Raw genomic sequence first — 55,613 nt, 5'->3', positions numbered from 1 at the left:
GGCCGACCAGGACGAAGCCGAGCGGCACGAAGGCGTAGGCGACATGCAGGATCAGGACGAGACGGTCCCGCCAGGTGCGCTCGCCCGCCCACCGAGCCAGCCGAACCGCCTGAAGCATGCCTGCGGCGATCAGGGCGGCGCCGGTGACGCGCCAGTTCGGAGCGGCGATCCAGGCCAGGAGCGCGGCGCCTGCGGCGATCATGGAGACGATGTCGAAGCGCCCGAACGAGGCCGGCAGGCGGCCGGGGTTCTCCCGCACGAGCCAGTTGCGCGTGAAGCTCGGGATGATGCGTCCGCCGACCAGCATGATCAGCATCATGGTGGCGGCAATGCCGAGGCGGATGCCGTAGTCGGCGGCACCGAGAACATGCGCCTCGACATGGAAGATGATGTTGCCGACGGCAAGGATGCCGAGCGCGACCAGGACCTTGAGGTTGCGCCAGTTCCTGCCCTTGACGATCTCGCGGGCCATGGCCGCACCGACGAGCAGCAGGAACGCGTTGTCGATAAGCGCGGCGGCCTCCCAGCCGATCCAGGCCGAGGTGGTGACGGCGAGGCGCCCGGCGGCCCAGGCCAGCACGAGGACGAGTAGCGGCCGTCCCTGGAGCGGCATGCGTCCGGTCCAGTTCGGGACAGCCGTCAGCAGGAATCCGGTGATCACGGCCGGGAGATAGCCGTAGAGCATCTCGTGGACGTGCCAGTCGCGCGGCGCGAAGGCGGTCGACAGATCCAGTTCGCCGTAGAACATCGGAAGCCAGGCCAGGATCGCGAGGCCGGCATACAACGACCCGAACAGGAAGAACGGCCGGAAGCCGTAGGAGAGAAGCGCGGGACCGTTGTAGTCCCGCAGGCGGGGAATGGGAGCCATAATCGATCCTCCCGCATCACACGTACGAAAACATTGGCGCCGCCGCGGCAGGATCGTCGCGGCGGCGCATGAAGCCCGATGAGAGCGTTACTTCGCGGCCGTCTGGGTCGACGCGAGCTTGTCGAAGAGGGTCGCGAAGGCCTGCTTGGCCTTGCCGGGGTGGGTGGCGGCCTTGGCCTGGTCAACGTTGGTCGCGTCGCCGACCACGATCAGTCCGACCATGCCCATGCCGTAGTGCGGCTTGCACTTGTAGCCGTACGCGCCGGCCTTGTCGAAGGTGATCGCCAGCTCCTCGTTGACCTTGCCGACGAACTTCTGCCCGCCTTCCGGCAGCATGCCGTCCACGGTCTCGACGTTGTGCCCCTTGTCCGCGGCCACGAACTTCACGGTGTCGCCCGGGTTGATCTTCACGAGCGCGGGCTCGAACACCATGACGCCCTCGGTGCCCTTGTTGAGCATCTTCACCTCGACCTCGGCCGCGCTCGCCGCGCCTGCGAAGCCGAGGGCCGCCACGATGGCGCCGAGCATGATGACCTTCCGCATGATAGTCTCCTGTTGCATTGCGAAACCAACGGGCTTCTGTCCGAAGCCGTTGGGAAGGTGATACGCCTTGCGGGAACACGCGTGATTGATCTGGCGCAAGGAGTTGGCGCTTTTGCGCGAAGGCAGAGAGAATGTGAGGAGGTTGCTTGCGTTGCGGCAAATAATGTCGACACAGGCGGAACGTCGAAACGGACTATGGTGCTTGGCCGTTATCACGGCATGACAACGGGACCGCAGGCACCGTGCCCGTGGCCCATTTCAGGACAAGGCAGGTGGCATGGCCAGCGTCGATCGATCTCTCGTCGTAGGACTTCCGCTCTTCGCCGGACTGGCGCCGGAGCAGATCGACGCGATGCTCCAGGAGGCGCAGTCGGTGCGCTATCCCAAGGGGACCAACGTGTTCCAGCAGGACGAGGAGGCCCACTCCTTTTTCATCCTGCTCCACGGGCACCTGAGGGTGTTCAAGCTCACCCCCGACGGGCAGCAGGTGGTGGTCAGGTTCGTCACGCCGGGCGAGGTGTTCGGCGTCGCCATGGCCATCGGCCGCAAGACCTATCCGGCGACTGCTACGGCGGTGGTGGACAGCATCGCCCTGGTCTGGCCCTCGGCCGCGTGGCCCCGCCTCGTGGCGACGCATCCCGGCCTGGCGGTCAACACCCTCCAGACCGTGGGCAGCCGGCTCCAGGACGCCCACACGCGGGTGGTCGAGATGTCGACCGAGCAGGTCGAGCGCCGCATCGCCCATGCCCTGCTCCGGCTCGCGCAACAGGCCGGGCGCAAGGTCGAGGCAGGGGTCCAGATCGACTTCCCGATCACGCGCCAGGACCTTGCCGAGATGACGGGTGCCACGATGTTCACCGTGAGCCGCGTCCTGAGCGCCTGGGAAAGCCAGGGTTTCGTCGCCGGCGGACGCCAGAGGATCATGATCCGCGAGCCGCACAAGCTGTTGCTGCTCGCCGAGGGCTCGTCTGGCTGAACAAGCCATGGGCACCCTGCGGTGCCCCGGATCCGTCAGGATCGGCCAAGCTGGCATTGCCATCCGGATGGGCAGCCGCACTGATATCGTCCAGGAAATCCGTCAGATCGACATCGTGTTCGCGGCAGGCGTCGTCGATGGTGTGGAAGCAGGCGATCGGGCATCCGACGCAGTGCATCCGGTGGTCCAGGAACAGGCGGATGGTCGCGGGCCATCGTCGCATGACGTCGTCGACAAGTTGGGTGGATTCAATCCTCATCTGAGCCTCCGATGGTGGGGATCTGGCACCAAGTCTAGGCCGTCTCCCGGCGTCGCTCTTTGTCCCCGCGCAACGTGCCCCGAAAGGTTCCCAGGATTTCGCGACAATGTTTGCGCTCGGGCAAAGAGCTGTTCGGTCCGGTAGGCGATGGTCGGATCGAACCGAGGAGGAACGCCATGACCCGGCACACGGACATCACCCCGCCGCTCGATCCCGATGTCATCGACTGCCTGTTGGAGGTGATGGACCCCGAGGTCGGCCTCAGCGTGGTCGACCTCGGCCTTGTCTACCGGGCGACGCGGGGCGACGACGGCATCGCGGTAGCGCTCACGCTGACGACCCGGGCCTGCCCGCTCGGCGAGATGATCGTCGAGGACACCCGCGAGCGTCTGGCGCGCCGTTTTCAGGACGTCCGGCGGATTGCCGTCGAGTTGGTGTGGAGTCCGCCCTGGACCCCGGAGCGCATTACGGAACGGGGGCTTGAGCTTCTGGGCCACCACACGCAGGGGGCGGTCTGATGGATGTACCGATCATCGACGTGTCAGCCCCGCCGCCGCTTGAACCGCCGGCCATGCGTCCTTTGATGAGAATGAGAATCACCCTCCTCGCATTCGGCGTCCTTGCCTTGCTGGCTGGCCTGTGGGGTGCGCTGGGGCGGCTTGGGTGGCCCCTGCCCCATGGCGCCTCCCTCGCCGCCTTGCACGGGCCACTGATGATCTCCGGCCTGTTCGGCACCGTGATCGGCCTGGAGCGAGCGGTCGCGCTTAGCCGCGAGTGGAGCTACGCCGCCCCGGCGGCCTCCGGGTTCGGGACGCTGGCCCTGCTTGTCGGCGCGCCGGAAGCGGTGGGCGCAGCCGCCTACGCGATCGCGGCGGCGGTGCTGGCGGGCGGATCGCTCCTGATCACGGTGCGGCAGCCCGCCGTCTTCACGGGCGCCCTCTTTTTCGGCGCGATCGCGTGGCTTGCCGGGAATATCCTGTGGCTCACAGGCCATCCGGTACCGGATGCGGTGGGTTGGTGGCTCGCCTTCCTGGTTCTGACCATCGCCGGCGAGCGCCTGGAGCTCAGCCGCCTCCTGCCGCAGAGGCGCGGCAGAGAACCCCTGTTCCTACTCGCCACCGGCCTGCTCGCCGCCGGGGCGCAGAACGGCCTCATGACCGGGAACGGCGCCATCCTGTTCGGCCTGGCGCTGCTCGTCACCACCCTATGGCTGCTGCGGCATGACATTGCCCTCCTGAACGTCCGCAGGACGGGGCAGACCCGTTTCATGGCGGCCTGTATGCTGGCCGGCTACGCCTGGCTTGGCTTCGCCGGGGTGGTGCTGATCGTATTCCCTCCGGGCGAAAGCGGCTTCGGATACGACGTGGCGCTGCATGCGGTCCTGATCGGGTTCGTCCTTTCGATGGTGTTCGGGCACGCGCTGATCATCCTGCCTGCCGTTGTCCGCGTCGGTCTTCGCTACGCCCCCCTTCTCTACCTGCCGCTCGCGCTGCTGCACCTGTCCGTCGCCCTGCGCGTCGGCAGTGGACTGGCCGGGTGGGAAGCCGGACGCAAGGGCAGCGGTGTCATCACGGTCATCGCCCTCCTGACGTTCGTCGGCAGCCTGGTCACTGCCCGCTGGCGCGACGGGGAGCGTTCCCGTCGCCATGAGAACACGGAAGCGGTGCCGGGGGTTTGATCCCGCGGCGCAGGAATTCAGGTAAAAGGCAATGGACCGTCAGCGGCACGTGAGGATCCGGAGCAGGCAGGTAATCGCACTGGTTGCCGCCCTGTCCCTGGTCCTGCACGTCGGCCTGATGGCCCTCGCGACGCAACCGTCGTCGCTTCCCTTGAACGAACAGGCTGTCTCCGCGCAGAACGCGCATCATGCCGGCAATGCGGACGGTTCGCATCGGGAAGATCACGGGAAGACTGCCGGCCATGCGAAGCCCTGCTGCATCCTGAGTTCCATCAACGGCATGCCCGCGGCACCTGCGGGCATCCTCCTGCTCCCGCCCCATGCCGTCCTTTCGGTTCCGAACTTCGGGAACCAAGCTCCGTCCAGGGCGGCGCGTCTCCTCGCCTTCTATCCTGTCGGCGCCCGGGCACCACCGGCACTGGCCTGATCTCGACCCACGATCAATCTTCATACGACAGGACAGAACCATGATCACGATGCTTTCCCGCGGGGCGATCACCGCCGCACTCCTTACGCTCGCCGTCCCCGCGCAGGCCCATACAACGCTCGAGGCGCAGCAGGCTTCCGTAGCCTCCACCTACAAGGCGGTGCTGCGCGTCGGCCACGGCTGCGAAGGGGCGCCGACCCTGAAGCTGCGCGTGCGTATTCCCGAGGGTGTCATCAACGTCAAGCCGATGCCCAAGCCCGGCTGGGAGATGGAGACCGTCAAGGCACCGTACGGGAAGACCTACGATTACCACGGCACCGCGACATCCGAGGGCATCCGCGAGATCGTCTGGACGGGAAAGCTGCTCGACGAGCACTACGACGAGTTCGTCTTCCGCGCCTACCTGACGGACAGCCTCAAGCCGGACACCATGCTCTACTTCCCGACGGTCCAGGAGTGCGCAGGCGGCAAGGCGGACCGCTGGATCGAGGTGCCGGCCGAGGGCAAGAGCGCGGACGACTACGAGCATCCGGCGCCGGGGCTGAAGCTCCTGCCGGCCAGGGCCACACACTGACAAGGGAGCGGGAGCTGTCCTTGCGGGCGGCTCCCCTGCCACCATGATGCGCGCCATCCTCATCTCGCTCTGGCTCACGCTCGCCGCCCTGTGCGGCAGCGGCGGCGTCCTTGCCCATGCAGCCCTCGTCGCGTCCCATCCCATGGACGGCGCCACCATCGAGGGCGCGCCGCCGACCGTCCGCCTGCACTTCAACGAGCCCATATCGCCCCTGGTCGTCAGCCTGACGGACGCGGCGGGACGCACGCATCGGGATCTCGCCGTTGTGGCGCGGAACGAGGTGCTCGAGATCGCGATGCCGCCCGGGCTTGCGCGGGGCAGCCACGTCCTGAGTTATCGCGTGACGTCAGGCGACGGCCATCCGATTGGCGGCTCCATCGTCTTCGCGATCGAGGCCCCGACCAGGCCTGGAGCCGTTGCCGGACGCGACGCCAGCGAGGGAACCAGCACTGCCGTCTGGCTCGCACGGATGGGGCTGTACCTCGGGTTGTTTGCGGGCGTGGGCGGCACCTTCTTCCTGGCATGGATCGCTCCAGGCCAAGCCGTTGGACAGACAGGGCGAGGTCTCGCCGCTTTCCTCGCCGTCGGCCTCCTCTCCGCCATCCTGTCCCTCGGATTCCAAGGCGTCGACGCCTTGGGCGAACCGCTTGCTTCCATCTCAACGCCCGCCGCATGGTCCGCCGGATGGCGAACGTCCCTCGGCTGGACGGCTGTCATCGGATCGGCCGCCTTGTCCGTCGGATGGCTGGGCCTGCGCGGCCCTGCGGGATGGCGGCGGGCATGGAGCCTCCTGGCGCTGTGCGGCATCGGTGCGGCCCTGGCGTCGAGCGGCCATGCCAGTGCAGCGGCCCCGCAATGGCTGACGCGTCCCGCCGTGTTCCTCCACGCGGTTGCCGTCGCCTACTGGGTCGGTGCCTTGATCCCGCTGGCGGTCATCGTCCGGAAACGAGGATCGGACACCTATCGGACCGTCCGACGCTTCTCCGGCTGGGCCATCGGCGCGGTCGCAGTCCTGTTCCTGACGGGCATCCTGTTGGCCGCGATTCAGGCGGAGACATTCGCGAACCTGACAACGACCGCCTACGGGCGCATCCTGATCGCCAAGACCCTGTTCGTCATGGCCCTGCTCGGCCTAGCGGCCCTGAACCGGCTCTGGCTGACGCCTGCTTTGTCCCTTTCGGCCAAGTTCGGCAGGAGGTGGCTCGTGCGGTCGGTCGCGGCGGAATTCGTCCTGTGCCTGGCCATCCTGGCGGCCGTCGGACTGTGGCGCTTCACCCCGCCGCCGCGGGCGCTCGCCGCTTCCGCCGCGGCTGCCGCCTCGGCCAGCGTCCACCTGCACTCGCCGCGGGTGATGGCCCAGGTGACCCTGTCGCCGGGACGGGTCGGGAACGCGAGGGCCAGTATCGTAATCGCGTCGGGAAGCGCGCAACCCATCGACGCGAAGGAGGTGACGCTGGTCCTCTCGAAGCCGGAGGCCGGGATCGAGGCCATCATCCGCCCGGCGAGGAGGTCAGCACGGAATGCCTGGGAGGTCTACGGACTCACGGTGCCCGTCGCCGGAACGTGGCAGGCGAGGGTCGCGATCCTCATCGACGACTTCGAGCAGGCGACGCTCGAGGGCACCATCGCCATCCGGCCCTGACTTCAGTCCGGAGCTCTCGCCCGCCCGTCGTGCAACTCCGGCAGGTCCGATCGCAACCAGGCCAGGCGGGCGATGGCCCGTCCAGCCAGTTCCTGGACCCGCGCCAGGGACGCATCGTCGTTCAGGCTGTCGCCGGCCTCGAGGTAGCGGTCCGCGAGCAGTTCCGCGAGCGCGACCGGATCATCCGGTATTCCCTGGCCGGGAACGGTCACGCGGATGGATGCCGGATCGGACTCGTCGGCATGCCGCCGCGCCTCCTCCGCGAACCCGGCGAGGCGCCCCCGGTCCTGCGGCGATGCCTGGTCCACAAGGGACTCGAGCTTGCCGGCAAGCCGACGCTCGAGAGTGGCGAGATCGATCATCCCATCGGCCCCTTGTGCATCCGGCTGCCTACGCGCGGCGTGGAAGGCGTTGCGGCGCTCCCGCCTGAGGATCGAAACATGCCCCAGCTCCTCGTGCGCCATGGCCTCGGCCGCCTTCTGGATCTCGGCGGACTGCGCGTGGGCGGCGACGTAACTCCAGAAGGCGAAGGCACGTTCCTCGTTGCGTACCGCCATCGAGAGGGCGCGGTAGGCACTAAGCAGCCGGGGGTGGGCCGTCGCCACGCCCTCGTCATCGAACGTCTCCGGAAGCTCCCAAGGAATCCGCACGGGATCGGGTGCCTGCCCCTTGCTCCTCTCCGACCGGTGCACGACGCTGGCGAGGTGGCCCCGCTCGTCGGCGGACAGGCGCTCGAACACCTCCGCCAGCGCGGGATCGCCGTCCTGCCGCATGCGCACGGCGATCTCGGCATAGCGGGTTGCCGCCTCCTGCTCCATGGCCGCCGCGATCGCGAACAGCTCCTCCAGGGACTTCACGGAACCGGCGGGCTCCCGCTTCAGCAGAGACATCGTCCTCTCCTGGCGACCAGGACCATTGACAAGTCAACTTTCATGCGGTGGGTTTGACGCAGATCAATGTTCGCCCGACCACACGAAGCATGATGGTTGTGGGCCATGCGAGATCAATGTCAACGGCCCCGGAAAGATCGCGGCCTTCCATCGGAACCGATCCGATCCAAGGCCGCTGAGGTTTTTCCGTTCGGAAGCCCAAACGCTATCCTGGACGGTCCCCCGTTGGCAAAAGCGCGTTCGCTCGCCCCCGACCGACATCTTGCGAATACCGATCTGAAGCGTCTTTGGATGGTGGCTCTGCTTGGGTTCGTGGTCCTCCTGCTCTGGACGGGTTACGGCATAGCGGCAGGGCGCGTGCAGGAGTTCCTCCCGAAGGCACAGCCTACGGACTTTTTCCCCGACGCCGACCGCTTCGGAGCGCCCCAGGGCGATCCGCCGCTCATCCCCGCCTATCAGGGCGACCGCCTGCTCGGCTACATCTACCTGAATTCCGACTTCACCAGCGCGGTGGGCTATTCAGGCAAGCCGATCAACCTGCTGGTCGGCATCGACCCGAACGGTGTCGTCACCGGGATCAAGCTGGTCGACCACAAGGAACCGATCGTCCTCGTCGGCATCCCCGAACGCCGCATCGTCGACGCGGTGAACACGCTTGTCGGGAAGGACATGAGGCCGGTCGCAACCGGGGCGGAGCGCCCGCCGCAGGTCGACATCGTCAGCGGTGCGACCGTGACGGTGCTCGTCATGGGCGACAGCGTTGTTCGCTCCGCCGTGCGGCTCATCCGCAGCGGCCGCCTCGGCACCGCTCAAGGCGCTCCTGCGGCCGCGGCGGCACCCCCGGCGGTGAAGACCCTCGACCTGACAAAGAGCGAGGTCCGCGACTGGCAGACCCTGCTCGGTGACGGCTCGGTCCGGCGCCTGTCCCTCACCGTCGGCGAGGTCAACGAACGCTTTGCGCAGGCAGGCAACCAAGAGGCGGCCAACAACCCGGAAACAGCCGATCCGAACGACACCTTCATCGATCTCTATGTCGCCCCGGTGAGCGTTCCCACCGTCGGGCGCAGCCTGCTCGGCGATGCAGCTTACGAGCAGCTCAGGGCGCGGCTCAAGCCGGACCAGCAGGCCATCGTGGTCGCCGGCGAGGGTACCTACTCGTTCAAGGGCTCGGGCTATGTCCGCGGCGGCATCTTCGACCGCATCGAGCTGCTCCAGGAGGGACAGGGCACGCGCTTCCGCGACCGCAACCACTCCCGTCTCGGCGACCTCGCCGCGGCGGGCGCGCCCGCCCTGCGCGAGATCGCCCTGTTCGTCGAGCCCGAGGACTTCAGGCTCGACCTCACGGAACCCTGGCAACTGCAACTGCTCGTCCAGCGCAGCGTCGGCGCCCGCGACAAGGCCTTCCTAACCTACGATCTCGAGTACGCGCTGCCCGACCCGTATCTGCGGATCGAGCAGCCTCCCGCCCCGGCGCCCACATCAGTCCCGGCCTCTCCGCAGACACAGGCACAAAGTCAGGCCACCCCAGCGCCCCCCGCCCCCACAGAGCCGTCCCTGAATGACGCGGACGCCCTCGCGGCGGGCGAGATCGAGGAGCCGCTCTGGCTCAGGATCTGGAAGACCAACACCGTCTCCATCGGCATCGCCGCCTTCGGGCTTATCGCCTTGACCGCCATCTTCTTCTTCCAGGATGCGCTGGTGCGCCGCCCCACAGTCTACGTCTGGATCCGGCGCGCCTTCCTCACTTTCACGCTGGTCTGGCTCGGCTGGTACGCCAATGCCCAGCTCTCGGTCGTCAACGTCCTGACCTTCACGAACTCCCTGATTACCGCCTTCAACTGGGAGTTCTTCCTCGCCGCGCCGCTGATTTTCATTCTATGGGCCGCGGTCGCGGCCGGGCTGCTGTTCTGGGGCCGCGGTCCCTTCTGCGGCTGGCTCTGCCCGTTCGGCGCGCTCCAGGAGCTGACCAACACCATTGCCCGGTGGCTGAAGGTGCCGCAGGTCACCGTCCCGTGGGGCCTGCACGAGCGCCTGTGGCCGATCAAGTACGTCATCTTCCTCGGCCTGTTCGGGCTCTCGCTCTACGACGTCGCCCTGGCCGAGACCTTCGCGGAAGTCGAGCCGTTCAAGACGGCGATTATCCTGAAGTTCGTCCGGGACTGGCCGTTCGTCATCTACGCCGTGACGCTGCTGTCCGTCGGCCTGTTCATCGAGCGCTTCTTCTGCCGCTATCTCTGCCCGCTCGGCGCGGCGCTCGCGATCCCCGGCAAGATCCGCACGTTCGAGTGGCTCCGGCGCTGGCCCGAATGCGGCTCGCCGTGCCAGCGCTGCGCCAAGGAATGCCCGGTGCAGTCGATCCATCCCGAGGGCTTCATCAACGTCAACGAGTGCATCTACTGCATGCACTGCCAGGAGCTGTACCACGACGACCAGCGCTGCCCGCACATGATCCAGGTGCGGCTCAAGCGCGAGAAGCGCGAGGCGCTTTCGTCGCCGTCCATGCGCCAGAGCAAGGACGGCGGCCAGGGCCCTGCTAAACCGATCATCACCCACAAGGGCAAGGTGGTCGGAACACCCACGGACGCGCCGGACACGGCCAACGTCCCCACCACCGCTTCATGAGCGACAAGGAGGTTCACGTGTCACAGGAAGACAAGAGAAACGGTCTCAGCCGCCGTCAGGTGCTCGGCACGACCGCCGCCGCGGCCGCGGCGGGAGCCTCTGGTGTGGCGGGTGGCGTGTCTCTCAACGATGCTGGCGTCATAAGCCCGGCGGAGGCGCAGACGCGCCCGGCCGCCCCCGCGGCGCGGTCCGCCGGCCCCGCCAAGTACGAGGTCAAGCCGGGCGAGCTCGACGAATATTATGTGTTCTTCTCCAGCGGCCAGACCGGCGAGGTCCGCATCATCGGCTGCCCGTCGATGCGCGAGCTGATGCGCATCCCGGTGTTCAACCGCGACAGCGCCACCGGCTGGGGCCAGACGAACGAGAGCCTCAAGATCCTGACCGAGGGCCTGACGCCGCAGAACCGCGAGTTCCTGAAGGATCGTGGCGGCACCTACACGAACGGCGACCTGCACCATCCGCATCCGTCCTTCACCGACGGCAGCTACGATGGGCGCTACCTGTTCGCCAACGACAAGTCGAACACCCGCGTCTGCCGCATCCGCCTCGACGTGATGAAGTGCGACAAGATCGTCCAGTTGCCGAACCAGTCGACCGTGCACGGGCTGCGCGTGCAGAAGTACCCGAAGACCGGGTACGTGTTCTGCAACGGCGAGGACCGCGTGCCGATCCCGAACGACGGCAAGATCCTCGACGATCCGAAGCAGTACACCTCGATGTTCACCGCCGTCGACGGCGAGACCATGACGGTCGCCTGGCAGATCAAGGTCGACGGCAACCTCGACAACGTCGATGCCGACTACCAGGGCAAGTATTGCTTCTCGACCTGCTACAACTCCGAGGAAGGCGTCACGCTGGCCGAGATGATGGCCAAGGAGCAGGACTGGGTCGTCATCTTCAACCTCAAGCGCATCGAGGAGGCGGTAAAGGCCGGCAAGGCCGAGATGATCAACGGCGTGCCCGTCCTCGACGGCAAGAAGGGGTCGCCCTACACGCGCTACGTTCCGGTCGGCAACAGCCCGCACGGCATCAACACCGCGCCGGACGGCATCCATGTCGTGGCCAACGGAAAGCTGTCGCCGACCGTCACGGTCTTCGACGTGCGCAAGTTCGACGACCTGTTCGACGACAAGATCCAGCCACGGGATACGGTCGTCGCCGAGCCCGAGATCGGCCTCGGCCCGCTGCACACCGCCTACGACGGCAAGGGCAACGCCTACACGACGCTGTTCCTCGACAGCCAGGTGTGCAAGTGGAACATCGACCTCGCCATCCGGGCGTTCAAGGGCGAGAAGGTTAATCCGGTCCTCCAGAAGCTCGACGTGCACTACCAGCCGGGCCACAACCACACCTCCATGGGCCAGACCAAGGACGCGGACGGCAAGTGGCTGATCTCGCTGAACAAGTTCTCGAAGGACCGATTCCTCAACGTTGGTCCGCTCAAGCCCGAGAACGACCAGCTCATCGACATCTCCGGCGACCAGATGGTGATCGTGCATGACGGCCCGAGCTTCGCCGAGCCGCACGACGCCACCATCGTGCATCGATCGAAGATCAACCCGGTGCACACCTGGAAGCGCGACGACCCGTTCTTCGCCGACGCGGTGCAGCAGGCGAAGGCGGACGGCGTGGACCTGATGACCGACTCGAAGGTTATCCGCGACGGCAGCACGGTGCGGGTCTACATGACCTCGGCCGCGCCGGCGTTCGGCCTGGAGAGCTTCCAGGTCAAGCAGAACGACGAGGTGACGGTCTACGTCACCAACGTCGACGACGTCGAGGACCTGACGCACGGCTTCTGCATCGTCAACTACGGCATCAACATGGAGGTGGCGCCGCAGGCGACGGCATCCGTGAGCTTCAAGGCCTCGAAGCCGGGCGTGTACTGGTACTACTGCACCTGGTTCTGCCATGCGATGCACATGGAGATGCAGGGCCGGATGCTCGTCGAGCCACAGGCGGCCTGACGCCATGGCGGGCGCTTGCACCATCGTGCGCCTCGGGCTGGCGGCGGCAATCGCCGCCGGCCTCGTCACGCCGTCCCGGGCGGAGCGGATCGCGGTCGGCCTCGGGGACACCTCCCAGGACATCGTCGACCTGGCGGTGGACGGGGACACCGTGGTGTTCAGGCCCGGCGAACACCGCGGCCCCATCCGGATCGCCCGCAAGCTGACCGTAGAAGGCGAGCCCGGTGCGGTCGTGGTCGGGCCGGGCAAGGGAAGCGTCGTGACCGTCTCGGCTCCCGGTGCCATCGTGCGCGGACTGACCGTCCGCGGCTCGGGCCGGGACCTGGAGAAGATGGATTCCGGCATCTTCATCGAGAAGAGCGCCGCGGGTGCCATCGCTGAGAACAACCGTGTCGAGGGCAATCTCTACGGCATCTACATCCATGGCGCGCCCGAGGCGATCGTGCGCCACAACGAGGTCGTCGGCATCCAGACCGGGCGCATGAACGAGGCCGGGAACGGCGTCTCTGTCTGGGATGCGCCCGGCGCCAAGGTCCTGAACAACAGCTTCCGATACGGGCGCGACGGTATCTTCTCCATCGCCAGCCGCAGGAACGTGTTCTCGGGGAACCGCTTCCGCAACCTGCGCTTTGCCGTCCACTACATGTACACCAACGACGGCGAGGTCACGGACAACGTGTCGACCAACAACACCGTCGGCTACGCGATTATGTATTCGCACCGCCTGACGATCCGCGGCAACGTGTCGGACGGCGACCGCGACCGCGGCTTCCTGTTCAACTTCGCCAACGGCTCGCAGATTTCCGGCAACGCGGTCGTCGGGCGCATCCAGTCCGCCGAGCGCTGGACCAGGTCGGGCCTCGGGGGCAACGAGGCGCGCGAGCACGGCCTGCCTGCGGACAATGAGTCCAGGCAGACGCTCGGGGCGGGTGATCGCATCGGCCCGGAGAAATGCGTGTTCATCTACAACACCAACAAGAACCGTTTCCGCGACAACTGGTTCGAGGGCTGCGAGATCGGCATCCACTTCACCGCCGGATCCGAGGGCAACGAGATCGCGGGCAATGCCTTCATCCGGAACCAGAACCAGGTGAAGTACGTCGGCACGCGTTATCTCGACTGGTCCAAGGACGGGCGCGGCAACTACTGGAGCGACAACCCGGCCTTCGACCTGAACGGCGACGGCCTCGGCGACGGCGCCTACCGCCCGAACGATCTCGTCGACCGCGTGCTCTGGACCGCGCCGCAGGCCAAGGTGCTGATGAACAGCCCGGCCGTGCAGGTGATCCGCTGGGCGCAGGCGCAGTTCCCGGCCCTGCTGCCGGGCGGCGTGGTCGACAGCCATCCGCTCATGGCACCGCCCGCACGCCCTCAGCCCGCCGAAGGAGCAAGACCATGACCGGGACGGTCGAGATCAGGAACGTCGTCAAGCGCTTCGGCAAGGTCGAGGCAGTCCGTGACGTCTCCTTCAGCCTGCCCGAAGGCGAGACGGTGGCGCTCGTCGGCCACAACGGCGCCGGCAAGACCACGCTGATGAAGCTCATGCTGGGCCTGATCCGGCCGACCGGCGGCCACATCACGGTGCTGGGCGACGATCCGGCCGCGGGCGAGTTCGCAGCACGGCGCAGGCTGGGCTACCTGCCGGAGAACGTGTCCTTCAACGCCGCGCTGACGGGCCATGAGACGCTGGCGTTCTATGCCCGCCTCAAGCGCGAGCCCGCGAAGTCGGTTGCACCGCTCCTTGAGCGCGTCGGCCTCACCCACGCCGCCAATCGGCGCGTCGGCACCTACTCCAAGGGCATGCGCCAGCGCCTCGGACTCGCGCAGGCGCTGCTGGGAGAACCGCGTGTGCTCCTGCTCGACGAGCCGACCACGGGCCTCGACCCGGCCCTGCGCCTCAGCTTCTACGAGATCGTCGAGGAGCTGCGCGGGCGCGGAGCGACGCTCCTGCTGTCCTCGCACGCCCTGACCGAGCTGGAGGAACGCGCCGGACGCGTGATCATCATGAACCGCGGCATCAAGGTCGCGGACGGCACCCTCGACGAGCTGCGCCGCATCGCGCGCCTGCCGACCCGCATCCGCCTGAAGGTGACCGATGCCGGGCTGGCCAACGTGCCGAACTGGCTCGGTCCGGTCGACGGCTGGCGCCGGATCAACGGCCACATGGTCGAGATCGACGCCGCGCCGGAGCGCAAGATCGAGGTGCTCCGGCGCGCCACCGACGAGGGCGCTCCGGTCGAGGATCTCGACGTGGTCCCGCCGACCCTCGACGAGCTCTACGCCCACTTCCTTCTGTCGCAGGAGACCGCGCGATGAGAAACATCCTGATCGTCGCGCGCAAGGAGATCCAGGAGGGCCTGCGCAACCGCTGGGTCTTGGCCACGACCCTGTTGCTGGCGGCGCTTGCCCTCTCGCTCACCTTCCTTGGCAGCGCCCCGACCGGCAACGTCGGCGTGCGCGCCCTCGACGTGGTGATCGTGAGTCTCTCTAGCCTCACCATCTTCCTGTTGCCGCTGATCGCGCTGCTGATCTCGCACGACGCCATCGTCGGCGAGATGGAGCGCGGCACCATGCTGCTGCTCCTGAGTTACCCGGTGGCGCGCTGGCAGGTGCTGCTCGGCAAGTTCGTGGGCCACCTGTCGATCCTCGCCTTCGCGACGCTGCTCGGCTACGGCGCCGCCGCGGGCGCATTGGCCGCAACCGGTGAAGCCATCGACCGGGAGAGCTGGACGGCGTTCGCCTCGATGATCGGCTCCTCGATCCTGCTCGGGGCCGCATTCATCGCCGTGGGCTACCTCGTCAGCGCGCTGGTGCGCGAGCGCGGCACCGCCGCCGGCATCGCCGTCGGCATCTGGCTCGTGTTCGTCCTGATCTACGACATGGCCCTGCTCGGGCTGCTCGTGGTCGACCAGGGACAGGTCCTCTCGGGCGGACTGCTGAATGCCCTGCTCCTGCTCAACCCGACCGATGCCTACCGCCTGTTCAACCTGACCGGATCCGGCAACGTGAGCGCGTTCTCCGGCATGGCCGGGGTCGCCCAGACCATGACCCTGGGCCCGTCCGTCCTGCTCGCGGCACTGGCCGCCTGGGCCCTCCTGCCGCTCGGGCTGGCGGCGCTCGCCTTCTCCAGGAGAGAACTATGAGAAAGACCATCCTCCTCACCGCCTTCGCGGCTGCTCTCGCCCTGTCCGGATGCAAGGACGACAGGACCGCCGAGGCTCCGCCGCCCCCGCAGGGTATGACGGACGCGGCCATCGGCCATTACTGCGGCATGAACGTGCTCGAGCACACCGGGCCGAAGGGGCAGATCATCCTGGCGAGCCGCAAGGATCCGGTCTGGTTCTCGTCCGCCCGGGACGCGATCTCGTTCACCCTGCTGCCGGAGGAGCCGAAGGACATCCGCGCGATCTACGTCTCCGACATGGCCAAGGCGCCGAGCTGGGACAAGCCCGGCGCGAACAACTGGGTCGATGCGAAACAGGCCTCGTTCGTGATCGGCAGCCGGAGGCAGGGCGGCATGGGCGGCGACGAGGCGGTGCCGTTCTCCGACCGGAGCGCCGCTGAGAAATTCGTGGCCGAGAACGGCGGCCGGGTCGTGGCCTTCGCCGAGGTGCCGAAGGACTACGTCCTGGGTGCCACGGCCGAGATGACGGGCGCGGTCGAGGAAAAGCCGAGTCCGGCCGAGCAACAGCACGATCATGCCGCTCCCGCTGCGGCGAAGGACGGTCACGCCCACTAGGGAGCCAGCCATGTTCCATCACCTCTCGCGCCGACGCTTCATCGGGGTCACCGCGGCCGCGGCGGGCTTGAGCCTCATGCCGTTCGGACGCGCGGCAAGGGCTGAGGCACACCTGGTCACGTGGCGCGGCCAGGCGATGGGCGCCGTGGCGAGCCTGCAAGTGCACCATCACGACCGCGCCGCCGCCGAGGCCCTGGTCGAGCGCTCGCTTGCCGAGGTTCGGCGTCTCGAGCGAGTGTTCAGCCTTTACCGGGAGGACTCCGACCTGACGGCGCTGAACCGTCTGGGCGTCCTGGTCGCCCCACCCGCGGAGTTGGTCGAAGTTCTTGGCGAATGCCGCCGCTGCTGGGAGCTCACCGGGGGTGCCTTCGACCCGACGGTGCAGGCGCTATGGGTCCTCTACCGGGACCACTTCTCCAGGTCCGGTGCGGACCCGCAAGGGCCTACGGAGCATGAACTCCGTCATGCGTTGGAGCGGGTGGGCTTCGGCCTGGTGACCTTCGATGCCAACCGGATCGCCCTGCCCCGGCGCGGCATGGGCCTAACGCTGAACGGCATCGCCCAGGGCTACGTCACCGACCGGGTCGTCGATATCCTGCGCGAAGGCGGCATCGCGAGCAGCCTCGTCGACATGGGCGAGCCGCGGGCCATGGGCCCCAACCCCTCAGGCGAGCCATGGCGCGTCGGTATCGCCGACCCTGACCGTCCCGGGGAGATCGGCGAGACATTGAACGTGATCGACCGGGCCGTAGCCACCTCGGGCGGCTACGGCTTCCGCTTCGATCCGGCCGGCCGCTTCAATCACCTGCTCGATCCGCACACGGGCGCCTCGGCCCGCCTGTACCGCAGCGTGACCACCGTGATGCCGAGTGCGACGGCGGCCGATGCCCTGTCGACGGCCTTCAGCCTGATGCCCGTCGCGGCGGTCGCCCGAACACTCCGGCAACTCGGGGAGGGGCAGGTCCGCCTGACGTCGGAGACGGGGGAGGCCATCGCCCTTCAGTCATGAGCCTCGCAAACCCGTCCACCCAGGAGCCACACACGTGACGGATCATCGATCGACAACCGAACGGCAGGAGATCCCGATCCTGCCCGCAACCTGCAAGGAGACCTTGATGCGTACAGTCCTGATCATTCCCCTCCTCCTCGCCCTGAGCCCATCACTCGCCCAGGCCCAGGATGCCGCGGCCGGGGAGAAGACCTTCGCCCAGTGCCGCGCCTGCCACCAGATCGGGCCGACCGCCAAGAACGCCGTCGGTCCCGTGCTCAACGGCATCATCGGCCGCAAGGCGGGCACGGTGGAGGGCTACAACTACTCGCCCGCCAACAAGAACTCCGGCATCACCTGGGACGAGGCGACGTTTTCCGAGTACATCAAGGATCCCAAGGCCAAGGTGCCAGGCACCAAGATGGTCTATGCCGGCCTCAAGGACGAGCAGCGCATCAAGGACCTGCTCGCCTACCTCAAGCAGTTCGATGCCGCGGGCCAGAAGACCTCCGCCCTCCCGGGAGAACGTCAACTCGCGTTCCGATGAACTCGGCGGAGGCACGACTGGTCGGCCTGTCATGCCGTATGGGAATCCACGGACGGTCATCCTTGGCCCGGTCCCCTCCCCATTGCCTAAGGGGTTTTCCTGAATTGGGACGGCGCAAGTCCCGGTCCATGCTCCTCGCAGGGGCAAAGTCTTGCCACGTGGAGGTCGGGCATGCCGGAGCGCATGACACCGGAGCAGTACGGTTGACGTCGCGTCGACGGTTGCCAGTTAAACAAGCTTAAGCAATCGGGTTCGGGGTCCTGGCTTGAATGCGTCACGGCCATGAAGAGGGATCGGCATGGTTCAGCAGCTAACCACAGGCGAGCGCCAGAACGCCCTGGTGATCCTCCTTTGCGTCTTCGTTGCCGGCCTGGCCATGGCCGCAGCCGGCGGCTTGGATCCGCTCGGCGTGCACGGGGTCATCGTCCTGCTCTTCGGCGGGGGACTCGGCGCGCTCGTCATGCGCTCGTACTACGAGCCCGAGCCGACCCAGGATCGCCTCTCGCATTACTATGACGATCCGATCAAGGCCGGCATCGCCCTGACGCTGGCCTGGGCTGTCTTCGGCATGTTCATGGGGGTCTGGACCGCGGCCCAGTTGGCTTGGCCGGACCTCGCCTTCGACGCCGGGTGGTCGACCTTCGGGCGCCTGCGCCCGACGCACACGACCGGCGTGATCTTCGGCTTCGGCGGCAACGCCCTCATCGCCACCTCTTTCCACGTCGTGCAGCGCACCTCCCGCGCCCGACTGGCCGGGCAGATCAGCCCGTGGTTCGTGCTGCTCGGTTTCAACCTCTTCTGCATCCTCGCCGTCACCGGCTACTTCATCGGCGTGACCCAGTCGAAGGAGTACGCGGAGGCGGAATGGTACGCCGACCTGTGGCTGGTGGTCGTGTGGGTCACCTTCTTCGTGCTCTTCCTGCGCACGCTCGCCCGGCGCAAGGAGCCGCACATCTACGTCGCCAACTGGTACTTCATGGCGTTCATCGTCGTGGTGGCGATCCTCCACATCGTCAACAACCTCGCCCTCCCGGTCTCGTTCGGCCAGGCCAAAAGCTACACGATCTGGGCCGGCGTGCAGGATGCCATGGTGCAGTGGTGGTACGGCCACAACGCGGTGGCGTTCTTCCTCACCGCAGGCTTCCTCGGCATGCTGTACTACTATCTGCCCGTCCGAGCGCAGCGCCCGATCTTCTCCTACCGGCTCTCGATCCTCAGCTTCTGGGGCATCACGTTCTTCTACATGTGGGCCGGATCCCATCACCTGCACTACACGGCGCTGCCGCATTGGGTGCAGAACCTCGGCATGACGTTCTCGGTGATGCTGCTCGTCCCCTCCTGGGCCTCGGCCGGCAACGCGCTGCTCACCCTCAACGGCGCCTGGCAGAAGGTCAGGGATGACGCGACCCTGCGCTTTATCTTCGTAGCGGTAGTCTTCTACGGGCTGTCGACCTTCGAGGGCTCCTTCCTGGCGATCCGGCCGGTCAACGCGCTCTCCCACTACACCGATTGGACCGTCGGCCACGTCCATGCGGGGGCGCTCGGCTGGGTCGCGTTCATCACCTTCGGCTCGATCTACACCCTGGTGCCCTCGCTGTGGAAGCGCGAGCGGATGTACTCGCCGGCCTTGGTCGAGGTGCACTTCTGGCTCGCCGTCGCAGGCACCCTCATCTACGTGTTCGCCATGTGGAATTCCGGCATCCTCCAGGGGCTGATGTGGCGCACCTACACGCCGGAGGGCACGCTCGCCTATTCGTTCCTCGACTCGCTCGTCGCCATGTATCCGTACTACATCGCGCGCGCCTTCGGCGGGCTGCTCTTCCTGCTCGGCGCCATGGTCGCCGCCTTCAACATCTGGATGACCGTGCGTGCGGTGCCCGTCTCCGCCGAGAGGCAGGCGGACGTACCGGACACCGGGCTCGCCCCCGGCGCCGCGGCAACCCCGGCGGAGTGACCCCCATGCCCGAACTGTTCCACCGCAAGTTAGAGCGCACCGCCATCGGTTTCGTGATCGCGATCATCGCCGCCGCCAGCGTCGGCGGCCTCGTCGAGATCGCGCCGCTGTTCACCATCCACGAGACCGTTGAGGATGCGCCCGACCTGCGCCTCTACACGCCGTTGGAGCTGGCGGGCCGCAACATCTATGTCCGCGAGGGCTGCTACGCCTGCCACAGCCAGATGATCCGCACCCTGCGCGACGAGGTCGAACGCTACGGCCCCTACTCGCTGGCGGTGGAGTCCAAGTACGACCGCCCGATGCTGTGGGGCTCGAAGCGCACCGGTCCCGATCTCGCCCGCATCGGCGGCAAGTACTCCGACTTCTGGCACGTCGCCCACCTCACCAATCCGCGCGACGTGGTGCCGGAATCCAACATGCCGGCTTACAGCTTCCTCGCCCGGACCGCGCTCGAGACGAATGACCTCGGGCGGCACCTCGAGGCGCAACGCGCGCTTGGGGTGCCGTACACCGACGCGATGATCGCCAACGCCGCCGGCGACGCCTTCGGGCAGGCGGCGCCCGACAGCCCCTTCGCGGCGGGCGTAACCGAACGCTACGGCGAGAAGACGCAGGTCAGCGCCTTCGACGGCGTGGCCACGCAGCTCACCGAGATGGACGCACTGGTAGCCTATCTTCAGGTGCTCGGACAGCTCACCGATGCCGCCTTCGCCAATACGGCCGCGCCGCAACAGGCGCCCAATCCGAGCAATTGACGACGAGCGGACAGGAGGACGGTTCATGAACATCGACCACGACACCCTCGTCGGCTTCGCCAAGAGCTGGGGGCTGTTCTACCTGATCGCCTTCAGCATCTGCGTGGTCATCTACGCGTGGGGGCCGTCCCCGGGTCTGGGTTCCCCCGACGCCAAGCGGAACATTCTCGATGGGGACGACCGGCCATGGCAGTAGAGGAACGCGATCCCGTCAGCGGTCAGAAGACCACCGGGCACGAATGGAACGGCATCAAGGAACTCGATACGGCCGTTCCGCTCGGCGTGCTGATCTTCATCGTCGTCACGCACGTGTGGGCCTTGCTCTGGTGGATCCTGATGCCGACTTGGCCGCTGATCACGACCTACACCAAGGGCATCCTGGGCACCGACCAGCGCCAGATCGTCGAGCGGGATCTGGTCGCCGCCCAGGCCCAGCGCGCCGCCTGGATGAAGGCCATCGAGACGGGAAGCTTCGAGGACATCCAGGCCAACGAGGACCTGATGAGGGTCGTCCGGTCGTCGGGCCGCCAGCTCTTCGGCGACAACTGCGCCGCCTGCCACGGGGCGGACGGGAAAGGCCGCGCCAACTATCCCGACCTGACGGACGACGACTGGCTCTGGGGCGGCGAGGTGGAGAAGATCGCCGAGACCATGCGGATCGGCATCAACTCGCGCCACCAGAACACCCGGGTCGCGCAGATGCCGGCCTTCGGGCGCGACGCGATGCTCGACCGGACCCAGGTCACGAACGTGGCGACCTACGTGCAATCGCTGTCCAATCCGGCGGTGACCACGCCGCAGAACGTCCCCCAGGTCCAGGCCGGACGGGAGGTCTTCCTCACGACCTGCGCGGCCTGCCACGGCGAGGACGGCAAGGGCAACCGCGAGGTCGGCGCCCCCAACCTGACCGACCCCTTCTGGGTCTACGGCGGCGACCTCCAGACCCTGATCAACACGATCCATGGGGGGCGGCAGGGGCACATGCCGACCTGGGACGAGCGCCTGACCCCAGCGGAGATCAAGATCCTGTCCCTGTACGTCAACTCCATGGGAAGAGTGAAGCCATGACGGGCGCTGGCGTGACAAGGCGGTCCAAGTGGCCTTTCCTGGCGTGGGGCCTGGCAGCGGCCGTGCTGCTCGTCGTGGCCGCCGCCAATGCCCACCTCGTCTACGTTGCGATGGCATCCCAGCCCGAGTGCGTCGCCCACCTGAAGGAGGCCGGGTCGAGGGCGGGCGAGTTCCGGGCGGCGAAGCCCGCCTGCTGAGAAGGATCGACCGATGCATGACTTCGGGGATGACAGATGAGCGAAGCGGATAAGTCCTACGGCCTGCTGAGCGAGGTTTCCACGATCGAGGAGACGCGCAACCCGGCGCGGCAGCGCCACCTGCCGGCACAGGCCGCGCTCGACTGGCTGCGGGCTGGCTGGCGTGACCTGCTGGTCCGGCCGGGCCTCAGCATCGCCTACGGGGTCGCGGTCTTCGCCATCACGCTCATCCTCGTCTGGACGCTGATTGCCTCGGGACGGGATTACATCCTGTTCCCCGCCATTGCCGGATACATGATCGTCGCGCCGATTCTGGCCATCGGCCTCTACGAGAAGAGCCGCGCCCTGGAAGCCGGTGAGCATCCGACCCTTCGCACCATGCTGCTCGTGCGGCCGAGGGCCGGGGCGCAGATCTTCTTCACCGGGCTGCTGCTCTGCCTTCTCATGCTGCTCTGGAACCGGGCTGCGGTCCTGGTGTACGCTCTGTTCTTCGGCGTCCGGCCCTTCCCGGGCCTCGACGGGGTCGTCGCCATGCTGCTCACGACGCCGGTCGGCTGGGCGATGCTCATTGTCGGAACACTCATTGGCGGTCTGTTCGCGGCTTTCGCCTTTGCGATCAGCGTGTTCTCGATCCCGATGCTGCTCGATCGGCGCACGGATGCGCTGACGGCGATGGGCACGAGCATGGCGATGGTGTGGAACAACCTCACGCCGATGATCGCCTGGGGCGCCATCGTGCTCGCCCTGTTCGTCCTCAGCGCCGTGACGGGCTTCCTCGGCTTCATCGTCATCTTCCCGCTGCTGGGCCATGCCACGTGGCATGCCTATCGGGCGATGCGCTGATGTCCTGTTGCGCGCCCGTCGACGTCCAGGCTGCGCTCGGGGTTCAGTCGCAGTCCGGCACTGCGGCGGACGAGATCCGGCTCGCCAGCCGCGACCTCGGCGACGGCACGCGCCAGACGGACCTCTCGGTGCCGGGCGTCAGGTGTGCCGCCTGCATCGCGGCGGTCGAGCGGACGCTCGCGAAGCTGCCCGGGGTCGAGAGGGCGCGGGTCAACCTGTCCACGAAGCGCGTCGCGGTCGCGTGGCGCACCGCGGACGGAGTACCGCCCGACCTGATCGGCGCCCTGCGCGGCATCGGCTACGAGTCCCACCTGTTCACGATGGATCAGGACGCGAAGGATCCGGAGCTGGCGCGCCTCGTCAAGGCGCTCGCGGTGGCGGGCTTCTGCTCCATGAACATCATGATGCTGTCGCTGGCGGTGTGGTCGGGGGCCGATGCCGGGTCCCGGCAGGCCTTCCACCTCATCTCCGCGCTGCTCGCCCTGCCGGCCCTCGTCTATTCCGGCCAGGTCTTCTACGCCTCGGCCTGGTCGGCGTTGCGCCATGGCCGCACCAACATGGACGTGCCGATATCCATCGGCGTGACGCTCGCCTTCGCGCTCAGCGTCTATGACACGCTCCACAACGCGCCGCATGCCTACTTCGACGCGGCGACGTCCCTGCTGTTCTTCCTCCTCATCGGCCGCACCCTCGACCACGTGATGCGCGAGCGGGCGCGCTCCGCCGTGGCGGGCCTGGCGCGGCTTGCCCCGCGTGGCGCCACGGTCCTCCGGGACGGGCGGCCGCTCTACGTGCCCGTGTCGGAGATCGAGCCCGGCGCAACGGTGCTCGTCGCGGCAGGCGAGCGAGTTCCGGTCGACGGCGTGGTCGAACAGGGAGCATCAGAACTCGACTGCTCGATGATCTCCGGGGAGTCGGCGCCGCGACCGGTGGCTGCCGGAGACGAGGTCCAGGCGGGGGTGATGAACCTCATGGGCGCGCTGACGGTCCGGGCGGCGGCACGGGCAGAGGATTCCTTCCTGGCGGAAATGGTCCGGATGATGGAGGCGGCCGAGGGCGGGCGGACCCGCTACCGCCGGCTGGCCGACCGCGCCGCCGCGCTCTACTCGCCCGTGGTCCACGCGATGGCCCTGCTGTCCTTCCTGGGTTGGCTGTACCTCACCGGGGATTGGCACGTGTCCGTCACCATCGCCATCGCGGTGCTGATCATCACCTGTCCCTGCGCCCTGGGGCTGGCGGTGCCCATCGTGCAAGTCGTGGCCGCGCGCCGCCTGTTCGAACGGGGGATCATGGTCAAGGACGGCTCCGCCCTGGAGCGCATGGCCGAGATCGACGGCGTGGCCTTCGACAAGACCGGCACCCTGACGCTCGGCCGTCCCTCCCTCGCCAATGCGGAGGAGATCCCGCCGTCGGCGATGGGGATCGCGCTCGGGATGACCATCGGTTCCCGCCATCCGGCTGCGAGGGCGATCGCGGAGGCCGCCGCCCAAGGCGCGGGCCGGACCATGGCGTTCGAGCGCATCGAGGAGATGCCCGGCCTGGGACTCGAGGCCGTCCGGGACGGGGACAGGTATCGGCTCGGGCGACCGGAATGGGCGCTTGAGGGACGGAATCCCGACGACGGACTCGCCGCGTCCGTGTCCTGCTTGGCGAGGAATGGCGACTTGCTGGCGACATTCGTCCTGAAGGACAGCATCCGTCCCGACGCACGGGAGTCCGTGGATGACCTGGTGCGCCAGCGACTGGCGGTGGAGGTCCTGTCGGGGGACCGGGAGCCGGTGGTCAGGAGTCTGGCATTGAATCTCGGTATCCATGACTTCAAGGCGGAACTCCTGCCCGCTGGGAAAGTGGCTGGGATCACGGCCCGCGGGAAGCAGGGCCGAAAGGTCCTGATGGTTGGGGACGGGCTGAACGATGCGCCTGCGCTGTCGGCCGCCCACGTGTCCATGGCGCCCGCCACGGCGGCGGACATCGGCCGCAACGCCGCCGACTTCGTGTTCCTGAACGAAAGTCTTTCCGCCGTCGTCGCCGCCCTCGGGATGGCGCGCCGGTCCAGGACGCTGATCTTCCAGAACTTCGCTCTCGCGGTCGGCTACAATGCCCTGGCGGTGCCCGTGGCGATGCTGGGATACGTGACGCCCCTCGTCGCGGCCGTCGCCATGTCGCTGTCCTCGATCGTCGTGGTCGCCAATGCCCTGAGGCTTCCGTCCAGCCCGAACGGCGCCGTGAGTCCCGGGGCACCAGGGAGGAACTGATGGGTTCCATGTGGTGGCTGATCCTGATCGGACTGGGCATGGCATGTGCCGGATTGGCCGCGTTCCTGTGGTCCCTCCGCAATGGGCAATACGACGATCTGGATGGGGCGGCGGAACGGGTGCTCCTCGAAGAGGATCCGGGTGGCAAAGGCCAAGCCCGTCAGGAAGGGTGATGTTCCTCGCATTGCCGGGCCGCGGCTGAGGGGTCGCGCGCAGCCCCTGTCAGGCGAGCTTGAGGATCACGGCCACCAGCGTCATGCCGAGTGCCGCGAGACTCGGCACCAGCACGGCCGCCCCCGAAGCCAGGGCGAGTATCGCCACCCAGTGAAACGGCTTGGCAACGAAGCGAGGCACGATCCGCTCATCCTTTCCCGATGACACCCAACGGATTCCAGACCGCTTCCGTTCCAGCGGCGACCCCAGGCAGTCCGATGCCTCCGGCCCAAAGGGCACGGAAGCCGGGAGTGCCGGCGCTGGCGCTGGCCGGCAGACCAGGGAGAGCAGCCTACCGCGCTCGCAGGATCCTTGCACGCCTACGGGAAAGTCCTGAGCCGGACGGCGGTGGCTGCTTGATGCAGATCAACGGCTGCCTGTTGCGGATGGCGTAAGGTTGCCATCGTCACAACACAGGCTTCACCATGCCCACGATCACGGGACCGGTCCTCGTCGTCGACGACGACGGCGCCGTCAGGCAGTCGCTGAAGTTCTCCCTAGAGCAGGAAGGCTTCGAGGTGCGCCTCTACGAGGATGGCGCCCAGCTCCTCGCAGACGGAGTGTTGCCTCCGGTCGGCTGCCTTGTCATCGACCTCACCATGCCTGGAATGGACGGTATCGCCCTCTTGGACAGGCTGCGCGAACGTCATGTTGTGCTCCCCGCGATCCTGATCACCACGCCGGGTTCCCCGTGCCTGCGCGAGCGTGCCCTGCGGGCGGGCTTCCGGCTGGTGCTCGAGAAGCCCTTGGAAGACGGCGCCCTGCTCGAGGGCATCACCAGCGCCATAAGCCGCTGACCCATGTTCACCAACCCATAGGAGCTGCATCATGCTGACCGCCAATGATGTCATGACGACGGAGGTCGTCACCGTTTCGCCCGAGACCCCGGTGCCGGATGTCGCCCGGCTCCTCCACGAACGCGGCATCAGCGGCGTGCCCGTCGTCGACACAGACGGCAAGGTAGTCGGCATCGTGAGCGAGGGCGACCTGATCGGCCATGCCGGCACTATCGGCGAGCAGCGCCGCTCCTGGTGGCTGCGGCTGCTCACGGGCGAGGATGCCCTGGCGCGCGATTATGCCAAGACCCATGCCCGTTCCGTCCGGGACGTCATGACCACCCGGGTGATCAGCGTGCCGGATACCGCGTCCCTCGCGGACATCGCCCGCCGGATGGAGAAGCACGGGATCAAGCGCGTGCCCGTGGTGCGCGATGGACGGCTCATTGGCATCGTTTCGCGCGGCAACCTGCTCCAGGCCTTGGCCGCCACGGACATATCGAAGGACGTGAGCGCCGACGACCGCACGATCCGGGAACGGCTCATCGCCGACCTGAGGGCACAGCCGTGGGCTTCTATGCTGACCAAAAACATCGTCGTCGAGAACGGTGCCGTCCACCTGTTCGGCTTCGTGCGCAGCGAGGAGGAGCGCCGCGCCCTGCGGATCGCTGCCGAGAACGTGCCCGGCGTGACCAAGGTGGAGGATCACCTCATGCGCCGGGAACCGGGCGGCATCTAAGGCAGCGCCCACCGACCGTGACGCTCGGATTCGCATCCAGAACGACGCGGATGCGCTGGGGAAAAGAGGCATCTTCCGAAACCCGTCGCCATGGGTGCGGGTTGACCTCGGCCGATCATCGCAAGGGACGATGCACCTCGATGGTTAGGGCCGGGCGCGCTGCCGTAGCCTCACGCGGGTTCGGTAACGATTGTCTGGTGGGGACGGCGTGCAGCAAGGGGAGGCCGGCATGATGACGATGCCCGCGATCGTGGCGGACGAGCTTGGCAAGCATCTCGCCGATGACTTCCGACGGCTGTTCGGCTCCGCGCACCGGGACGAGGCCGAGCGGCTCGACGGCGTTGCACGCGTTGCCCTCGAATGCCTCGGCAAGAGCGACGCCCTCTACCACAATGTGGAGCACACCTTCCTGGTCACCCAGGTAGGGCGGGACATCCTGCGTGGCCGCATGCTGACCGAGCGCCTCGAGCCGGAGGACTACTCGCACCTGATCGTCGCCTGCCTGCTGCACGACATCGGCTATGTCCGCGGCATCCTGAAAGGTGACGGCAAGGACAGGTTCGTCGTCGATGCGGAAGGCCGAACCGTCACCCTGGAGCGCGGCGCGTCGGATGCGGCACTCACCCGCCACCATGTCGACCGTTCCAAGCTCTTCGTCATGGAGCGGTTCGGAGCCTCGCCGACGCTGGACGCCGAGCGGGTGGCGCGGGCGATCGAGTTTACCCGCTTCCCGGCATGCCAGCCCTCCGACGAGGCCCCGGAGGATCGGGAAGGGCATCTGGTCCAGGCCGCGGACCTGATCGGCCAACTCGGCGATCCACTGTACCTGAAGAAGGCGAATGCACTGTTTTACGAGTTCGAGGAGATCGGCCTCAACCGCCAGCTCGGCTACGCCTCCCCCGCTGACTTGGTGGAGCGGTTTCCCGACTTCTACTGGACCAGTGTCTCGCCGCACCTGGAGGAGGCCATCGGCTACCTGAACGTGACAGCGGCGGGCCGGCAGTGGATCGCTAACCTGCACGGCCACGTGTTCTGCGCCGAGCACGCCTTCGCCCTCATGGGGCCGCAGCATTAGAGCCTCGGAATTCCGCCGCTCCTGCCGCAGGCTCCTGCGGCAGGGTCCCGTCTGCGATCAGGCACTGCCAGACGGGCCCATCAACCGATGATGGCGGCTCCAGGGGCGCCCACGCGTGATCCGAGGAGGTTCGAGGGTGGAGGCTGACGTTCAGGGACGGCCGCCTTCCAGGGCATCCCGCCAGGCGGCAACCATGATCACCTGTGAGATCACGGTCCGCAGCATCATCGCGGCAATGGTGCGGGTCGCGTAGGCTCCTCCCTGGAGAATGTGAAACCCGAGGGCGCCAAAGGCCGCGACGGTGGCCAGTGCGATCACGCTGGCAGACCAAACCGCCCATGCCCTCCGCGCCAGCAGCCCAGCTCCGGTGACGACGCACGCGAAGCCGGCCGCGAGGTCGAGCCAAAACAGGAGGGAGGCCGCGGTCTCTTCACCTGTCGTCCGGCCCACGAGCAAGGACATCCCGCCGGAGAGGACTGTCAGGAGGCCGGCAGCGATCGCCAGTCCGGCGGCAACGTGCGTTCGCAATCCTCCGGCAGGATCCTCGGCCATCATTGGCGTCCGGCGGATCAGGCCGTGCCCGACGCCCGCACGCGGTTCAGGAAAGCGGCATTCGGGCAGAAGGGCGGCGGCGCGTCGGCACCCCCGCCCTCGAGCCAGCGTCCGCATTCGGTCGCGTTCGGGCAGGTCAGGCATCGCCGGCAGGCGGCGGCGAAGCCACCCTCGAACCGCTCCCGGGCCGTCGCGCCGGGTTCCGCACGGACCCTCTCCATCATCCGGCCGAACAGGCCGGCCTGCCGCTCCACCCATCGGCTTCTCGGCCATGACCGCGTACGCGGCGTTCTCCTTCCGGCCGTTCCCGATCCCATGGACGGTCCCTCCGATTGGAACACTGGCGGACAGGAGGCCCTATCTCCCGGCGGCATTCCTTGCTCCAGGACAAAGAGCGGCACGACTGCCGGGAGCGGGAGGGATGTAATCCACAACATTCGTGAATTCGTCCTCACCTGCATCGGCTGACGACGCAGCTATGGGCCATCGGCCCTCACGAATCCCTAAATGACTCCCGCCCCGACAAGTGTCGCCCTCTGACCCGCTTCCTCCCGGATCGTTTCGAGGCATCTGCCCAGGGCAATGGAGGCGCGGACATCCACATACCCCCAGCCGTCGTGGGCATGCGGGACAGGCAGACCGTGTTGGGTCAGCCCAAGGTCATCAAGAGACGTTGCGGGGGCACAGGTGGAATTTCCCAAAGGCCGCTTGTGGAGTGCAGTTGGCACTGATGCCTGGGTTGCGGATCTGAACAGGCTAGCCGATGAGGCGTTATCCTCCATCGCCGGCATGGGTTCCAGGCTCCGGCGACCGAGAGATGCGTGCGCTCCCGCCTGTAGCAGAAGGGGAGCGTCTGATGCACCGCTTCTATTTCGACATTCACGACGGCGAACGCTTCACCCGCGACGAGGTGGGAAGCCTGTGCCAGGGCCGCAAGGCAATGCGCGATGCCGCCATCAAGGTGCTGCCGGACATCGCCCGGGATGAACTGCCCGATGGAGACCGGCGCGACTTTATGGTGGAGGTCAGGAATGAGGACGGGCATTATCTGTTCCGGGCGACCTTGTCGTTGGCGGCTGAATGGCTCGATCATCAGGATGGGTAAGCCGAGGGCTGATCCTCATTCCCGGCCATGCGGCCACGATGCTCATCGGCGCTCGGTCCGGCTTTCACTCAAGCTGGCCCGGCAGACAGTGGAGGAGACGAAACGCGTGATCGAGGAGTCCCGCAAGCTGTTGGATCGTCCGACATACCCGTATCCTTCGAAACGGAGGGATCGGGACTGAAGAGACTGCATCATGGACGTCGAGAAAGATCCCCTGATCAGGCGCGCTGAGGTCGTCTTGGCGGAAACCACGCAACTTCGGGAGGCTCATCAACGGTTCCGGGCGCAGGTCGAGCAGCAAATCCAATTGATGGAGCAGATTGAGGCGGAGCTCGACCCGCTGTTGCCGCACCCGTATTGGGAGCTGCGGGAAGTCAGGGCACTGCTCGCGCGGGAAGCGCCGTCATTCCCCATGCGCCGGGCGCCTGCTTGAACAGGGCGTACCGGTCCGTCAGCTCGGCCCTGAGGGCATCACCCGCCCGAGCCTCGCTGCCCGTCTTAGAGCGATGTGACATGGATGAGTTGATCGCCCTCGTCCGTGACCGCCACAGTCCAGCAGCAGGCAACCTTGCTTTCATGCAGCAGACCGCCGTGGAGCTCCGCCGCCACCTTGTCGGCCGCGCCCTGGGCTGTTGTCGGATCGGGCAGATCCACCCCTTCCTCATCCCAGATGAACCGGTCCTTGGAGCGCAGGTGGAAATAGTAGCGGGGCATCGGCATCCCCTATGGCTCATGGGGCGGAGCGCCGGGGCGGTTGGAGCTACAACCTCGAGGAGCCCCTCTTGTTCGATGATGAGGCGAGGTTTCGAGCGGACGGGTGAATCGGCCTCCGGTCCTGTGGGACATCACGATCGGAGGAACGACATGAAACGGGCCCTGTCGATGAACGACGGGCCCGTGGTGACCCGCAGGTCACACGTCACTGACGGTGTTCCGGATGATCCGGTCAAAAGGCTCAAGTTGTGAAGCTGAGACAAGCGCCTCTCGACGGGAAGGTGTGGGAGGCGGTCGCAGCCCAGGCGGAATGTCGATCTTGGCCTCCCTTTCAGCCCAAGCCGCGGCGGGTACGCGGTTCAGGCGGGTCATGTGAGCGGGGCGGCTTGAGGAACCCACGGTGAAAGCTATCCCGTTCCAAAGGTCAGCCTGCTCCGGCCCTGACGGGTCTGCCCTAACTCATGTGAAACAGAGCCGCAGAAAGTGACGAGCCAACCAAGGAAAAGTCCGCACAGGGTCGATGCTGTTGAAAAAGTCCGCAACTGCCGTTTTTCGTGTCGGCAACATACAGGATGTTGAGTCTCACCTGGCACACGGACGCCAGTAATAGACCGACCAAGCAGTGCTCGGGAGTTTTTCAACGAAATCTGCCATTTCCAGACCTTCAGCGGTTGGCAATTTCCAAGCCTAGGCGGCTCGTTGAGACCTGATGAGTGACTTGGTTGATGTTCGGCGCGACTGGGGTGAGAAGCACGCTGCGCTTTGTGTATGCGCGGGAGTCCTTCTGGTGCTCGTTGTCGGGGGCTCCGAAACTTCGTGCGGGATCGAAACCGAATCCTGGTTTGCGGCAGGACGGGCGGGCAGAATGCGGTAGGGGCGAGGCCCGCTGCCGGGCTTGCCACGGCCATCAATATTCCGGCACGAGCCGTTCCTCGACGAGAGGAATATCCATGTGGCAGGACAGTCCCTCGGGATCGTAGGCGATGTCGATCGCCGCGTGGCACTGATGGGTCAGCACCCGATGCAGCAGCGTCGAGCCAAAGCCCTTACGGCTGGGTTGCGCCACCGGCGGCCCGCCCCGTTCCACCCACTCGATGGCAAGCCGGCGCTCGGATTCCAGCTCCCGGACCTTCCACGCGACGGTGATCTGCCCGCCCGGAACCGAGAGGGCCCCGTGCTTCGCCGCGTTCGTGGTCAGCTCATGCACGGCCATGCCGATCGGCACGGCCAGATCGGCCGAAAGCTCCACCGGCGGCCCGTCGAGGGTGATCCGCCGCTGTGCGCCATCGTCGTAATGGGCCAGTTCGTTCCTGAACATCTCGATCAGCGGTGCTGTCTGCCAGTAATCCTCCGTGAGGAGGTTGTGGGTGTTGGACAGGGAGACGATCCGATCCGCGAACGAGTGATAGAATTCCTTCACGGAGTGCGTGGAGCGGGCGGTGGCCCCGAGAAGTCCCTGCACGGTCGCAAGGGTGTTCTTGACCCGGTGATGCAGCTCACGGATCAGCAGGGCCTGACGTTCGTGCGTCCGCTGCCGCTCCTCGAGATGGGCTTCCACCTCCCGCTGCCGCTGTCGCGCCCGAAGGGCCGAGCGAACGGCATTTACCAGAACGGCGGGATGGAAGGGCCGCTCTAGGATCGTGACGTTCCCGAGCAACGCGGTCAGGTGCTCGACCGGCTCGCCGCCGCGATGGGTGAGCAGGACGAAGGGGAAATCGGACCAGGGCGGCTGCGAATTGACCCAGTCGGCCAGCTCCCGTCGGTCGGCACTGAGAAGCGCCTCTTCCGTAATCACCCCGCAGGCTGACGCATCCAACCTCGCGACGAGCGTCTCGAGATCGGAGCAGATCGTGGCTTCTATTCCGACCTCGCCGAGAATGGCCGCTGCCACCGTGCCGTCCCGCCCGTGTGGGGCGAGGATCAGCACGGATACCTCATCGGCCTGCATCATGGACGATCTCACGCTCCTCGAGAAGCGAGGCGCGCTGGCCCTCGAACGTCGGTACGCCTGTCAACACACCCCGGAATTGCTCCAGCGGACCACCAACGCGCAAGCCCTGGCTGTCGATCCGGAACTCGCGGATCGTGTCCTCGTGCGGGCCCGTGCGTCGCTTGACCACCGACAGTGCCCGTAGGATGCGGCCGTTGGCCTCGAAGAAGCGCAGAAGCACCACCGCGTCGCTCAGGTAGGTCAGGTCGATCGGTGAGACCATCTGGCCGACCATCCCATGCTGGGCCAGGATCAGGATCGTCACCACGCCCTGCTGGTTCAGGTATGTGAGCAGTTCGTGCATCTGGAGCACGATGAAGGGCTGCTCCGGCATGGCGTTTAAGTACCCGGTGAGACTGTCGATCACGACGACCTTCGCGCCACCCTCCTCAACGGCTTCCCGCACGCGGCCGGCGAATTCGCCTGGCGAGACGTTGGCCGGATCGATCTGCTCGATGCGCAGCCGCCCGGCCTCCACATGAGGCGCCAGATCGAAGCCGACGCCCTTCGCCCGTTGCATCAGGATGCCGGTCGTCTCATCGAAGCTGATCATGAGAGCGGGTTCGCGGCGCTCCAGGGCGGCACAGAGGTAGCCGAGCGCGAGCGTTGACTTGCCGGCGCCCGAGGGACCAACGACGAGTGTGCTCGTCCCCCGGCTCAAGCCTCCTCCAAGGATGGTATCCAACTCATCGATTCCGCTGGGGATCGCCTCGAACGCAAACGCCGTGTGATGATCGGCCGCCACGAGACGGGGAAAGATCCGCAGCCCGCCACGCTCGATGATGAGATCGTGATAGCCACCGCGGAAGGCCGTGCCCCGCATCTTCGTCACCGTGATCCGGCGCCGTTCCGACCCATAGGCCGGGACAACCTGGTCGAGGCGGATCACCGCATGGCTGATGGAGTGCAGGTTGAGATCATCCTGCTCGGATGTGAGGTCGTCGAGCATCAGAACCGTGGCGTCATTGAGCAGGAAGTAGCTCTTCAACGCCAGCACCTGCCGGCGGTAACGCAGGGAGCCTTGGGACAGGAGCCGGATCTCCGACAGCGAGTCGAACACGACCCGGCTCGGCTTGACCCGCTCGATCTCCGCCAGCGCCATGCGCACGGTCTCGCCGAGCTCCAGATCGGAGGAGTAGACCAGGCTCTGTTGCTGCTTGGGATTGAGGCTCAGCTCCGGCGGCACCAGCTCGAAGATCTCGATGCCCTCGAGCGACCAGCCGCGGCGGGAGGCGACGGACAGGAGCTCGCGCTTGCTTTCGGACAGGGTGATGTAGAGGCAGGTCTCGCCCAGCTTGGCGCCGGCCATGAGGAACTGCATCCCCAGCGTCGTCTTGCCGGAGCCTGGCCGCCCCTCGATCAGGTGAGCCCGGTTGGCAGCATAGCCACCGGCGAGAAGATCATCGAGGCCTGGAACCCCTGACGGGATCGGGGCGGCATCCGAAGGCAGTGGAAGCGTCATGGGCTGTCCTTGTGTGCGCACGCTTGCGATCTAGGCTTGAGCTGAGGGTTGACTGCCATCTCGGCGTCGTCGCGCATGCGCGTCATCTTGTTCAAGCTCCTCCCGACTGGAGGTCGACCATTCCGGCAAGGTGGCACTTCGATGGTTGGCAGGAATTTCCGGCGAAGGCTATGTGTCCTTGTAGACAAAATCAGCCACGAGCGTCTGTGCACTTGTGAACACAAGGCGCATGAAAGTTCACAATTGAACGTAAGTTGCCGTGGCGCGTTGGACCGCCGTAGCCGGTGGAGGAAAGACGCCCGATGCAGCCTGCCATGATCCCGTCTCGCCTCAGGGAGCGGATCGCCTGCAATAACCTATTGAGCGCTCTCAAGCCGGAAGATCTGGCCATCGTGGCGCCCTCGCTCCAGGAGTGGGAGGGCGAGGCCGGAGCTCGATTGTACCAGCCCGGGGATGAGGTCAGGTTCGTCTACTTCCCATGCGGCCCGAGCCTGGTGTCCTTCGTCGTCGAGCTTGAGGACGGCCTCTCGGTCGAGACGGCCCTGATCGGACGCGAGGGGGCAGTTGGCGGGATCGTGAGCCAGGGACGCCTCCCGGCCTTCGCCCGCTCCGAGATCCAGTTCCCCGGTCCGTTCCTGCGCCTCTCGACCGCGGATCTCGAGGAGTTCGAAACCCGGTCGCCGAGCCTGCGGCATCTGTTCGCCCGCTATGCGGACTGCATGCTGGCCCAGGTCTTCCAGTCAGTGGCGTGCAATGCGGTCCACACGATCGAGCAGCGCACGGTGAAATGGCTGCTGGCGGCGATCGATCGAACGGGCGATCATGACGTCCCCCTGACGCAGGAGCAGTTGGCCAGCATGATGGGGGTTGGCCGCAGCTACGTCAGCCGGGTCATCCAGTCCCTGAAACGCCGTCACCTGCTGGAGACCAGGAGGGGCGGCCTGCGGGTACGGGATCTGGATAGTCTCGATGCCTTGTCGTGCGGCTGCAACAATGCCCTACGCCGCCATTTCGATCAGGTATTGGCTGGCGTCTATCCAAATGTCGAGGACAGTACGGCTCAAAAGGCGGAAGCTGGCAGCAGGCGCCCTGGATCTCGGATGAGAGCCTGAGATTCCAGGCTGGATGCCGCAGACGGGCTGGAGCCCCGAGCGGATCTCGATGTCACCGTCACATGCGGGCATGACCGCACGGGTGGGAAGGGCGTCAGGAATCCCGGCGGAAGCATCCATGCCGGACGCTTTCATGTGCCACCAAGTGGACCCAACACGTACGCCTCAGGAGTGCCAGGATGTATGGTCCGGCCGTGCGTCGCAAGATGATGTTGGCAGACTGACGAACGTGAGAGCTGCATCAATGTATTAGGCCTCACGGTGGAGCTTTTGCTCTGGGCCATCATGGATATCCGCGCGCATCCAGGGCTGACTAGCGGTAAGACCTCTGTGGGCCATCTTGGCACCCAGTCTTGTGGTTGCGCCGGGCAGACCGTTCGTCCATCTCCTTCGTCATCTCGCAGACCTCGGCGGGAAAGCTGCTGACTATCTGATAGATGTCATCGTTCGACCCTCAGAGCTGATGGTTCACGCGAACCCATTCTGGAAAGGCTCACGAGCAAGGTCGCCTCAGGTGGCATGAGCAGCACTCCTGGGCTGATAGCCATGCCCTCGCGCCAGCACCGCCCAGGCGATGCGGGCGAGCTTGTTGGCGAGCGCAATCACCAGCATGTTGCGATGCAGCCGCCGCCCGGCGGTCTCGATCCAGGGCCACAGGCCGAGTCTGGCTCTATGCGGTCGGCTCACCAGAACGATGTGAGCCGCTTGGACGAACAGGGTGCGCAGATACTTGTTACCGCGTTTGGAGATCTTGCCCAGGATCGTGCGGTCGCCGGTCGATTCCTGCTTCGGCACCAGCCCGAGCCAAGCCCCGAAGTCCCGCCCCTGCTTGAACCCGGCCCCGGTGCCGATCGCCGCCACCATGGCCGACGAGATGATCGGCCCCACCCCTGGCACGCTCATCAGGCGCTGACAGTGCTCATCCTGAGCCGCCAGCGCCTCGATCTCGGCCGAGACCGCGGCAATGCGCTCATCCAGCCGATGCCAGTCCTCTATCAGGTCAGAGATGAGGCGTACCAGCCGGGGCGAGAGCGCGTCAGAGGGCGAACCCAGAATGCCGGGCAGCGCCTGCCGCAAGGGCGCAAGCCCCTGGCGCACGGTGATGCCGCGCTCGAGCAGCAGGCCGCGGATCTGGTTGGTCACGCCGGTGCGTTGACTGACCAGGCGTGAACGCACGCGGTGCAGGGCGAGCAGATCCATCTGCTCGGGCGTCTTGATGGCCACGAACGACATGGTGGGCCGCTGCACCGCCTCGGCGATGGCTTCAGCGTCGCGGTAGTCATTCTTGTGGCCCTTCAGAAACGGCTTCACGTACTGGGCCGGGATCAGGCGCACGTCGTGGCCGAGCGCCTGGAGCTGACGACCAATGTGATGGGCGCCGGCACAGGCTTCCAGGCCGATCAGGCAAGGTGGGATGTTGGCCAGCCGCTGCGTGAGTTGGGCGCGGGAGAGTTTGATCCGCAGCACGACGGTGCCGCGCTGATCCTGACCGACGAGATGGAAGCTGTTCTTGCCCAGATCGATGCCCAGGGTGGCGATCGCAGCAGAGAAAGAAGACCGTGACATGGAACGTGCTCCTTGCGTGGCTCGAAGCCCCACAGCTTACGAATAAGCGGGGCAGGAGCACGGCCGGACCATCCCATTAGCGGTCCTTCTTCACGGTTTGGCCTTGAGAGACTGGGATTACATCCTTTAAGCATCCGACGCACCTTGGTGACCGGTTCCCCGTGAGCAGCGCCCTCGGTACCGAAGTGACCTTTACGCGCGCAGAGAAACTGGTTCTTGGACCGGAAGCCCGCGAGCAGGCGATGGAGGCCGCGTGTCGGCAGATCAGCGAGACCATCGGCGAGGTCCGCCGCATGTCTGCCTAGCCGCTTAAAGGCGAAGCGCCCCACCGGTACTGGCGCGTCCACCACATCCCGCCGGAGCTCCCGCTGTGACCTGGGTTGGACCTCCACCTCGGGCGGGCACCTCGACCTTAGGGGCAAAACGCGAGACTGCGCTCCGTGTCATGCTCAGCAGCACGGCCTTGTCTGGGGGCCTCATCTGCGCGGGAGTGTGCTGCCCCATCGACGGCGAGAGTGCGCCGACGGGCACCTGCGACGAGCAATGTTGTCTTCGATCTGGGGTGGCATATGGGCGGGATAAAGCAGGCAGAGCCGACGAGCTCCGGATCAGCCGCTATGCCATGGCTGTCGCCTGCCGATAGCGATCGACCACCTGCGCCAGTGCGGAGAGCGCCATCGTGCCAGGATCCCGCGCCGACGGGATCAGGCCGAGGGGACCGACGATGCGCGCGAGCGCCTCGTCCGGCAGCCCCCGCTCCCGCAGGGTCGCCAGCCTGTTGGCATGCGTTCCTCGGCTCCCCATCGCACCGATGAAGAACCAGGGCTCGATCAGCGCCCGTTCCAGAAGCAGCGGCTCCCAGGCATGATCGTGAAACATGAAGACAAGAGCGCTCCACGGATCCGCGCCGAGATCCGGCAGTGGACGCGCGACGGTGAGGGTTGTCGCAATGGCGCCAAGCGCCCTGCCAGCCGTGACGGCCCGCTCGTCGGGCGAGAACAATCTTGTTTGGGTGCCGTGGGCCAGGCCCAGTTGAAGCAAGGCGAGGGTCTCCGCACCATGTCCCACGATCACGAGCGCCAGCGGAGGCGCATACGAAGAGACGAACGTCTCTCCCTGCCAGCCGTGTCCCTGCCGGGCCAAGCCCGGCAGGAGGCTTAGGCCGCCTCCCCGTCCCTGTGTGAGACTTAGCGGCCGTCGTCCCTCGAGGCGGGCAACGGCCTCACGGATCTCGCCCAGATCGGGAGTGGGCTGGAACAGCAGATCCACCCCACCCCCGCAGGGAAGCTTGATGTCGATGTACGGGGAGCCTGCCCCGTAGCGCACCAGCCTGGGTCGCCCCTCCCGGATCGCCTCCTGGGCTTCGGCGACGACCGCTGCCTCGATGCAGCCGCCCGAGAACGAGCCGGCAAAGCCGCCATGCTCGGCCACGCCCATCAAGGTGCCGAGCGATCGGGATGACGATCCTGTCAGGCCGGTGATCGTCACCAAGGCGGCCCGCCGACCCAGCTGCCCGGCTTCCATGACAAACCGCAGGACCTCGAGAGGGGTTGCAGCGTCGGCGGCCGCAAGGGTGCCATCGCGTCCATTAGGCTGGTTGTCGACCTGAATGACAGGAGCGCATCGAAGCATCGGGCACCAACGGTGATCTGGCGGTTCATGACTTGCGGAAACCTCTCACGCCCGGTGCCAACGGACATGGAGTTCACTGTCTCACATCGCTGCCGGCGGTCTCGATGGCCGATCCGTCCAAGGCACCAGCGCGGCTTCGTTCCCTCGGTGGCGATTCCAGCGGCGATATCGGACGGCGCATGCCGGGCATGGCATCCCATCGGCTCGCCGCATCAATCTGGCATGGCGGCGTACTCGGCCAATCCGAGCGGCCTCGCCCATGGCAGCCGCCGCTTCGTGAACATCTCCAGCTTGGGTTCGACAAGCGTCGGGTCGTCGAGGCTGCCGAGCGTCACGAATACCAGCCCCGGAAAGCTTTCAAGGTTGCTGGAATACACCCGTGCCCCGCAATCCGGGCAGAAGTTGCGGTCAAGCGTCTTGCCGGACTGAGCGACGTACCGAAAGGGCTTGGGAGAGCCGCCCGCCAGGCTGAAGTCCCCGTCCGGAACACCGAAGAAGGTGGCCGCCTCACCGCCGGAGGCCTTCTTGCAATCCAGGCAATGGCAGACCGCCACGAATTGCGGGTCCGTGTCGAACTCGAATCGGATCGACCCACAGGCGCAGCGCCCCGTGTATTTCTTGGGCATGGCCACCTCTCGATCTAGAGCCGACCCGGGCGGCCGGCAGTGCCCCAAACCTATACGAGATCGCGCGGACGAGCCTGTTAATCGACGTAAAACGTCGCAAAGAGGAGCCGGCCCGCAGGTCCCCGCCCCTCTCCCAGGGGTGGAACGACCCTGGCTTTGATTGTAGGCTCCCCCGTCAAGGCAGAGAGGGACACGATCATCGGCGCGGTCTCGGCGGACGAAAAGGTCACCTGGTTCGGGCCGTTCCGGCTCGACGTGCCGCGGCGCAAGCTCACCTGCGGCAACGACCCCGTGCACCTCGGCGGCCGGTCGATGGACATCCTGATCGAGCTTGCGAGAAGCAAGGGGAGTCTCGTCCCCAAGGAGGCTCTCGTCGCGAAGGTCTGGCCCAACCTGACCGTGCACGACGGCAACCTGAAGGTCACCGTCGCGGCCCTGCGCCGCGCTCTCCGGGAACACGCGCCCTCCGTCGACTACATCGGCAATGTTGTGGGCCGCGGCTACTGGTTACGCGACGACGACGAAGCCGGGCGGGCGGCCGGGCAGATCGCGTCCCCGGGCGCTTCTCTCCCCGATCTGGCGATGCTGATCGGGCGAGAGGACGAGATCGCAGCGATCCGGGCTTCGCTCGCCGCCAATCGCCTGACCACGATCGCCGGCCCCGGTGGGATCGGCAAGACGACGGTCGCGGTGGCGGCCGCGCAGTTCTTCGAAGACGACGGGCTCGGCGCCGTGACCTTCGTCGACCTTGCCCGGGTGGCGAGCGACGAGTTCGTCACAGCGTCCCTGGCCGTCGCGCTCGGGATCCGCCCCGACGGCAGCGACAGCCTGCAATCGCTCGTGTCCATCTTGGCCGGGCAGAAGGCCCTTCTCGTGCTGGACACCTGCGAGCACGTGCTCGGGGCCGTCGCCCACATCTCCAACGTTATCCTGGCCAGCGCCCCGGAGGTCCGGATCCTCGCCACGTCGCGCCAGGTGCTGCGTGCCCGGGGCGAGAAGGTGATATGGCTGGAGCCCCTGCCCGTCCCACCCGACGAGCCGGAGCTTGGCATCGCGGAGGTCCTGCGCTACGCGGCGCCGAGGCTCCTGGTGGCGAGGGCCCGGGACAAGGCGGAACTCCTGCTGAACGATCGCCATGCCGGCGTTTTCGCCGAGATTTGCCGGAGGCTCGACGGGTCGCCACTGGCGATCGAGCTGGTGGCGCCCCGGTTGGCCGGACGGAGCCCGGAGGAGGTCCTCGCGGAACTCGACGATCGGTTCAAGACCTTGCGGCGTTCGGCAGGCGGAGGTCCCCTGCGTCACCAGACGATGCTGATGACGCTCGAGTGGAGCTATGCGCTCCTCACGGAGGACGAGGCCGCGATGCTGCGGGCCGCCTCCGTGTTTGCCGGCACGTTCGGCGCGGACGAGGTCAGGATCGTGTCGGGCGGGGCCCTCGGCCCGGCGGCGGCGGCCGACGCCGTCTCGGGCCTCCGCCTCAAGTCGGTGTTCAGTGTGGACGAGGCATCGGGAGAGCTCCGCTACCGGCTGCTGGACAGCACCCGGGCTTTCGCCACGAACCTGCTGGAAAGCCATGGCGAGTTCGCCGAAGTCTCTGCCCGGCATGCGAACCTTCTCCTGGAGGTGCTCCGACGGGCGGAGACGGATCTGCTCGCGCTCAACAACCGCCGGTGGCGGACCGTCTACGGCGCGCGATCCGACGATCTCCGCAGGGCGGTCGAGTGGACGCTCAACCGGGGGAACGATCCACTTCTGGGGGTTCGGCTCGTCGCAGCCGGGCTGCCGCTCTGGCAGGAACTCTCGCAGGCCGAGGAAAGCCGGCGGAACTGCGAGCGGGCGTTGATCGAGTTCGACCGCCAGGGCGGCACCGACCGCAGGCTGCAACTCGCAATCATGGTCGCCCTAGCGTCGGCGAACACCTACCTGTCCGCCGACCCGGACAAGGCAGCGCACTTGTTCGACGACGCCCTCCGGCTCGCGCGCGATCTGGGCGATGTCAAGTCGGAGTGCCGCATCCTGGGAGCCCTGGCCCTCTACCAGCTTCTGCCGGGCTACGACAGCGATGCTCCCGACACGCTCGAGGCGATGCGGCAGGCGGCGATCCGCGCCAACGATCGAGCGGCCCAATGGGAGGTGGAAAAGCACCTCTCCGAATGGGAAACTCTGCAATGTGACTTCCCGTCGGCATGCTCGCGGCTGGAACGTCTGTTGGAGGTGATGCCAGGCTTCGACACCCCGGGGATACCTCAAAGCCTCCTCCATCAGCGCATCAAGGCGCAGGTCCATCTGGGCGCCATGCACTGGCTGATGGGCCGCCCGGGCCAAGCCCTGGCACTGACCCGCGACGTCGTGACGGTGGCGAGCGGAGCGCATCACGACCTGACTCTCATCCACTGCCTCGCTCACGGGGCGATCTTCACATACATGAGATGTGGCGCTTACGGCGAGGCCGCCGCCTGTTGCGAGATCCTGACCCGGGCGGTCTACCGGTCGGGCGCGGCGGGGTGGCTGCCCCTCGCGAGACTGTACGCCGCCGCCGTCGCTGCTGCCACAGACCCGTCTCCGCCACTGGCCGAGTTGCAAGCCTGCTTCGACGAGCTTCGGACCGGGATGAACCAGATCGGGCACCACAGCTATTACGCCACGCTCGCCGAGGGAATGCTGGCACTTTGCGAATACGGGAAGGCGCGCGAGGTCATCGACTTCGTGCTGGACATGGGCCCCCAGAAGTGGATTAGGCCGGAATTTCTCCGCATGAAGGCCGTGGTCCTGCGCTCCGCCGGCCGCGACGACGAGGCTCTCGTCCTCCTTCGGGAGGCTCTCCTGAACACCGTCGAGATCGGTTGCCGGTCCTGGGGGATCCGGATCATCGTCGACATCGGGAGGCTCCTGCGGGACAACGGCTCAACCGATGAAGCCCGCGACCTGATCGAGCCCGTATTGGCCGAGTACGACGACGGTTCCGACACGGGCGATCTCGCGAGAGCCCGCGCGCTCCTGGCCGAGCTGTAGATATTCCTGCCGGATTTGCTCGGTTTTTCACCGTTTTACATGCGTTGAGGCCCTGGCTCCTTAAACTGTCCCGATCGGGATCGTGCAGCGCGGAGCAGCCCATGAACACCCCAGACCTCGACCTCTCGCGCCGCGAATTCGCGGCCGGCGCCCTAACCACGGTGGTGACGGCCTCGGTTCCCGGGGCGACGGCCGCCCAGGCGGCGACGCCAGGGCCCGTGGCCGGAGCCGCACCCCACATGACCGTCGCCCTGCAGGTGAACGGCCGCGGCCACGCGCTGACGCTGGACCCCCGGACGACCCTGCTGGACGCGCTGCGGGAGCACCTGCAGCTGACAGGGACCAAGAAGGGGTGCGATCACGGGCATTGCGGGGCCTGCACCGTGCTCGTCAACGGCACGCGCATCAATTCCTGCCTCAGCCTTGCCGTCATGCACCAGGGAGACAGCGTCACCACGATCGAAGGGCTTGGGACGCCCGATCGGCTGCACCCGATGCAGGCGGCCTTCATCGAGCATGACGCTTATCAGTGCGGCTACTGCACGTCAGGCCAGATCTGCTCGGCCGTAGCCCTCGCGTCCGAGGTGAAAAAGGGCGTGCCGAGCCACGTCACCGCCGACCTGACGGCCCTGATGAGGCTCGACAACGCCGAACTGCGCGAGCGGATGAGTGGCAACATCTGTCGCTGCGGAGCCTACTCGAACATCGCCGAAGCCGTCAGTGAAGCCAGTGGAGCGATCGAATGAAGCCTTTCACCTACGAACGGGCCAAGAGCCCGGCAGAGGCCGTGCAGGCGGTGACCTCGACACCCGGCGCACGCTTCATCGCAGGCGGCACGAACCTTTTGGACCTCATGAAGCTCCAGATCGACGCGCCGACCCACCTCGTCGACGTCCGCGGCCTACCCTTCACGACGATCGAAGAAACGCAGGATGGCGGAATCCGGATCGGCGCGCTCGTCACCAACACCGACCTCGCCTCGCACCCGCGGGTCAAGCGCGACTATGGCGTCTTGTCGCGAGCCATCGTGGCCGGAGCCACAGGGCAGTTGCGCAACAAGGCGACGACCGGCGGCAACCTGCTCCAGCGCAACCGCTGTCCTTATTTCTACAACACCGACATGCCCTGCAACAAGCGCCGCCCCGGTTCGGGCTGCGCGGCCCTAGAGGGTGTCTCGCGCTCGCTCGCGGTGATCGGCACGAGCGATCATTGCATTGCTCAGAACCCCGGCGACATGGCCGTGGCGCTCCGCCTGCTCGACGCCGACATAGAGTTGCTCGGGCCTTCCGGCAACATGCGCACGCTCCCGATTTCCGAGTTCCACCGCCTGCCCGGCGACGCGCCGGAACGCGATTTCGCGCTCGGCAACGGGGAGCTGATCACGGGGGTGAAGCTGCCGCCGCCGCTCGGCGGGACGCACCATTATCACAAGGTCCGCGACCGGGCCTCTTACGCCTTCGCGATCGTCTCGGTTGCCGCCGTGTTGCAGAAGGATGGTACCGGCCGCGTCGCGTTCGGGAGCGTCGCGCCGAAGCCCTGGCGCGTGCAGGAGGCGGAAGCGCTCCTGCCGAAGGGGCCGTCGGCCGTGACGGAACGCGCCTTCCAGGATGCGAGGCCGACAAAGGACAACCGATTCAAGATCGCACTCGCTGAGCGGACGCTGGCGCTGGTGATCGACGAAGGGAGGCGGTGAGCCATGGACTTCACATCCCCAGCCGGCCAGAACCCCATCGACCGACAGACTGCGGTCGGCCGCGCCACATCCCGCGTCGATGGCCCGCTGAAGGTCACGGGAACCGCTCCCTACGCTTATGAGCGCCACGACGTGGTTCCGCGGCAGGCTTACGGATACGTGGTCGGCTCTTCCATCTCCAAGGGTCGCGTCACCAGCATCGACACGGCCGCCGCGAAAGCCGCGCCGGGCGTGGTCGGGATTATCACGACGCTCGACTACAAGCCTGCCGAGCCTCCCGCACGGCAAGCTGCGAACCTCTTCGGCGGCGACGAGATCTCCCACTACCATCAAGCGGTGGCGCTCGTCGTCGCCGAGACGTTCGAGCAGGCCCGGGCGGCCGCGCAACTAGTCGACGTGCGCTACGACAAGTCGGCAGGAAAGTTTGACCTTGCCGCCGAAGCTGCGAACGCCACGCCCGCGGTCGACATCAACGAGGGTAAGGACGCCAAGATTTATGACCGTCTCGGCGACTTCGATGCCGCCTTTGCGGCAGCGCCGGTTCAGATCGATGCGATCTACACGACGCCTCATCAGACTCATGCCATGATCGAGCCGCATGCCTCGATCGCTGCTTGGCAGAACGGCAAGCTGACCGTGTGGATGTCCACGCAGATGGTGGGCTGGACAAGAACGGGGTTGGCCCAGATCCTCGGCCTCCCAGAGTCTAACGTCCGGATCGTGTCCCCCTTCATCGGCGGAGGCTTTGGGAGCAAGCTCTACCTGCGTGCCGACGCCCTGCTGGCCGCCCACGCAGCGAAGGCGTTTGATCGGGCCGTGAAGGTTACCCTCCAGCGGCCGCTGATCATCAACAATGGCACACATCGCTCTGCGACGCTCCAACGGATCCGTCTGGGTGCAGACCGCGACGGCAGGCTTATGGCCATCGGCCATGTGGGCGTCAGTGGCAACCTGCCGGGCGGCGCGCCCGAGGCGGCGGTTGCGCCGACCAAGCTTCTCTATGCGGCTCCCAACCGAGACATGTATTTGACGCTGGCCGAGCTTGACCTCGGCGAAGCCAACGACATGCGCGCGCCCGGCGAGGCGCCCGGGCTCATGGCGCTCGAAATGGCGATGGACGAACTCGCCGAGAAGCTCGGCATGGACCCTGTCGAGCTGCGCATCCTGAACGATACACAGACGGATCCGCGTGATCCAAACAGGAAGTTCTCCGAGCGCCACCTTGTCGAGTGCCTCAGGATTGGTGCGGAGCGTTTCGGGTGGTCCCGCCGGAACGCCAAGCCGGGTTCTGTCCGCGACGACAAGTGGCTGGTCGGCATGGGCGTCGCGGCCGGCATCCGACTGAACCTCCTGATGCCTTCGGCGGCGCGGATCCGACTGGAGAGTGACGGGAAGCTCACGGTCGAAACGGACATGACCGACATCGGAACCGGCACCTACACGATCCTTGCCCAGACCGCTGCGGAAATGATGGGCGTTCCTGTCCAGGCCGTGACCGTGAGGCTTGGCGACTCCGACTTCCCCAAGGCTGCAGGGTCGGGAGGCCAGTGGGGCGCCAACAACTCGACTTCTGGTCTCTATGCCGCCTGCGTCAAGCTCCGGGAGATGGTCGCAGAAAAGCTTGGGCTACGCGGCAACGACGTCGAGTTCTCCGGCGGCATGGTCACGGCCGGTGGGCGCTCCGTTCCGCTCGCCGAGGCCGCCAAGGCCGGCCCGCTCATCGGTGAGGACGGTATCGCCTATGGCGACCTGGACAAGGCCTATGTCCAGGCGACTTTCGCGGGACAGTTTGCCGAGGTAGGCGTCGACAGCTTCACCGGCGAGGTCCGTGTGCGGCGCATGCTCCAGGTCGTCGATGCCGGACGCATCCTGAACCCTCTTACGGCGCGGAGCCAGGTCATCGGGGCCATGACGATGGGCGTCGGTGCCGCGCTCATGGAAACTCTCGCGGTCGATCCCCGCTACGGGCTCTTCATCAATCATGACCTCGGGGGCTACGAAGTCCCGGTCCACGCCGACATCCCGCATCAGGAGGTGATCTTCCTCGACCACCCAGATCCAGTCTCGTCTCCCATGAAAGCCAAGGGGATCGGCGAGATCGGACTATGTGGCGCGGCGGCCGCCGTTGCCAACGCCGTCTACAACGCCACGGGCGTCCGAGTGCGCGACTATCCAATCACTCTGGACAAGCATCTTGACCGCTTGCCCCCGGTTTCGTGACATGGGACGTGTCCTGCAGACTGGGGGTTGGATCGGTGAAGAGGCCGGACCAGACGTTTACGTCGACCAGAAGGAGCAGGTCTTCCCCACCCTCAGCAGCGAGATGATCGACCGCATGGAGCCTTACGGCCGGATCCGATCGTTCGAGGCCGGCGCGTTTCTCTACCGGTCGGGCGAAAGAGGGGTCGATCTCCACGTCGTCCTCGAAGGCGCCGTTGAGATCCTGAGCGATTCCCTTGACGAGGAACCGTCCGTCGTAGTGACTTACGGCCGTCACCAGTTCACTGGGGAGTTCGACCAACTAAGCCGACGCGCGACCCTCGTCTCGGCGCGCGCCGTGCAACCCGCAAGGGTCCTGTGCTTCGATCGGGCCGACTTCCGGCGCCTGACCGAAGCCCAGCCCGACATCGCCGACATCCTGTGGCGGGCCTTGATCCTACGCCGCCAGGGGATGATCCAGAACGCGGTCGGCGGAACCATCCTGATCGGCAGCCGGGTTGATCCCGAGTTCCTCCGCATCGGTCGGTTTCTCTCGCGCAACGGCTGCCCGCACCGGCAGCTCGACATCGATGAGGATCCCGACGCACGCCGGCTCTTGGCGGCTGCCGGCGCAGGTGCGGACGATCTGCCCGTCGTTATTGTCGGGGGGCGGGCGGTCCTGCGCCATCCCGACGACAGAAATCTTTCCGACACGCTGGGCGTGTCCGAGCCCGTGGACGCGGATCACATCCACGATCTCGCGGTCATCGGCGCCGGTCCTGCCGGACTGGCCGCCGCGGTCGGCGCGGCCTCGGAAGGAGTCGACACCATCGTCGTCGACACGGTGGGCCCGGGCGGCCAGGCCGGCACGAGCTCCCGCATAGAGAACTATCCCGGCTTCCCGCTGGGCCTTTCGGGCCAGACCCTCGCCGCCAAGGCGCTCGTGCAGGCGCAGAAGTTCGGTGCACGGCTGATGGTCGCTCGTGGCATCGAGGCGATCGAGTGCGAGCGCTGCCCGTTCGTTCTGCGCCTCGACAGCGGCGAGCGCATCACCGCGCGCGCTGTCCTCGTGGCCGTCGGCGCGACCTACCGCTCCCTGGAGCTCGACGGCATCGACCGCTTCCACGGGCGCGGGATCCACCATGCGGCAACGGGCATGGAGGCGAAGCTCTGCCACGACGCGGACGTTGTCGTGGTGGGCGGCGGCAACTCGGCCGGTCAGGCAGCCCTGTTCCTGTCGTCGCATGCCCGACACGTGCATGTGCTCGTTCGGGGCTCAGAATTGGCCGACACCATGTCCGATTATCTCCTGCGCCGGCTCGAAGCGTCGGATCGCATATCGATCCACACGGGAGCCACGGTGACGGGTCTTGACGGAGACTCGGCCCTGACCCGCGTCCGATGGTCGTGCCGCGATGGGACCGAGAGGCTGGCGGAGGCCTCGAACCTGTTTCTCATGCTCGGCGCGGTGCCGAACACCGGCTGGCTGCGGGGCTGCGTGGAGCTCGACCGCCATGGCTTCGTTCTCACCGGAGAAGCCGACGGCGTCGGGACCGGGCGCTACCGGACGAGCCGTCCGGGCATCTTCGCCGCCGGGGACGTCCGGTCGGGCTCGGTCAAGCGTGTGGCCGCAGCCGTTGGTGAAGGAGCCGTGGTCCTTTCCGAAATCCATCGCTGGCTTAGCGCATCGTGCGGACGCAGCGGGCCACGCTAGTGAAAAGTGGACCCGGTTTTCGCTGACGCGGCCCTTCGGGGCCACGCCGAACGATGCGCCGCTTAAGGAAGTGAGCATCGGACCGACGGCTAGGCGTAGCGCTCCGAACGGGGCTCCCGGAGTCTGGATGGCCTGACATGCCCAAGCTGTTCACCGGACTAGATCTCGGGCACTTGGAGTGCCGTCATCGCGTCATAATGGACCTGCCGTTCAGGGCCGGCCCGAATGCGGCCGCGGACCTTCGACGCCTGTCGAGGGCTCTCGTCGGGAGCGCCGTGATCCATGATCTCGGGCCATCCATCGAGGGCATGGGACAGATCGACGCCGCGCGCAACACCCTTGCCGCGCAGTGGCTCAAGTCGGCGCATGGCCATGGCCGATGGTCGATCGCCCGGATCCGGGTGGACCTGTCCGGCCCTCGGGCAGGCATGCGGTGGGAGCATTCCGCCGCATGGGCTCGCAACCGGGGCTACGACGGGGTCGAACTCGACCTCTCGCAGGCAAAAGCGGCCGTGGCGGCGGACACGCTCGAGGAATTGCTCGGCGACGTTCCCGATTTCCTGGATCGGACCCAGCTCGGTCTTCGACTGTCCGGCCTCAGGAGCGCCGCGTTACCCGTATCGGAGGCGCTGGCGCTCGCACGGGACTACGAGGTTGCCTACGTGCACCTGACCGGGCTGCCGTCGTGGACGACGGGGTGGCCGTCGTGTCGGCGCGCAACCGAGATCCGGACGGCATTTCCGGGAGTGATCGTGGCGGCGGGGTGCAATCGGGTGGCCGCGGCCGTGCACCTCGTCGAAGACCGTTGGGCGGACGCGGTGTCGTTCAGCCTGAGCGATCCTCGGGCCCCGGGTCTCCTGTCAGAGTTCAAACGAAGGTTCAACATCCACTCTCCGCCGCGGAACGGTGCGCTTTGACGAAGGCCCGGGTTATGTCCGGCAGCCGATAGCGAAGCGCATTGTGGCGGGCGTCGACGTTGACGAGCGACTTCTCGAACAATCCTGACAGGGCCTGGTGCACGTCGCGGCAGCCCGCCAATGTTCCGATCTCGACCGCCTCTGCCGCGCTGAACGTCCGAGGAAGCGTTGCAATCGCCTTGAGAAGGGCGCGCTCGCTCGAGGTTAGGAGGCCAAAGCTCCACTCCAGGGCCGCATAGAGCGTCCGGTGCCGAGGCAGGGCGGTTCGCTTGCCGCGGGTCAGGATCGAGAAGCCGTCGTCCAGGCGAGAGGCGATCTCCGTCAGCCCGAGATCCGGCACCCGTGCTGCGGCGAATTCGAGAGCGAGTGGGATTCCGTCCAGCCGTCGGCAGATCTCGGCAATGGCCGTGAGGTCCTGCCCACCGAGGTTCGACGGGAGTGATCCCATTCGTTCGATGAACAGCGAAATGGCCGTGTAATCCGTCGCGTTTCGGGATGAAAGATCGTCCTCGACCTCGGGAAAGCTGAGAGAGGGCAGTCGGAACGTCCGTTCCCCAGTGGCCCTGAGAATCTCGCGGCTGCACACGAGGAGGCAAAGGTCCGGACACATCGCCAACAGTTCTTCGGCCAGCGAGGCGACGTGCTCGACCAGATGCTCGCAGGTGTCCAGCAGCAGAAGGTGCGGTCCGGCACGGAGTGCCGCTACCAGATCCGCGACCGTGCCGTCGTGGCTCCCGACGTCGAGGGCGGCAACCATCTTGTCGACGATGCCGGCTCGACAGCCGACATCGGAGAAGTCCACATAGGCGGTCCTGCCCTCGTACGACCCGGCAAGGGCCGAGGCGGTCGCGACTCCGACCGTCGTTTTCCCGATCCCAGCCGGACCGGTGATCGTGACGAGTCGGCGCTCTCCCAGCGCCTGCGCGACATCCGCCATGACATCATGGCGACCGATCACCGCCGGGATTGCCTGAGAAAATGCGCGGGAGGGCGGCATTGGCCGTGGTTCCACCAGTGCGGGCAGCACGAAGCAGTATCCGCGCAGCGGGACGGTTTCGATGGCGCGGCCGGCGGTCTCGCAGCGGGCGAGCACCTTTCTCAGCGCGGCAATCTGCACGCGCAGGTTGGCCTCGCCGACGGTGATGTTGGGCCAGGCGGCCTCCATCAACTCTCCCGTGCTCACGACGGAGCCGGCACGGCTGACGAGCGTCCGGAGAATTTCGAAGCCTCTGCTGCCCACAGGCACCGGATCCGCGTCGAACGTGAGCGTCCGTTCCCGGGGCAGGAGACGGAATCGGGAGAACGCGAAGCAGTCTTCGTCCACGCTGGGCATGCAATCTCGCGCCGGTTCGCGCCCTCGGCCGGTCTTTCGGCCACGGGCTGTTTCGCCCCTTGGTCGGTTCGGTTCGGGCGCACTCCGACAGGGCAGCCCGCGACGGGATCTCTACTCCGATGGCCGTTTCATCACCGTACTCTCACTCTCCATGATTCTTGGCCGATGCTACAACGCTCCCTGCGAGTCGGCCGGTTAAGCGTGGTCAAACCGGGTTAAAATCACCGCCGTGCAGCCGGTTACCGGGACCAGCCGGCTGTCGATGATGACGCTCTGGCGCCGACCTGGCATCAATCCCGCAACGCTGACATTTTCGCGGTTTTGCATCTCTTCACGCCAGTCGCGCAAGCGGCTGGCCTATCATCCGGCTTTCCCCTCATAGGAGAGCTGCGATGAGCTACCATCCCGTTCCTGTCACGCATGTTGGACTGACCGTCACGGACATCGCCGCCGCGGCCAAGTGGTACCAGGACATCCTGGGATGCCGGCATCCGATCGGCCCCCTGCACATCAGGAGGGACGGCTCGCATATCGGCGAGGTCTTCCGCGGCATCTTCGGCGACCGCTTCGAGGAGGGCTACGTGTGCCACCTGGCGACCGCCAACGGCGTTGGCATCGAGCTCTTCGAGTTCATTAGGCCCCGTTCCGAGCCGGCGGAGAACAACTTCGAGTACTGGAAGACGGGCGTCTTCCATTTCTGCCTCGTCGATCCCGATATCGAGGGACTGGCCAGGCGCATCGCGGAAAGCGGTGGGAGGCAGCGCTCGGCCGTCTGGCCGCTCTACGAAGGCAAGCCCTTCCAGGCCGTCTATTGCGAGGACCCCTGGGGCAACCTAATCGAGATCTACAGCCACTCCACCGAATTAATGTACGCGAACCGGGGACAGTAGCGGCCGCTCGAGCCTCGAACCCACTTTCATGTCCGAGGCTCCGCTCCTGGAAGGACGCAACGTTCGGCGTCGGCCCGGAGGGCTGCGAGGTCCTCTACTCCACCGTTCCCGCGCTCGCGGGTCCGGGCGGCAGGTCGCCCGGACCCGGCCGCAGATAGAGCAGGATCACGGCGACGTAACAGGCCATCCCGAGCACCGGCATGAACAAGCCGACAAGAAACGCCGCCGCGTAGATCGACGGTCCGTAGAGGTAGCGAGTGGCAATCGCCCGGTACAGCCTGCCGTCTACCCGTGAGTCCAGCAGGTTCCGCCGGCGGGCCCACCACAGGATGATGTTGAAGGCGATTGCCTGGCCGAGCATGACCGTCGAGTAGAGGCTCGCGGCCACGCGCTGGTCGGCGCGGGGCAGAGTGGCGAAGCTGTCGGCGAGGATCTCGGCTGCAAACGGGGTCACGGCGAGGAAAGCCATCAGCAGCAGATTGAAAATGCAGATGCCCTGGTCAACCTTGGCAATGTAGCGCCACAGGTTGTGGTGGGTCATCCAGATCTGACCGACGACCACGAAGGTCAAGGCGAAAGCGAGGTACGACGGCCACCTCCGGGTCAGCTCGACTAGAAGTCCATGGTCCCGAGCCGCAGCCGGATCGAACTTGAGGAGCTCGACCGCGAGCAGGGTCAGCATGATGGCGATCACGGCGTCGCTGAACGCCTCGACACGCCCCGTCCCGCGGGCGGCTTCCCGTCCGGGTCGCCACCGAGTCCCGGAGCGTCCCGGAGCCCGGCCGAACCGATCCGAGGCTTGGGTCACCATCCTATTCGTCCGGTGGCTCGTACCGGATGACGTCGACCTGCATCTGCTGGTTGTTGAGCCGCCAGGTCCGGGTCCAGGCCATGGCGATCGGCGTGATGATCCAGATCGACGCGATCGAGAGCGTCACAGACGTGATCGCCAGGCGAGCTGCGAGCGGCAGGTCCGGCGCCCCGGCCGTCAACCCGAGACTCATGATCAGCAGCAACGGATAGGTGACGACCCAAGTCGACACGAACACCTTCCACTTGGGCCCGGATCCTTCGCCTGGCACGACAACGTGGACGACTGGGCCGCCCAACTTGCACAACTCGCGCAAGGAGTCCTGCTCAAGGGCTTGGATCATCTCCCGATGTGCCGGCGAGGCTTGCCACTTCTCCAACTCGCCCTCGTTGGCGAACTGCGACACGAGGAAGTTCAGCCCGCCGAGCTGCTGGATCAGCAGGGTGGAGAGATGGTGGGTCTCTCCTTCCGCGCGGGCGAAGGCCTGCTTGAAGTGGCGGACCACCTCTTCCTCGCGGCCGTGCCGGGAAATCAGGGACGTGATGGTGGTCAGCACGGCGGACCTCCTCGGCTGAGAAACCATCGTTCGCGGCTGCCCGCTCGTGAACCGTGCGGACAGATTGAGTGGGTTTTCACGGACATGGCTCTTCGGGCCACATCGAGCGATGCGCCGCCCTGGTTCCGGTCAGATCAGGGGGCTCGCGTAAGGCGTCGCGCAAGCTCGTTCGCGCGTTGACCGTGGTCTCCCGCCGGTCACCGTTGACACCCATGAAAGGCGAGTCGCTCCCGGCCGGGCCAGCCCATTGGATCGTGTGCATCATCCGAGATCTCCAGCGCAGGTCGCGTCGTCCGCCCAAGCTAGCAGCCTCGTCAAACGCCCAGTTGTAAAAGGAGGTAAAACGCTGAAAGGCACAGACCTGGCAGGAACCTGGGATCCAGCGTGCATGCCGTCTCCAGAGTCGAGCACCGGCGCCGTCTCAGATTTACACCCTTTTTCATGGTTTCATTTTCACTCCACCTCCCCCGGACGCTAGGCTGTTATTGGACATGACGAGTTTTGGTCACGAGGAACCTCGCGGCCTGAGTATCGATGTCATCGCGCTTCAAGCCGCACAACAGGAGGTATTCATGCCCAACAACGCCGCGCCAGCCGTCGGACCGTTGGGGGTGCGGCTTCAGGGCATTCAGCACTTCGGGCTGACCGTCCAGAACATGGACAGGGCCTATGAGTTCTACACGGAGGTGCTGGGCGGCACGAAGGTATTCTTCCACGGCGACTTCCAGGGTGACGCCGTCCAGAATACCTTGCTGGCCGACCAGGAGATCCGCGCCAACGAGCTTCAAGTTGACCCGCGCACCATCGGCGTACCCGACCTGAGGAGCGGAGACCAGCGCCTCGACGTGCGGTTCGTCCGATTCGACAACGTGGTCGTCGAGCTGCTGCAGTACCGCAACGCCGGCGAGCCCATGGGCGGACCGAACAGCTTCGCCCCGCCGGTTCAGAACATGAGCCCGGCCTTCCCGCGCATGATGCATATCTGCTTCTACGTGCGCGACGACGTCGACTTCAACCAGTTCATCAGCGACCTCGAGGCCGAGTCGGTCCGCCGCGGCATGACGCAGGTGCGGGCCAACCGGATCGTGCGTGTGCGCACCGAGGAGGAACGCCGTGCCGCGCCCCGGGATGCGAACACGAACAAGGTGACGGTGGCCCCGTCCGACGGCTGGGAACTGATCTACTGCAAGGGCCCGGAAGGGGAGCAACTCGAGTTCGTGAAGGTGCTCGGCCCCGTGAAGCAGCGGTTCGCGGACGCTGCCGCGGAGCACGACCGGCTCCGCGTCCCGCGCTGATCGCTCTTGCCCGAGGCCCAAACCCGCTCGATATCGGCCGCCGCTCGAGCCCAAGGCCTGGCGGCCCGCGACAAAGGAGATGCACGATGGCGGCCAACGGTCCAGGACAGGGCTACGCGAGTGTCCTTCGGGGAGCCTACTCCGTCGTGGCGCAGGTCCGCGCCAAGCCGGGCAAGGAAGCCGATCTGCGGGCCGTGACGCTGACGCTGATCGACTTGGTACGGGGTGATCCCAAGAACCTTGTCTACTTCCTTCAGGAGAACAGGAAATCGCCTGGCCATTTCATCTTCTACGAGGTCTTCGCGACTCTCGAAGACTTCGAGGCCCACAATGGGATGCCGTACGTCCAGGACTGGTTTTCGCGGCTGCCGGATCTTGCGGATGGTGGTGTCGAGGTGCTGCGAATGGAAATCCTGGGAGTCTGACGGCGCTGGAGCCATGCCGGCGGACTCCGTCGCAAGGGGCTTGAGCATGGGCCAAACTGCGGGCCCCTCGCCATGAGAAAAAGGTGTCGTTTCAGCGTGCCCGAAACATTTGCGCTGAATCGTAGGGAACTGGCTCGTAAACGGTCACTCTGGGGCTCTGGCAAGAACCCTGAATGGCCTCGAACTAGTCAGCAACACTCCCGGGGAAGAGCTTCTTGAGAGCCGCCGAGCTACAAAAAATGTTTCGAGAACGTTAGTCATTTCCGCTCGGGCTCGCAGGTTGAGCTTCCGGCCCTCGAAAAGGTCGAAGAGCCGCGAAGGCCCTGTGAAGGAGTTCGCATTGTCGCGGATCCAGTACTCTCCGGCCCAAGCGATCAGCACCTCGAAGGAGGCCTTGTCGCCGCCCCTGCGAGGCCCGCGCTCGAATGTTGTCAATGCACTCGGCATCGGGCAGATCGAGCCAAATGAAGGCTGTGGCAGAAGGTAAACCTTCATATGCCAGCCACCCATAGCCCCCGTCAATAATCCAACGAGCCTTGGAGGCTTGATCGCGGATCATGCTCTTCGCGAGAACAGGCTCCCGCCGGCCATTATAGCCGCGCGGCATTCGACGAATGGCATCCAGATCGATTGCGACTGTGCCGGGGCCTTCAGCCAGTCTCTCGGCCAACCAGCTCGTGCCTGAGTCACTGTCGCCGATAATGACAGTCTTGGAGAACTCGCAACGATAGCCATCCCACCTCGTATGCAGCCCGTCGCCAAGACGCAAATAACCTGATCTTGCGGACAGGCCTTAACCCTGGCGTATACAAAATACGCTGTCTCAGGACACCTAGAGTCAGCTCTGGGTCAATCTGAGCTATTGAGCTCCTGCCTGTGAAGGTCAGCTCACGCCTCCAATGCAGAATTATGGCTAAGGTCAGCCCAGTGCCAGCACCTGACCATTGCAATCGCTCAGCAGGATTTCAGCCCTTCAGGTCTTCTGTTGATTTCTCCAGCGGAGTGCGTTTGTCATCGTTTACCAGGACCAGAACCAGCGGAGCTCGGATCTTGGTCCCGGGCCTTCCGCCACGTCAGAAAGTCGTTGTACAGGCGCTCGCGCGCTGCTGCGTCCGGCAGAGGGCAAGCGCCCTGTGCCACCGTAAACCCCTCGAACGCACGATGCTCTTCAGCCTGTTGGGCTTTGCGTGCGAGCAGGACCTCGGTCGGCCTAAACCGATTCCAATTCAGCGCCTGCTCGGCAGGATTGGTTCCGTTGTCGACTGACTTCTGAAGCTGTTCAAACAAATAGCTCGAAAGAGATTCATTGAAATCCGCGAGGCGCTCGTAATGAGCGCTTCCCTCCGGCCAGTTGCGAAGAGCGAGCACACGACTGACGGCGATCGTGTCAAGCTGGCGGCCCTGTTCGACAAGATTGGGATACTCCTCAGCCGTGATCTGGCTTGGAGCATAATGGACAATAAGCTCCCCCAACGGAGACGCAATCGTCTCAAACGAAATGGGTACGAGGTGATAAGCGCCACCGGGTTCAAACGCGAGAACCTCCTTGGACGTCTCTGAGGCGAGAAGAACCACCCCTTGGATCGCGTTCGAACGGAGCTGCTGGAGCGCTGTGGTCTGATCAGAGTTCGTGAATTCCGGTTTGATGCCAAGCTTGTCGAAGATGAGGCGCGCTGTCAGATACTCGCCGCTGCCTGGCTCGCCGATGTCGACCTTCCGCCCGTTGAGGTCATAAATGTTCGTGACGTCAATTCGGGCCAAGATGTGCAGCCGCTGGCTCGGAACCCGAAAAAGGTAGCGCAGGTGATCACGCGCCCCTGCTCGCACTTGGCGAGGCAGTGACTCGATGGCGTCCGTCGGAATGATCGCGACATCGATGCCGGGATTGTTGAGGAGCGCGAGAAGGTCGCGCTGAGGTCCCTTGCTCCTCTCGAGCCGGAGGTGGCGACGATTGCGCTCAAGGGCTGTCGCAAGGTTGTCGACGAGACGGTCATCAGCGAGCCCATCGCCACCCGCGAGAATTGTGAACGGGCGGCGCTCGCTTGTCTGCACCGGGTCTTGGTGGGATGGGCCGGTTGAGACAGGCAAGGCGCTCTTGGATGCAGCGCCCGTGACCTGCCCAGCAGCCGCCACGGTGCGAGGGGCCTCGTTAGAGCACCCTTCCAAGCTCAAACAAAGAACTGCCGCCAGGAGCAGCCATACGGGACGAAACATGACAGTGCCCCCGGTGATCCCCAGCCCTGTCGCCGTTCCACGAGCCATGTTGATCAGCGTGGGCGGTGCTGTCTACGACGCTGGCCCCCTTGAAAGGCAATCTTTCACTTCATGGTTAATTGGCTGGGAGCGCAAACACTAGCGCTGGGTAATCTCTCAAAGGTCCGCTTGGGGTCAAAGAGGGCTGCAGACTGGAT

56 protein-coding genes are annotated in these 55,613 nt (G+C 66.1%); 38 read left to right on the top strand and 18 right to left on the bottom strand.

Annotated elements, in window-relative coordinates:
• Both NF876_RS23400 and NF876_RS23395 read right to left on the bottom strand, forming a co-directional pair.
• The coding region (locus NF876_RS23400; protein ID WP_262270905.1) for an NnrS family protein at positions 1 to 868 on the bottom strand (868 nt) is incomplete at its 3' end.
• Positions 869 to 955: 87 nt separating this feature from the next.
• On the bottom strand, positions 956 to 1,411 hold the full coding sequence (locus NF876_RS23395; RefSeq protein ID WP_262266302.1) for a pseudoazurin: 456 nt from the start codon (positions 1,409 to 1,411) through the stop codon (positions 956 to 958).
• A 277-nt stretch (positions 1,412 to 1,688) separates the two neighbouring features.
• Here NF876_RS23395 and NF876_RS23390 point away from each other — a divergent pair, with 277 nt between their 5' ends.
• The gene (locus NF876_RS23390; RefSeq protein ID WP_262266303.1) at positions 1,689 to 2,387 is read left to right on the top strand and encodes a Crp/Fnr family transcriptional regulator; all 699 of its coding nucleotides are present in this window, start codon (positions 1,689 to 1,691) and stop codon (positions 2,385 to 2,387) included.
• Here the strand turns inward: NF876_RS23390 and NF876_RS43530 are convergent.
• Complete coding sequence (locus NF876_RS43530) at positions 2,332 to 2,646, bottom strand: DUF1858 domain-containing protein (RefSeq protein ID WP_373371189.1); 315 nt, start codon at positions 2,644 to 2,646, stop codon at positions 2,332 to 2,334. The genes NF876_RS23390 and NF876_RS43530 overlap by 56 nt on opposite strands.
• Positions 2,647 to 2,822: 176 nt before the next feature.
• Here NF876_RS43530 and NF876_RS23380 point away from each other — a divergent pair, with 176 nt between their 5' ends.
• The 5 genes from NF876_RS23380 (at position 2,823) to NF876_RS23360 (ending at position 6,967) form a co-directional block, all read left to right on the top strand.
• On the top strand, positions 2,823 to 3,164 hold the full coding sequence (locus NF876_RS23380) for a metal-sulfur cluster assembly factor (RefSeq protein ID WP_262266304.1): 342 nt from the start codon (positions 2,823 to 2,825) through the stop codon (positions 3,162 to 3,164).
• A 71-nt stretch (positions 3,165 to 3,235) separates the two neighbouring features.
• Positions 3,236 to 4,324, top strand: coding sequence for a DUF8744 domain-containing protein (locus tag NF876_RS23375; protein ID WP_262266305.1), 1,089 nt, complete (start codon positions 3,236 to 3,238; stop codon positions 4,322 to 4,324).
• 31 nt (positions 4,325 to 4,355) lie between these two features.
• Positions 4,356 to 4,751 (top strand): hypothetical protein, encoded by a 396-nt coding sequence (locus NF876_RS23370; protein ID WP_262266306.1) that lies wholly within the window; start codon positions 4,356 to 4,358, stop codon positions 4,749 to 4,751.
• Positions 4,752 to 4,800: 49 nt separating this feature from the next.
• Positions 4,801 to 5,325 (top strand): YcnI family copper-binding membrane protein, encoded by a 525-nt coding sequence (locus NF876_RS23365; RefSeq protein ID WP_262266336.1) that lies wholly within the window; start codon positions 4,801 to 4,803, stop codon positions 5,323 to 5,325.
• A 43-nt stretch (positions 5,326 to 5,368) separates the two neighbouring features.
• Positions 5,369 to 6,967, top strand: coding sequence for a copper resistance CopC/CopD family protein (locus tag NF876_RS23360; protein ID WP_262266307.1), 1,599 nt, complete (start codon positions 5,369 to 5,371; stop codon positions 6,965 to 6,967).
• Between the two features lie 2 nt (positions 6,968 to 6,969).
• On the opposite strand, the gene NF876_RS23355 is transcribed toward NF876_RS23360, so the two are convergent.
• The gene (locus NF876_RS23355) at positions 6,970 to 7,857 is read right to left on the bottom strand and encodes a ferritin-like domain-containing protein (RefSeq protein ID WP_262266308.1); all 888 of its coding nucleotides are present in this window, start codon (positions 7,855 to 7,857) and stop codon (positions 6,970 to 6,972) included.
• Between the two features lie 291 nt (positions 7,858 to 8,148).
• Between NF876_RS23355 and NF876_RS23350 the strand changes: the two genes are divergently transcribed.
• From NF876_RS23350 to ccoS, 16 genes are all read left to right on the top strand, one after another.
• Entirely contained in the window at positions 8,149 to 10,479 is a 2,331-nt protein-coding gene (locus tag NF876_RS23350) for a NosR/NirI family protein (protein ID WP_262266337.1), read from the top strand.
• Between the two features lie 17 nt (positions 10,480 to 10,496).
• Positions 10,497 to 12,446, top strand: coding sequence for a TAT-dependent nitrous-oxide reductase (gene nosZ, locus NF876_RS23345; RefSeq protein WP_262266309.1), 1,950 nt, complete (start codon positions 10,497 to 10,499; stop codon positions 12,444 to 12,446).
• A 4-nt stretch (positions 12,447 to 12,450) separates the two neighbouring features.
• Entirely contained in the window at positions 12,451 to 13,845 is a 1,395-nt protein-coding gene (locus NF876_RS23340) for a nitrous oxide reductase family maturation protein NosD (protein ID WP_262266310.1), read from the top strand.
• Complete coding sequence (locus NF876_RS23335) at positions 13,842 to 14,762, top strand: ABC transporter ATP-binding protein (RefSeq protein WP_262266311.1); 921 nt, start codon at positions 13,842 to 13,844, stop codon at positions 14,760 to 14,762. Before NF876_RS23340 ends, NF876_RS23335 begins: the two co-directional genes overlap by 4 nt.
• The gene (locus NF876_RS23330; RefSeq protein WP_262266312.1) at positions 14,759 to 15,589 is read left to right on the top strand and encodes an ABC transporter permease; all 831 of its coding nucleotides are present in this window, start codon (positions 14,759 to 14,761) and stop codon (positions 15,587 to 15,589) included. The genes NF876_RS23335 and NF876_RS23330 overlap by 4 nt, the downstream gene beginning before the upstream one ends.
• Positions 15,586 to 16,185, top strand: a complete 600-nt coding sequence (locus NF876_RS23325; protein WP_262266313.1) for a nitrous oxide reductase accessory protein NosL — start codon at positions 15,586 to 15,588, stop codon at positions 16,183 to 16,185. The genes NF876_RS23330 and NF876_RS23325 overlap by 4 nt, the downstream gene beginning before the upstream one ends.
• Positions 16,186 to 16,195: 10 nt before the next feature.
• Positions 16,196 to 17,194 carry an FAD:protein FMN transferase gene (locus NF876_RS23320; protein WP_262266314.1) on the top strand — a complete coding sequence of 333 codons (999 nt, stop codon included), beginning with the start codon at positions 16,196 to 16,198 and terminating at the stop codon, positions 17,192 to 17,194.
• 106 nt (positions 17,195 to 17,300) lie between these two features.
• Positions 17,301 to 17,720, top strand: coding sequence for a c-type cytochrome (locus tag NF876_RS23315; RefSeq protein ID WP_262266315.1), 420 nt, complete (start codon positions 17,301 to 17,303; stop codon positions 17,718 to 17,720).
• A 298-nt stretch (positions 17,721 to 18,018) separates the two neighbouring features.
• Positions 18,019 to 19,674, top strand: a complete 1,656-nt coding sequence (gene ccoN / locus NF876_RS23310) for a cytochrome-c oxidase, cbb3-type subunit I (protein WP_262266316.1) — start codon at positions 18,019 to 18,021, stop codon at positions 19,672 to 19,674.
• A 5-nt stretch (positions 19,675 to 19,679) separates the two neighbouring features.
• Positions 19,680 to 20,432 (top strand): cytochrome-c oxidase, cbb3-type subunit II, encoded by a 753-nt coding sequence (gene ccoO / locus NF876_RS23305; RefSeq protein WP_262266317.1) that lies wholly within the window; start codon positions 19,680 to 19,682, stop codon positions 20,430 to 20,432.
• Between the two features lie 25 nt (positions 20,433 to 20,457).
• Entirely contained in the window at positions 20,458 to 20,628 is a 171-nt protein-coding gene (locus tag NF876_RS23300) for a cbb3-type cytochrome c oxidase subunit 3 (RefSeq protein ID WP_262270904.1), read from the top strand.
• Positions 20,619 to 21,500 carry a cytochrome-c oxidase, cbb3-type subunit III gene (gene ccoP, locus NF876_RS23295; protein WP_262266319.1) on the top strand — a complete coding sequence of 294 codons (882 nt, stop codon included), beginning with the start codon at positions 20,619 to 20,621 and terminating at the stop codon, positions 21,498 to 21,500. Before NF876_RS23300 ends, ccoP begins: the two co-directional genes overlap by 10 nt.
• On the top strand, positions 21,497 to 21,697 hold the full coding sequence (locus tag NF876_RS23290; RefSeq protein ID WP_262266320.1) for a hypothetical protein: 201 nt from the start codon (positions 21,497 to 21,499) through the stop codon (positions 21,695 to 21,697). The genes ccoP and NF876_RS23290 overlap by 4 nt, the downstream gene beginning before the upstream one ends.
• A 36-nt stretch (positions 21,698 to 21,733) precedes the next feature.
• Complete coding sequence (locus NF876_RS23285) at positions 21,734 to 22,540, top strand: DUF2189 domain-containing protein (RefSeq protein WP_262266321.1); 807 nt, start codon at positions 21,734 to 21,736, stop codon at positions 22,538 to 22,540.
• Positions 22,540 to 24,795: a heavy metal translocating P-type ATPase gene (locus NF876_RS23280; protein ID WP_262266322.1), complete on the top strand. Its 2,256-nt coding sequence runs from the start codon at positions 22,540 to 22,542 to the stop codon at positions 24,793 to 24,795. Before NF876_RS23285 ends, NF876_RS23280 begins: the two co-directional genes overlap by 1 nt.
• Positions 24,795 to 24,968 carry a cbb3-type cytochrome oxidase assembly protein CcoS gene (gene ccoS / locus NF876_RS23275; protein ID WP_262266323.1) on the top strand — a complete coding sequence of 58 codons (174 nt, stop codon included), beginning with the start codon at positions 24,795 to 24,797 and terminating at the stop codon, positions 24,966 to 24,968. Before NF876_RS23280 ends, ccoS begins: the two co-directional genes overlap by 1 nt.
• 49 nt (positions 24,969 to 25,017) lie before the next feature.
• Here ccoS and NF876_RS23270 read toward each other — a convergent pair whose 3' ends face one another.
• On the bottom strand, positions 25,018 to 25,149 hold the full coding sequence (locus NF876_RS23270) for a hypothetical protein (RefSeq protein WP_262266324.1): 132 nt from the start codon (positions 25,147 to 25,149) through the stop codon (positions 25,018 to 25,020).
• Between the two features lie 284 nt (positions 25,150 to 25,433).
• Between NF876_RS23270 and NF876_RS23265 the strand changes: the two genes are divergently transcribed.
• The 3 genes from NF876_RS23265 to NF876_RS23255 all read left to right on the top strand — a co-directional run bounded on the left by NF876_RS23265 (position 25,434) and on the right by NF876_RS23255 (position 27,598).
• Positions 25,434 to 25,805 carry a response regulator transcription factor gene (locus NF876_RS23265; protein WP_262266325.1) on the top strand — a complete coding sequence of 124 codons (372 nt, stop codon included), beginning with the start codon at positions 25,434 to 25,436 and terminating at the stop codon, positions 25,803 to 25,805.
• Positions 25,806 to 25,836: 31 nt separating this feature from the next.
• A complete protein-coding gene (locus tag NF876_RS23260; protein WP_262266326.1) occupies positions 25,837 to 26,523 on the top strand; it encodes a CBS domain-containing protein in 687 nt (228 codons plus the stop codon).
• Positions 26,524 to 26,752: 229 nt separating this feature from the next.
• Positions 26,753 to 27,598, top strand: a complete 846-nt coding sequence (locus NF876_RS23255; RefSeq protein WP_262266327.1) for an HD domain-containing protein — start codon at positions 26,753 to 26,755, stop codon at positions 27,596 to 27,598.
• A 150-nt stretch (positions 27,599 to 27,748) separates the two neighbouring features.
• Here the strand turns inward: NF876_RS23255 and NF876_RS23250 are convergent, their stop codons facing one another.
• Together NF876_RS23250 and NF876_RS23245 are read right to left on the bottom strand one after the other, a co-directional pair.
• Entirely contained in the window at positions 27,749 to 28,150 is a 402-nt protein-coding gene (locus NF876_RS23250) for a hypothetical protein (protein ID WP_262266328.1), read from the bottom strand.
• 17 nt (positions 28,151 to 28,167) lie between these two features.
• Positions 28,168 to 28,467, bottom strand: a complete 300-nt coding sequence (locus tag NF876_RS23245) for a DUF6455 family protein (protein ID WP_262266329.1) — start codon at positions 28,465 to 28,467, stop codon at positions 28,168 to 28,170.
• A gap of 539 nt (positions 28,468 to 29,006) precedes the next feature.
• Between NF876_RS23245 and NF876_RS23240 the strand changes: the two genes are divergently transcribed.
• Complete coding sequence (locus tag NF876_RS23240; RefSeq protein WP_262266330.1) at positions 29,007 to 29,255, top strand: DUF6894 family protein; 249 nt, start codon at positions 29,007 to 29,009, stop codon at positions 29,253 to 29,255.
• Between the two features lie 193 nt (positions 29,256 to 29,448).
• Positions 29,449 to 29,688 (top strand): hypothetical protein, encoded by a 240-nt coding sequence (locus NF876_RS23235; RefSeq protein ID WP_262266331.1) that lies wholly within the window; start codon positions 29,449 to 29,451, stop codon positions 29,686 to 29,688.
• 65 nt (positions 29,689 to 29,753) lie between these two features.
• On the opposite strand, the gene NF876_RS23230 is transcribed toward NF876_RS23235, so the two are convergent.
• The 3 genes from NF876_RS23230 to NF876_RS23220 all read right to left on the bottom strand — a co-directional run bounded on the left by NF876_RS23230 (position 29,754) and on the right by NF876_RS23220 (position 33,421).
• The gene (locus NF876_RS23230; protein WP_262266332.1) at positions 29,754 to 29,969 is read right to left on the bottom strand and encodes a DUF6894 family protein; all 216 of its coding nucleotides are present in this window, start codon (positions 29,967 to 29,969) and stop codon (positions 29,754 to 29,756) included.
• A 907-nt stretch (positions 29,970 to 30,876) separates the two neighbouring features.
• Positions 30,877 to 31,917: a sensor histidine kinase gene (locus tag NF876_RS23225; protein WP_373371190.1), complete on the bottom strand. Its 1,041-nt coding sequence runs from the start codon at positions 31,915 to 31,917 to the stop codon at positions 30,877 to 30,879.
• On the bottom strand, positions 31,904 to 33,421 hold the full coding sequence (locus tag NF876_RS23220) for an ATPase domain-containing protein (RefSeq protein WP_262266334.1): 1,518 nt from the start codon (positions 33,419 to 33,421) through the stop codon (positions 31,904 to 31,906). Before NF876_RS23220 ends, NF876_RS23225 begins: the two co-directional genes overlap by 14 nt.
• A gap of 302 nt (positions 33,422 to 33,723) precedes the next feature.
• Here NF876_RS23220 and NF876_RS23215 point away from each other — a divergent pair, with 302 nt between their 5' ends.
• Entirely contained in the window at positions 33,724 to 34,533 is an 810-nt protein-coding gene (locus NF876_RS23215) for a Crp/Fnr family transcriptional regulator (RefSeq protein WP_262266335.1), read from the top strand.
• 510 nt (positions 34,534 to 35,043) lie between these two features.
• Here NF876_RS23215 and NF876_RS23210 read toward each other — a convergent pair.
• Complete coding sequence (locus NF876_RS23210) at positions 35,044 to 36,099, bottom strand: IS110 family RNA-guided transposase (protein WP_262270903.1); 1,056 nt, start codon at positions 36,097 to 36,099, stop codon at positions 35,044 to 35,046.
• A 161-nt stretch (positions 36,100 to 36,260) separates the two neighbouring features.
• On the opposite strand from NF876_RS23210, the gene NF876_RS23205 reads away from it, so the two are divergent.
• Positions 36,261 to 36,404, top strand: a complete 144-nt coding sequence (locus NF876_RS23205; RefSeq protein WP_262265793.1) for a hypothetical protein — start codon at positions 36,261 to 36,263, stop codon at positions 36,402 to 36,404.
• Positions 36,405 to 36,714: 310 nt separating this feature from the next.
• On the opposite strand, the gene NF876_RS23200 is transcribed toward NF876_RS23205, so the two are convergent.
• Positions 36,715 to 37,731 (bottom strand): XdhC family protein, encoded by a 1,017-nt coding sequence (locus NF876_RS23200; protein WP_262265794.1) that lies wholly within the window; start codon positions 37,729 to 37,731, stop codon positions 36,715 to 36,717.
• 212 nt (positions 37,732 to 37,943) lie between these two features.
• Positions 37,944 to 38,357: a GFA family protein gene (locus tag NF876_RS23195; RefSeq protein ID WP_262265795.1), complete on the bottom strand. Its 414-nt coding sequence runs from the start codon at positions 38,355 to 38,357 to the stop codon at positions 37,944 to 37,946.
• Positions 38,358 to 38,513: 156 nt separating this feature from the next.
• Between NF876_RS23195 and NF876_RS23190 the strand changes: the two genes are divergently transcribed.
• The 6 genes from NF876_RS23190 to NF876_RS23165 all read left to right on the top strand — a co-directional run bounded on the left by NF876_RS23190 (position 38,514) and on the right by NF876_RS23165 (position 47,892).
• Positions 38,514 to 41,369 carry an ATP-binding protein gene (locus tag NF876_RS23190; protein WP_262265796.1) on the top strand — a complete coding sequence of 952 codons (2,856 nt, stop codon included), beginning with the start codon at positions 38,514 to 38,516 and terminating at the stop codon, positions 41,367 to 41,369.
• 101 nt (positions 41,370 to 41,470) lie between these two features.
• The gene (gene paoA, locus NF876_RS23185; RefSeq protein ID WP_262265797.1) at positions 41,471 to 42,115 is read left to right on the top strand and encodes an aldehyde dehydrogenase iron-sulfur subunit PaoA; all 645 of its coding nucleotides are present in this window, start codon (positions 41,471 to 41,473) and stop codon (positions 42,113 to 42,115) included.
• Positions 42,112 to 43,062 carry an FAD binding domain-containing protein gene (locus tag NF876_RS23180; RefSeq protein WP_262270902.1) on the top strand — a complete coding sequence of 317 codons (951 nt, stop codon included), beginning with the start codon at positions 42,112 to 42,114 and terminating at the stop codon, positions 43,060 to 43,062. The genes paoA and NF876_RS23180 overlap by 4 nt, the downstream gene beginning before the upstream one ends.
• A gap of 3 nt (positions 43,063 to 43,065) precedes the next feature.
• Positions 43,066 to 45,282, top strand: a complete 2,217-nt coding sequence (gene paoC / locus NF876_RS23175; protein WP_262265799.1) for an aldehyde oxidoreductase molybdenum-binding subunit PaoC — start codon at positions 43,066 to 43,068, stop codon at positions 45,280 to 45,282.
• A gap of 1 nt (position 45,283) precedes the next feature.
• Positions 45,284 to 46,975 (top strand): FAD-dependent oxidoreductase, encoded by a 1,692-nt coding sequence (locus NF876_RS23170; RefSeq protein ID WP_262265800.1) that lies wholly within the window; start codon positions 45,284 to 45,286, stop codon positions 46,973 to 46,975.
• A gap of 137 nt (positions 46,976 to 47,112) precedes the next feature.
• A complete protein-coding gene (locus NF876_RS23165; RefSeq protein ID WP_262265801.1) occupies positions 47,113 to 47,892 on the top strand; it encodes a beta/alpha barrel domain-containing protein in 780 nt (259 codons plus the stop codon).
• Here the strand turns inward: NF876_RS23165 and NF876_RS23160 are convergent.
• Positions 47,855 to 49,225 (bottom strand): ATP-binding protein, encoded by a 1,371-nt coding sequence (locus NF876_RS23160; protein WP_262265802.1) that lies wholly within the window; start codon positions 49,223 to 49,225, stop codon positions 47,855 to 47,857. The two genes, NF876_RS23165 and NF876_RS23160, sit on opposite strands and share 38 nt — an antisense overlap.
• Before the next feature lie 195 nt (positions 49,226 to 49,420).
• Positions 49,421 to 49,573 carry a hypothetical protein gene (locus tag NF876_RS23155; protein ID WP_262270901.1) on the bottom strand — a complete coding sequence of 51 codons (153 nt, stop codon included), beginning with the start codon at positions 49,571 to 49,573 and terminating at the stop codon, positions 49,421 to 49,423.
• 44 nt (positions 49,574 to 49,617) lie between these two features.
• On the opposite strand from NF876_RS23155, the gene NF876_RS23150 reads away from it, so the two are divergent.
• Positions 49,618 to 50,115 carry a VOC family protein gene (locus NF876_RS23150; RefSeq protein WP_262265803.1) on the top strand — a complete coding sequence of 166 codons (498 nt, stop codon included), beginning with the start codon at positions 49,618 to 49,620 and terminating at the stop codon, positions 50,113 to 50,115.
• Positions 50,116 to 50,209: 94 nt separating this feature from the next.
• Here NF876_RS23150 and NF876_RS23145 read toward each other — a convergent pair whose 3' ends face one another.
• Complete coding sequence (locus NF876_RS23145; protein ID WP_262265804.1) at positions 50,210 to 50,926, bottom strand: TMEM175 family protein; 717 nt, start codon at positions 50,924 to 50,926, stop codon at positions 50,210 to 50,212.
• 1 nt (position 50,927) lies between these two features.
• Positions 50,928 to 51,482: a putative antibiotic biosynthesis monooxygenase gene (locus NF876_RS23140; RefSeq protein ID WP_262265805.1), complete on the bottom strand. Its 555-nt coding sequence runs from the start codon at positions 51,480 to 51,482 to the stop codon at positions 50,928 to 50,930.
• 572 nt (positions 51,483 to 52,054) lie between these two features.
• Between NF876_RS23140 and NF876_RS23135 the strand changes: the two genes are divergently transcribed.
• Positions 52,055 to 52,777, top strand: coding sequence for a VOC family protein (locus tag NF876_RS23135; protein WP_262265806.1), 723 nt, complete (start codon positions 52,055 to 52,057; stop codon positions 52,775 to 52,777).
• Positions 52,778 to 52,863: 86 nt separating this feature from the next.
• Positions 52,864 to 53,202 (top strand): putative quinol monooxygenase, encoded by a 339-nt coding sequence (locus NF876_RS23130; protein WP_262265807.1) that lies wholly within the window; start codon positions 52,864 to 52,866, stop codon positions 53,200 to 53,202.
• A gap of 1,011 nt (positions 53,203 to 54,213) precedes the next feature.
• Here the strand turns inward: NF876_RS23130 and NF876_RS23125 are convergent.
• On the bottom strand, positions 54,214 to 55,416 hold the full coding sequence (locus NF876_RS23125) for a TAXI family TRAP transporter solute-binding subunit (RefSeq protein WP_262265808.1): 1,203 nt from the start codon (positions 55,414 to 55,416) through the stop codon (positions 54,214 to 54,216).
• Positions 55,417 to 55,613: the final 197 nt, after the last annotated feature.

The organism is Microvirga yunnanensis (genome assembly GCF_025460875.1).
Note: the sequence above shows the minus strand (reverse complement) of the source record. Positions and strands in the feature narration are given on the sequence as shown.

Bases quoted from the DNA above. Each gene is read 5' to 3' on its own strand.
- NF876_RS23395 (WP_262266302.1), bottom strand. From the start codon at position 1,411: ATGCGGAAGGTCATCATGCTCGGCGCCATCGTGGCGGCCCTCGGCTTC.
- NF876_RS23390 (WP_262266303.1), top strand. From the start codon at position 1,689: ATGGCCAGCGTCGATCGATCTCTCGTCGTAGGACTTCCGCTCTTCGCC.
- NF876_RS43530 (WP_373371189.1), bottom strand. From the start codon at position 2,646: ATGAGGATTGAATCCACCCAACTTGTCGACGACGTCATGCGACGATGG.
- NF876_RS23380 (WP_262266304.1), top strand. From the start codon at position 2,823: ATGACCCGGCACACGGACATCACCCCGCCGCTCGATCCCGATGTCATC.
- NF876_RS23375 (WP_262266305.1), top strand. From the start codon at position 3,236: ATGAGAATCACCCTCCTCGCATTCGGCGTCCTTGCCTTGCTGGCTGGC.
- NF876_RS23370 (WP_262266306.1), top strand. From the start codon at position 4,356: ATGGACCGTCAGCGGCACGTGAGGATCCGGAGCAGGCAGGTAATCGCA.
- NF876_RS23365 (WP_262266336.1), top strand. From the start codon at position 4,801: ATGCTTTCCCGCGGGGCGATCACCGCCGCACTCCTTACGCTCGCCGTC.
- NF876_RS23360 (WP_262266307.1), top strand. From the start codon at position 5,369: ATGATGCGCGCCATCCTCATCTCGCTCTGGCTCACGCTCGCCGCCCTG.
- NF876_RS23355 (WP_262266308.1), bottom strand. From the start codon at position 7,857: ATGTCTCTGCTGAAGCGGGAGCCCGCCGGTTCCGTGAAGTCCCTGGAG.
- NF876_RS23350 (WP_262266337.1), top strand. From the start codon at position 8,149: ATGGTGGCTCTGCTTGGGTTCGTGGTCCTCCTGCTCTGGACGGGTTAC.
- NF876_RS23340 (WP_262266310.1), top strand. From the start codon at position 12,451: ATGGCGGGCGCTTGCACCATCGTGCGCCTCGGGCTGGCGGCGGCAATC.
- NF876_RS23335 (WP_262266311.1), top strand. From the start codon at position 13,842: ATGACCGGGACGGTCGAGATCAGGAACGTCGTCAAGCGCTTCGGCAAG.
- NF876_RS23330 (WP_262266312.1), top strand. From the start codon at position 14,759: ATGAGAAACATCCTGATCGTCGCGCGCAAGGAGATCCAGGAGGGCCTG.
- NF876_RS23325 (WP_262266313.1), top strand. From the start codon at position 15,586: ATGAGAAAGACCATCCTCCTCACCGCCTTCGCGGCTGCTCTCGCCCTG.
- NF876_RS23320 (WP_262266314.1), top strand. From the start codon at position 16,196: ATGTTCCATCACCTCTCGCGCCGACGCTTCATCGGGGTCACCGCGGCC.
- NF876_RS23315 (WP_262266315.1), top strand. From the start codon at position 17,301: ATGCGTACAGTCCTGATCATTCCCCTCCTCCTCGCCCTGAGCCCATCA.
- ccoN (WP_262266316.1), top strand. From the start codon at position 18,019: ATGGTTCAGCAGCTAACCACAGGCGAGCGCCAGAACGCCCTGGTGATC.
- ccoO (WP_262266317.1), top strand. From the start codon at position 19,680: ATGCCCGAACTGTTCCACCGCAAGTTAGAGCGCACCGCCATCGGTTTC.
- NF876_RS23300 (WP_262270904.1), top strand. From the start codon at position 20,458: ATGAACATCGACCACGACACCCTCGTCGGCTTCGCCAAGAGCTGGGGG.
- ccoP (WP_262266319.1), top strand. From the start codon at position 20,619: ATGGCAGTAGAGGAACGCGATCCCGTCAGCGGTCAGAAGACCACCGGG.
- NF876_RS23290 (WP_262266320.1), top strand. From the start codon at position 21,497: ATGACGGGCGCTGGCGTGACAAGGCGGTCCAAGTGGCCTTTCCTGGCG.
- NF876_RS23285 (WP_262266321.1), top strand. From the start codon at position 21,734: ATGAGCGAAGCGGATAAGTCCTACGGCCTGCTGAGCGAGGTTTCCACG.
- NF876_RS23280 (WP_262266322.1), top strand. From the start codon at position 22,540: ATGTCCTGTTGCGCGCCCGTCGACGTCCAGGCTGCGCTCGGGGTTCAG.
- ccoS (WP_262266323.1), top strand. From the start codon at position 24,795: ATGGGTTCCATGTGGTGGCTGATCCTGATCGGACTGGGCATGGCATGT.
- NF876_RS23265 (WP_262266325.1), top strand. From the start codon at position 25,434: ATGCCCACGATCACGGGACCGGTCCTCGTCGTCGACGACGACGGCGCC.
- NF876_RS23260 (WP_262266326.1), top strand. From the start codon at position 25,837: ATGCTGACCGCCAATGATGTCATGACGACGGAGGTCGTCACCGTTTCG.
- NF876_RS23255 (WP_262266327.1), top strand. From the start codon at position 26,753: ATGATGACGATGCCCGCGATCGTGGCGGACGAGCTTGGCAAGCATCTC.
- NF876_RS23250 (WP_262266328.1), bottom strand. From the start codon at position 28,150: ATGGCCGAGGATCCTGCCGGAGGATTGCGAACGCACGTTGCCGCCGGA.
- NF876_RS23245 (WP_262266329.1), bottom strand. From the start codon at position 28,467: ATGGGATCGGGAACGGCCGGAAGGAGAACGCCGCGTACGCGGTCATGG.
- NF876_RS23240 (WP_262266330.1), top strand. From the start codon at position 29,007: ATGCACCGCTTCTATTTCGACATTCACGACGGCGAACGCTTCACCCGC.
- NF876_RS23235 (WP_262266331.1), top strand. From the start codon at position 29,449: ATGGACGTCGAGAAAGATCCCCTGATCAGGCGCGCTGAGGTCGTCTTG.
- NF876_RS23230 (WP_262266332.1), bottom strand. From the start codon at position 29,969: ATGCCCCGCTACTATTTCCACCTGCGCTCCAAGGACCGGTTCATCTGG.
- NF876_RS23225 (WP_373371190.1), bottom strand. From the start codon at position 31,917: ATGCAGGCCGATGAGGTATCCGTGCTGATCCTCGCCCCACACGGGCGG.
- NF876_RS23220 (WP_262266334.1), bottom strand. From the start codon at position 33,421: ATGACGCTTCCACTGCCTTCGGATGCCGCCCCGATCCCGTCAGGGGTT.
- NF876_RS23215 (WP_262266335.1), top strand. From the start codon at position 33,724: ATGCAGCCTGCCATGATCCCGTCTCGCCTCAGGGAGCGGATCGCCTGC.
- NF876_RS23210 (WP_262270903.1), bottom strand. From the start codon at position 36,099: ATGTCACGGTCTTCTTTCTCTGCTGCGATCGCCACCCTGGGCATCGAT.
- NF876_RS23200 (WP_262265794.1), bottom strand. From the start codon at position 37,731: ATGCTTCGATGCGCTCCTGTCATTCAGGTCGACAACCAGCCTAATGGA.
- NF876_RS23195 (WP_262265795.1), bottom strand. From the start codon at position 38,357: ATGCCCAAGAAATACACGGGGCGCTGCGCCTGTGGGTCGATCCGATTC.
- paoA (WP_262265797.1), top strand. From the start codon at position 41,471: ATGAACACCCCAGACCTCGACCTCTCGCGCCGCGAATTCGCGGCCGGC.
- NF876_RS23180 (WP_262270902.1), top strand. From the start codon at position 42,112: ATGAAGCCTTTCACCTACGAACGGGCCAAGAGCCCGGCAGAGGCCGTG.
- paoC (WP_262265799.1), top strand. From the start codon at position 43,066: ATGGACTTCACATCCCCAGCCGGCCAGAACCCCATCGACCGACAGACT.
- NF876_RS23170 (WP_262265800.1), top strand. From the start codon at position 45,284: ATGGGACGTGTCCTGCAGACTGGGGGTTGGATCGGTGAAGAGGCCGGA.
- NF876_RS23165 (WP_262265801.1), top strand. From the start codon at position 47,113: ATGCCCAAGCTGTTCACCGGACTAGATCTCGGGCACTTGGAGTGCCGT.
- NF876_RS23160 (WP_262265802.1), bottom strand. From the start codon at position 49,225: ATGCCCAGCGTGGACGAAGACTGCTTCGCGTTCTCCCGATTCCGTCTC.
- NF876_RS23150 (WP_262265803.1), top strand. From the start codon at position 49,618: ATGAGCTACCATCCCGTTCCTGTCACGCATGTTGGACTGACCGTCACG.
- NF876_RS23145 (WP_262265804.1), bottom strand. From the start codon at position 50,926: ATGGTGACCCAAGCCTCGGATCGGTTCGGCCGGGCTCCGGGACGCTCC.
- NF876_RS23135 (WP_262265806.1), top strand. From the start codon at position 52,055: ATGCCCAACAACGCCGCGCCAGCCGTCGGACCGTTGGGGGTGCGGCTT.
- NF876_RS23130 (WP_262265807.1), top strand. From the start codon at position 52,864: ATGGCGGCCAACGGTCCAGGACAGGGCTACGCGAGTGTCCTTCGGGGA.
- NF876_RS23125 (WP_262265808.1), bottom strand. From the start codon at position 55,416: ATGTTTCGTCCCGTATGGCTGCTCCTGGCGGCAGTTCTTTGTTTGAGC.